This window comes from Burkholderia pseudomultivorans (genome assembly GCF_902499075.1).
Taxonomy (GTDB): domain Bacteria; phylum Pseudomonadota; class Gammaproteobacteria; order Burkholderiales; family Burkholderiaceae; genus Burkholderia; species Burkholderia pseudomultivorans.
Genome location: NZ_CABVPP010000048.1, coordinates 1 through 55,894, shown reverse-complemented (window position 1 = coordinate 55,894; position 55,894 = coordinate 1). Strand labels below are relative to the sequence as shown.

At 68.4% G+C, this 55,894-nt stretch carries 53 protein-coding genes, 1 pseudogene and 1 riboswitch (1 of these 55 cut by a window edge); of the genes and pseudogenes, 37 read left to right on the top strand and 17 right to left on the bottom strand.

The annotated features are described in order from the left end of the window. Together BST28156_RS25630 and BST28156_RS25625 are read right to left on the bottom strand one after the other, a co-directional pair. Window positions 1-680: the 5' portion of a LysR family transcriptional regulator gene (locus BST28156_RS25630; protein ID WP_174903680.1), read on the bottom strand. Its footprint begins 295 nt before the window's first position; 680 of the gene's 975 nt are visible here — the first part of the coding sequence; the start codon lies at window positions 678-680; its stop codon lies beyond the left edge, outside the window. Window positions 681-914: 234 nt separating this feature from the next. Next, complete coding sequence (locus BST28156_RS25625) at window positions 915-1,886, bottom strand: GlxA family transcriptional regulator (RefSeq protein WP_009689927.1); 972 nt, start codon at window positions 1,884-1,886, stop codon at window positions 915-917. Window positions 1,887-2,001: 115 nt separating this feature from the next. Here BST28156_RS25625 and BST28156_RS25620 point away from each other — a divergent pair, with 115 nt between their 5' ends. Next, window positions 2,002-2,685 (top strand): DJ-1/PfpI family protein, encoded by a 684-nt coding sequence (locus BST28156_RS25620; RefSeq protein ID WP_174903679.1) that lies wholly within the window; start codon window positions 2,002-2,004, stop codon window positions 2,683-2,685. A gap of 53 nt (window positions 2,686-2,738) precedes the next feature. Next, complete coding sequence (locus BST28156_RS25615) at window positions 2,739-3,050, top strand: cupin domain-containing protein (RefSeq protein WP_174903678.1); 312 nt, start codon at window positions 2,739-2,741, stop codon at window positions 3,048-3,050. A 43-nt stretch (window positions 3,051-3,093) separates the two neighbouring features. Here the strand turns inward: BST28156_RS25615 and BST28156_RS25610 are convergent, their stop codons facing one another. Then, window positions 3,094-3,378 (bottom strand): PAAR domain-containing protein, encoded by a 285-nt coding sequence (locus BST28156_RS25610; RefSeq protein WP_174903677.1) that lies wholly within the window; start codon window positions 3,376-3,378, stop codon window positions 3,094-3,096. Between the two features lie 133 nt (window positions 3,379-3,511). Next, complete coding sequence (locus tag BST28156_RS25605) at window positions 3,512-3,904, bottom strand: MAPEG family protein (RefSeq protein ID WP_060240760.1); 393 nt, start codon at window positions 3,902-3,904, stop codon at window positions 3,512-3,514. 407 nt (window positions 3,905-4,311) lie between these two features. Here BST28156_RS25605 and BST28156_RS25600 point away from each other — a divergent pair, with 407 nt between their 5' ends. After that, a complete protein-coding gene (locus BST28156_RS25600; protein WP_060240759.1) occupies window positions 4,312-7,419 on the top strand; it encodes a transglycosylase domain-containing protein in 3,108 nt (1,035 codons plus the stop codon). 43 nt (window positions 7,420-7,462) lie between these two features. Here the strand turns inward: BST28156_RS25600 and BST28156_RS25595 are convergent, their stop codons facing one another. Continuing rightward, window positions 7,463-7,810, bottom strand: coding sequence for a GFA family protein (locus BST28156_RS25595; protein WP_060240777.1), 348 nt, complete (start codon window positions 7,808-7,810; stop codon window positions 7,463-7,465). 307 nt (window positions 7,811-8,117) lie between these two features. On the opposite strand from BST28156_RS25595, the gene BST28156_RS25590 reads away from it, so the two are divergent. Further along, window positions 8,118-9,503 (top strand): MFS transporter, encoded by a 1,386-nt coding sequence (locus BST28156_RS25590; RefSeq protein WP_174903676.1) that lies wholly within the window; start codon window positions 8,118-8,120, stop codon window positions 9,501-9,503. A gap of 114 nt (window positions 9,504-9,617) precedes the next feature. Continuing rightward, window positions 9,618-9,863 carry a DUF1272 domain-containing protein gene (locus tag BST28156_RS25585; protein ID WP_174903675.1) on the top strand — a complete coding sequence of 82 codons (246 nt, stop codon included), beginning with the start codon at window positions 9,618-9,620 and terminating at the stop codon, window positions 9,861-9,863. 58 nt (window positions 9,864-9,921) lie between these two features. Here BST28156_RS25585 and BST28156_RS25580 read toward each other — a convergent pair whose 3' ends face one another. Further along, complete coding sequence (locus BST28156_RS25580; RefSeq protein ID WP_254596423.1) at window positions 9,922-10,638, bottom strand: FadR/GntR family transcriptional regulator; 717 nt, start codon at window positions 10,636-10,638, stop codon at window positions 9,922-9,924. Between the two features lie 120 nt (window positions 10,639-10,758). Here BST28156_RS25580 and dgoD point away from each other — a divergent pair, with 120 nt between their 5' ends. Then, window positions 10,759-11,907 (top strand): galactonate dehydratase, encoded by a 1,149-nt coding sequence (gene dgoD, locus BST28156_RS25575; RefSeq protein WP_174903674.1) that lies wholly within the window; start codon window positions 10,759-10,761, stop codon window positions 11,905-11,907. Window positions 11,908-12,015: 108 nt separating this feature from the next. Here the strand turns inward: dgoD and BST28156_RS25570 are convergent, their stop codons facing one another. Continuing rightward, entirely contained in the window at window positions 12,016-12,948 is a 933-nt protein-coding gene (locus BST28156_RS25570; RefSeq protein WP_060240757.1) for a CopD family protein, read from the bottom strand. 383 nt (window positions 12,949-13,331) lie between these two features. Between BST28156_RS25570 and BST28156_RS25565 the strand changes: the two genes are divergently transcribed. From BST28156_RS25565 to BST28156_RS25555, 3 genes are all read left to right on the top strand, one after another. Beyond that, a complete protein-coding gene (locus tag BST28156_RS25565) occupies window positions 13,332-14,096 on the top strand; it encodes a c-type cytochrome (protein ID WP_060240756.1) in 765 nt (254 codons plus the stop codon). A 19-nt stretch (window positions 14,097-14,115) separates the two neighbouring features. After that, window positions 14,116-15,414 carry a c-type cytochrome gene (locus tag BST28156_RS25560; protein ID WP_059513398.1) on the top strand — a complete coding sequence of 433 codons (1,299 nt, stop codon included), beginning with the start codon at window positions 14,116-14,118 and terminating at the stop codon, window positions 15,412-15,414. Window positions 15,415-15,540: 126 nt separating this feature from the next. Continuing rightward, a complete protein-coding gene (locus BST28156_RS25555) occupies window positions 15,541-16,989 on the top strand; it encodes a DEAD/DEAH box helicase (RefSeq protein WP_174903673.1) in 1,449 nt (482 codons plus the stop codon). On the opposite strand, the gene BST28156_RS25550 is transcribed toward BST28156_RS25555, so the two are convergent. Both BST28156_RS25550 and BST28156_RS25545 read right to left on the bottom strand, forming a co-directional pair. Then, window positions 16,983-17,489, bottom strand: a complete 507-nt coding sequence (locus tag BST28156_RS25550) for a hypothetical protein (RefSeq protein ID WP_174903672.1) — start codon at window positions 17,487-17,489, stop codon at window positions 16,983-16,985. The genes BST28156_RS25555 and BST28156_RS25550 overlap by 7 nt on opposite strands. Before the next feature lie 75 nt (window positions 17,490-17,564). Beyond that, window positions 17,565-18,392, bottom strand: coding sequence for a ferritin-like domain-containing protein (locus tag BST28156_RS25545; protein WP_009690379.1), 828 nt, complete (start codon window positions 18,390-18,392; stop codon window positions 17,565-17,567). Between the two features lie 432 nt (window positions 18,393-18,824). Between BST28156_RS25545 and BST28156_RS25540 the strand changes: the two genes are divergently transcribed. Both BST28156_RS25540 and BST28156_RS25535 read left to right on the top strand, forming a co-directional pair. Next, complete coding sequence (locus BST28156_RS25540; protein WP_060240753.1) at window positions 18,825-19,604, top strand: DeoR/GlpR family DNA-binding transcription regulator; 780 nt, start codon at window positions 18,825-18,827, stop codon at window positions 19,602-19,604. 311 nt (window positions 19,605-19,915) lie between these two features. Further along, window positions 19,916-20,113 (top strand): hypothetical protein, encoded by a 198-nt coding sequence (locus BST28156_RS25535; RefSeq protein WP_060240774.1) that lies wholly within the window; start codon window positions 19,916-19,918, stop codon window positions 20,111-20,113. A gap of 91 nt (window positions 20,114-20,204) precedes the next feature. Here BST28156_RS25535 and BST28156_RS25530 read toward each other — a convergent pair whose 3' ends face one another. After that, window positions 20,205-20,573 (bottom strand): hypothetical protein, encoded by a 369-nt coding sequence (locus BST28156_RS25530; protein ID WP_063900175.1) that lies wholly within the window; start codon window positions 20,571-20,573, stop codon window positions 20,205-20,207. Between the two features lie 247 nt (window positions 20,574-20,820). Here BST28156_RS25530 and glpD point away from each other — a divergent pair, with 247 nt between their 5' ends. From glpD to BST28156_RS25515, 3 genes are all read left to right on the top strand, one after another. Then, on the top strand, window positions 20,821-22,344 hold the full coding sequence (gene glpD / locus BST28156_RS25525; RefSeq protein WP_174903671.1) for a glycerol-3-phosphate dehydrogenase: 1,524 nt from the start codon (window positions 20,821-20,823) through the stop codon (window positions 22,342-22,344). A gap of 83 nt (window positions 22,345-22,427) precedes the next feature. Further along, on the top strand, window positions 22,428-23,930 hold the full coding sequence (gene glpK, locus BST28156_RS25520; protein WP_009690906.1) for a glycerol kinase GlpK: 1,503 nt from the start codon (window positions 22,428-22,430) through the stop codon (window positions 23,928-23,930). 79 nt (window positions 23,931-24,009) lie between these two features. Next, the gene (locus BST28156_RS25515; RefSeq protein ID WP_174903670.1) at window positions 24,010-24,726 is read left to right on the top strand and encodes an MIP/aquaporin family protein; all 717 of its coding nucleotides are present in this window, start codon (window positions 24,010-24,012) and stop codon (window positions 24,724-24,726) included. A 153-nt stretch (window positions 24,727-24,879) separates the two neighbouring features. On the opposite strand, the gene BST28156_RS25510 is transcribed toward BST28156_RS25515, so the two are convergent. From BST28156_RS25510 to BST28156_RS25500, 3 genes are read right to left on the bottom strand one after another with little or no spacing between them, the layout of a single operon-like run. Further along, a complete protein-coding gene (locus BST28156_RS25510; protein ID WP_174903669.1) occupies window positions 24,880-26,127 on the bottom strand; it encodes an NAD(P)/FAD-dependent oxidoreductase in 1,248 nt (415 codons plus the stop codon). A 4-nt stretch (window positions 26,128-26,131) separates the two neighbouring features. Continuing rightward, window positions 26,132-26,440 carry a non-heme iron oxygenase ferredoxin subunit gene (locus BST28156_RS25505; protein ID WP_009688538.1) on the bottom strand — a complete coding sequence of 103 codons (309 nt, stop codon included), beginning with the start codon at window positions 26,438-26,440 and terminating at the stop codon, window positions 26,132-26,134. Window positions 26,441-26,475: 35 nt separating this feature from the next. Continuing rightward, entirely contained in the window at window positions 26,476-27,498 is a 1,023-nt protein-coding gene (locus tag BST28156_RS25500; protein ID WP_437341303.1) for a fatty acid desaturase family protein, read from the bottom strand. A gap of 240 nt (window positions 27,499-27,738) precedes the next feature. Here BST28156_RS25500 and BST28156_RS25495 point away from each other — a divergent pair, with 240 nt between their 5' ends. From BST28156_RS25495 to BST28156_RS25470, 6 genes are all read left to right on the top strand, one after another. Next, window positions 27,739-28,803: a LacI family DNA-binding transcriptional regulator gene (locus tag BST28156_RS25495; protein ID WP_174903667.1), complete on the top strand. Its 1,065-nt coding sequence runs from the start codon at window positions 27,739-27,741 to the stop codon at window positions 28,801-28,803. Window positions 28,804-28,945: 142 nt separating this feature from the next. After that, a complete protein-coding gene (locus BST28156_RS25490) occupies window positions 28,946-29,962 on the top strand; it encodes a xylose isomerase (RefSeq protein WP_174903666.1) in 1,017 nt (338 codons plus the stop codon). A gap of 30 nt (window positions 29,963-29,992) precedes the next feature. Then, a complete protein-coding gene (locus tag BST28156_RS25485; RefSeq protein ID WP_174903665.1) occupies window positions 29,993-30,820 on the top strand; it encodes a TIM barrel protein in 828 nt (275 codons plus the stop codon). Between the two features lie 139 nt (window positions 30,821-30,959). Continuing rightward, entirely contained in the window at window positions 30,960-32,081 is a 1,122-nt protein-coding gene (locus BST28156_RS25480) for a porin (protein WP_174903664.1), read from the top strand. 73 nt (window positions 32,082-32,154) lie between these two features. Continuing rightward, complete coding sequence (iolG, locus tag BST28156_RS25475; protein WP_174903663.1) at window positions 32,155-33,141, top strand: inositol 2-dehydrogenase; 987 nt, start codon at window positions 32,155-32,157, stop codon at window positions 33,139-33,141. Between the two features lie 158 nt (window positions 33,142-33,299). After that, window positions 33,300-33,986, top strand: a complete 687-nt coding sequence (locus BST28156_RS25470) for an HAD family hydrolase (protein ID WP_060240741.1) — start codon at window positions 33,300-33,302, stop codon at window positions 33,984-33,986. Between the two features lie 55 nt (window positions 33,987-34,041). Here the strand turns inward: BST28156_RS25470 and ribB are convergent, their stop codons facing one another. The 3 genes from ribB to BST28156_RS25455 form a co-directional block, all read right to left on the bottom strand. Continuing rightward, window positions 34,042-34,752 (bottom strand): 3,4-dihydroxy-2-butanone-4-phosphate synthase, encoded by a 711-nt coding sequence (gene ribB / locus BST28156_RS25465; protein ID WP_174903662.1) that lies wholly within the window; start codon window positions 34,750-34,752, stop codon window positions 34,042-34,044. A gap of 118 nt (window positions 34,753-34,870) precedes the next feature. Continuing rightward, a riboswitch (FMN riboswitch) is annotated at window positions 34,871-35,019 on the bottom strand. A 147-nt stretch (window positions 35,020-35,166) separates the two neighbouring features. After that, a complete protein-coding gene (locus tag BST28156_RS25460) occupies window positions 35,167-35,850 on the bottom strand; it encodes a helix-turn-helix domain-containing protein (protein WP_060240740.1) in 684 nt (227 codons plus the stop codon). Window positions 35,851-36,080: 230 nt separating this feature from the next. Then, the gene (locus tag BST28156_RS25455; protein WP_174903661.1) at window positions 36,081-37,256 is read right to left on the bottom strand and encodes an MFS transporter; all 1,176 of its coding nucleotides are present in this window, start codon (window positions 37,254-37,256) and stop codon (window positions 36,081-36,083) included. Between the two features lie 147 nt (window positions 37,257-37,403). Here BST28156_RS25455 and BST28156_RS25450 point away from each other — a divergent pair, with 147 nt between their 5' ends. The 11 genes from BST28156_RS25450 to BST28156_RS25400 all read left to right on the top strand — a co-directional run bounded on the left by BST28156_RS25450 (window position 37,404) and on the right by BST28156_RS25400 (window position 47,771). Further along, entirely contained in the window at window positions 37,404-38,336 is a 933-nt protein-coding gene (locus BST28156_RS25450; RefSeq protein WP_059513389.1) for a LysR family transcriptional regulator, read from the top strand. 265 nt (window positions 38,337-38,601) lie between these two features. Next, window positions 38,602-39,975 carry a tRNA (N6-isopentenyl adenosine(37)-C2)-methylthiotransferase MiaB gene (gene miaB, locus BST28156_RS25445; protein ID WP_009690874.1) on the top strand — a complete coding sequence of 458 codons (1,374 nt, stop codon included), beginning with the start codon at window positions 38,602-38,604 and terminating at the stop codon, window positions 39,973-39,975. 71 nt (window positions 39,976-40,046) lie between these two features. After that, window positions 40,047-41,093: a PhoH family protein gene (locus BST28156_RS25440; RefSeq protein ID WP_040128130.1), complete on the top strand. Its 1,047-nt coding sequence runs from the start codon at window positions 40,047-40,049 to the stop codon at window positions 41,091-41,093. A 160-nt stretch (window positions 41,094-41,253) separates the two neighbouring features. Next, entirely contained in the window at window positions 41,254-42,030 is a 777-nt protein-coding gene (gene ybeY / locus BST28156_RS25435; protein ID WP_174903660.1) for an rRNA maturation RNase YbeY, read from the top strand. A gap of 12 nt (window positions 42,031-42,042) precedes the next feature. Beyond that, window positions 42,043-42,675 (top strand): gamma-glutamylcyclotransferase, encoded by a 633-nt coding sequence (locus BST28156_RS25430; protein ID WP_060240735.1) that lies wholly within the window; start codon window positions 42,043-42,045, stop codon window positions 42,673-42,675. Window positions 42,676-42,749: 74 nt separating this feature from the next. After that, window positions 42,750-42,899, top strand: a complete 150-nt coding sequence (locus BST28156_RS25425) for a hypothetical protein (protein ID WP_167361747.1) — start codon at window positions 42,750-42,752, stop codon at window positions 42,897-42,899. A 284-nt stretch (window positions 42,900-43,183) separates the two neighbouring features. Then, a complete protein-coding gene (locus BST28156_RS25420) occupies window positions 43,184-44,071 on the top strand; it encodes a CorC family transporter (RefSeq protein WP_060240733.1) in 888 nt (295 codons plus the stop codon). A gap of 58 nt (window positions 44,072-44,129) precedes the next feature. Next, window positions 44,130-45,794 carry an apolipoprotein N-acyltransferase gene (gene lnt / locus BST28156_RS25415; RefSeq protein ID WP_174903659.1) on the top strand — a complete coding sequence of 555 codons (1,665 nt, stop codon included), beginning with the start codon at window positions 44,130-44,132 and terminating at the stop codon, window positions 45,792-45,794. A gap of 428 nt (window positions 45,795-46,222) precedes the next feature. Then, window positions 46,223-46,843, top strand: a complete 621-nt coding sequence (locus BST28156_RS34855) for a PAAR domain-containing protein (RefSeq protein ID WP_244131350.1) — start codon at window positions 46,223-46,225, stop codon at window positions 46,841-46,843. Continuing rightward, window positions 46,819-47,448, top strand: coding sequence for a type VI secretion system amidase effector protein Tae4 (locus BST28156_RS25405; RefSeq protein ID WP_174903658.1), 630 nt, complete (start codon window positions 46,819-46,821; stop codon window positions 47,446-47,448). Before BST28156_RS34855 ends, BST28156_RS25405 begins: the two co-directional genes overlap by 25 nt. Continuing rightward, window positions 47,445-47,771 (top strand): hypothetical protein, encoded by a 327-nt coding sequence (locus tag BST28156_RS25400; protein WP_174903656.1) that lies wholly within the window; start codon window positions 47,445-47,447, stop codon window positions 47,769-47,771. The genes BST28156_RS25405 and BST28156_RS25400 overlap by 4 nt, the downstream gene beginning before the upstream one ends. Before the next feature lie 43 nt (window positions 47,772-47,814). On the opposite strand, the gene BST28156_RS25395 is transcribed toward BST28156_RS25400, so the two are convergent. Then, window positions 47,815-49,446: a tetratricopeptide repeat protein gene (locus tag BST28156_RS25395; protein WP_174903657.1), complete on the bottom strand. Its 1,632-nt coding sequence runs from the start codon at window positions 49,444-49,446 to the stop codon at window positions 47,815-47,817. A 304-nt stretch (window positions 49,447-49,750) separates the two neighbouring features. On the opposite strand from BST28156_RS25395, the gene glyQ reads away from it, so the two are divergent. From glyQ to BST28156_RS25365, 6 genes and pseudogenes are all read left to right on the top strand, one after another. Continuing rightward, window positions 49,751-50,755 (top strand): glycine--tRNA ligase subunit alpha, encoded by a 1,005-nt coding sequence (gene glyQ, locus BST28156_RS25390; RefSeq protein WP_009689827.1) that lies wholly within the window; start codon window positions 49,751-49,753, stop codon window positions 50,753-50,755. Between the two features lie 22 nt (window positions 50,756-50,777). Then, a complete protein-coding gene (gene glyS, locus BST28156_RS25385; protein ID WP_060240730.1) occupies window positions 50,778-52,877 on the top strand; it encodes a glycine--tRNA ligase subunit beta in 2,100 nt (699 codons plus the stop codon). Between the two features lie 10 nt (window positions 52,878-52,887). After that, window positions 52,888-53,451 (top strand): D-glycero-beta-D-manno-heptose 1,7-bisphosphate 7-phosphatase, encoded by a 564-nt coding sequence (gmhB, locus tag BST28156_RS25380; protein WP_059513383.1) that lies wholly within the window; start codon window positions 52,888-52,890, stop codon window positions 53,449-53,451. A gap of 43 nt (window positions 53,452-53,494) precedes the next feature. Further along, complete coding sequence (locus BST28156_RS25375; RefSeq protein WP_060240729.1) at window positions 53,495-54,259, top strand: lysophospholipid acyltransferase family protein; 765 nt, start codon at window positions 53,495-53,497, stop codon at window positions 54,257-54,259. A 46-nt stretch (window positions 54,260-54,305) separates the two neighbouring features. After that, window positions 54,306-55,193, top strand: a complete 888-nt coding sequence (locus BST28156_RS25370) for a M48 family metallopeptidase (protein WP_060240728.1) — start codon at window positions 54,306-54,308, stop codon at window positions 55,191-55,193. A gap of 291 nt (window positions 55,194-55,484) precedes the next feature. Further along, window positions 55,485-55,817: pseudogene (locus tag BST28156_RS25365) on the top strand (IS110 family transposase); the annotation flags it as partial. Window positions 55,818-55,894 lie beyond the last annotated feature (77 nt).

Below are 55,894 nucleotides of genomic sequence, written 5' to 3'. Positions count from 1 at the left end.
GCGTCCGAATCGTTGACCGTGACCGTCGCGTTCATCCGCACCTCGACCGGCTTGCCGTCGATCATGAACACCCATGGAACGGCACGCGCGCCGTGGCTCGCGCGAAAATTCACCGCATGATGATCGGTCAGATCGGCAATCTCGCGCGGCTCGCCATGACGCGCCAGATAATCGGGCGACGCACAGGTCACGCGCCGCAGCATCCCGATGCGCCGCGCGACCATCGACGAATCCTCGAGCGGCCCGACCCGGATCATGCAGTCGATGCCCTCCTCGACCGGGTCCACCGGCCGGTCGGACAGGCCGAGATCGAGCGTGATGTCCGGGTAGCGCTGCCGGAACAGCGTCAGAGACGGGATCACGAGCCGCCGGCCGAGCGAGCTCGGCATGTGAACGCGCAGCAGGCCGCTCGGCTTGCGGTTGCCCGTCTGCAGGCTCGAGTCGACTTCGGCGATCTCCGAAATGATCTTCACGCAATGCTCGTAGTACGCGGCGCCTTCCGCGGTCAGCGACAGCCGGCGCGTCGTCCGGTTCATCAGGCGCACGCCGAGCAGCGCCTCGAGATTCTGGATGATGGTCGTCACCGACGCGCGCGGCATCGCGAGCGTGTCGGCCGCGCGCGTGAAGCTGTTCGCGTCGACCACGCGGGTGAAAACTTCCATTGCCTGGATTCGGTCCATGCTGCTCCCCTTCGAATCGCCAACGGAACAGAATAGAGCGCGCGGCGGCCGCGGCACAAGCCCCCTTCCATTGTTCGACGATCCTGAACAGTTTCAGTACTTCGCAGTGGAAATCGATCGGTTTTCGTTCAGTTCAATTCAGTGCGCTTCCGGTTCCGGACGCCAACCGCGCCGCCCCGATCGCTCGCCGCCAGACGACGACGCGCCGATGACACCGATCGCCGCCGCACACGCTCAGCGCACGAACCGCTCGCGATATCCCTGCGGCGACACGCCCAGCACGCGCACGAAACTGCGCCGCAGCGTTTCCTCCGAGCCGAACCCGCAGCGCGTCGCGATGCGCTTGACGGGCCACGTCGTTTCGCCGAGCAGGCGCTGCGCCGCCTCGACGCGGATCTGCTCGACCGCGCGCGCGGGCGTGCGGCCCGTCTCCGCGCGGTAGTGGCGCACGAAGCTGCGCTCGCTCATGCTCACGCGTTCGGCCAGCGCAGGCACCGACAGGTCGGCGCCCAGGTGCTCGGCTATCCATGCATGCAGTTCGCCGAACCGGTCGTCGGTGCGCTGCATCGACAGCGCCGCGCTGAACTGCGCCTGCCCGCCCGGACGCTTCAGGAACACGACGAGTTCGCGCGCGACGTCGAGCGCGACCGCACGTCCGAGGTCCTCCTCGACGAGCGCGAGCGCGAGATCGATGCCGGCCGTGACGCCGGCCGACGTCCATAGCGCGCCTTCGCGGATGAAGATCGGATCGGCTTCGACGCGCACGTTCGGGTAGCGCGCCGCGAGTTCGTCGCAGCGCGTCCAGTGCGTGACCGCGCGCCGCCCGTCGAGCAGGCCGGCCTCGGCCAGCAGGAACGCGCCCGTACAGACCGACGCGATGCGGCGCGCCTGCCCGGCCTGCTGCCTGACCCAGCGCAGCACGCGCGCATCCTGCGACGCGGCGTGCACGCCCTTGCCGCCGGCGACGATCACCGTATCGGCGCGACGCGCGCCCGCACGCAGCGAGTCCGCCATCACCACGAGCCCCGACGACGTCTCGACAGGCCCCGCATCCGCGGACACGACGCGCGGCGCATACGGCGCCGGCTGCCCGCGCTGCTGCGCAAGCTCGTTGACGGACGCGAACACCTGCAGCGGCCCCGACACGTCGAGCAGCTGCGCACGGGGAAACGCGAGGACCAGGATCGAGCGAGGGGCGGCGGACATGGCGATTGGCTGAAAACGTGGGCGATATGGCAATTTCGCCAAACACTACGCGCCTAGAATCGATCTGTCCATCCCGCGCCGGCGCGCGCACCCTTCACTTCATCGGAGTATCCGCATGACCGTGCATATCGGCTTTCTCGTGTTTCCGGGCGTCCAGCAGCTCGATCTCACCGGCCCGCACGACGTGCTCGCGTCGCTGCCCGACGCAGCCGTTCATCTGGTGTGGAAATCGCGCGAGCCGGTCGCGTCGAGCAGCGGGCTCGCACTCGCACCGACCTGTACGTTCGCCGACTGTCCGCCGCTCGACGTGCTGTGCATTCCGGGCGGCATCGGGATCAACGCGCTACTGCTCGATGCGCAGACGATCGCGTTCGTGCAGCAGCGCGCGGCGAGCGTGCGCTATCTGACGTCGGTCTGCACCGGCGCGCTGCTGCTCGGCGTCGCGGGCCTGCTGCGCGGACGCCGCGCGACGACGCACTGGGCGTACCACACGCTGCTCGAACCGTTGGGCGCGGTGCCGGTCCATGCGCGCGTCGTGCGCGACGGCAACCTGATCACCGGCGGCGGCGTGACGGCCGGCATCGATTTCGCGCTGACGATCGCCGCGGAACTGGCCGGCGACGACGAAGCGCAGGCGATCCAGCTGCAGCTCGAATACGCGCCCGCGCCGCCGTTCGACGCCGGCTCGCCCGACACCGCGCCGGTATCGATCGTGCAGCGCGCGACCGAGCGCTCGGCGGCCGGTCTCGCGAAGCGCAGGCAGATCGTCGACCAGGCGCTCGCGGCGATGTCGCATTGAACCGATCCGCTCGCGCCGCAAGCAACATCCCCGTTCACGGAAACGACGCAGACATGAACATCATCCGCAGCGCCGACTTCACCGCGAGCCGCCCGTGGGGCGCACTCGACATCGCGAACCTGAACGGCATCACGGTCCGCCTGCACTGGACCGACCAGCCGTATCGATGGCACGTGAACGACGGCGAGGAAGTCTTTGCGGTGCTCGACGGTCGCGTCGAGATGCATTACCGCGAAGCGGGCATCGAACGCACGGCGATGCTCGGTGCGGGCGACGTGTTCCATGCGCCGGCGGGCACCGAACACGTCGCGCATCCGGTTGGCGAAGCGCGCATTCTGGTGATCGAGACCGAGGGCAGCGTCTGACGGCAAACGCCCCTGCGTGCATGCGCGTCGCCGACGGCGGCGCTTACGCCGAGATCGCTCCCGTGCGCTGCGACGCGACGAGCTTCGGCTGCGGCGTGCACCGGCATTGGCACAGGTCGTGTTCGAGCGCAACGACCTTGCCCATCACCGACATCGTGCGCTCGCCGCCGTCCGACACGATCACGCCCTGCGTGTCGCACGCGGCGCAGAACACGGGCGCGCCGAGATATGCGAGTTCGCGCCCGTCGAACGACGACCCGGCGATCCCGCCGAGCACGACGCCGCCGCGATCGGTGGTGTCGCCTTTCAGAATGAAGTTGCGGCTCATGATGTCCGTGGTTCCCTCGGCAATGCCGCGCGACGCAGCCGGCGGCCGCGCCCGCGCAATCGGTATCCGCCCGTCGGTCGCGAGCGTCCGGCGAGGAGAGCAGACCGGTCGCGACGCCGGAACGCGTCGTCGTTCAGACGAACAGCGCGATGCACAGCGCGGCGCCGCACAGATACGTGCCGAGCGCGCCGACGAAACGAGCGGGATTCGGATCGGCCATCGTCGGCCATGCCAGCAGGCCGACCACGAGCAGGCAGCGGCACACGGTCGCCGCCACGATCAGCGACAGGATGACGCGCGACGGATCGTGCGCACCGAAATGGAGAAACAGCACCGCGAGAAACGGCGCGTATTCGGCCGTGTTGCCATGCGCGCGAACGATCTTGTGCAGTCCGTTCGCCGGATCGGCCGCACAGCCGGACCCGGTGACGGCACGAAAGCGCGCGGCCGACACGAGCAGCCCCAGCCCGAACAGCAGCAGCCCGAGGATCGCCGTGCAAACGAGTGCAAGCGGATGAATGACCATGGGACGTCACCCGAATGACGGTGCATGCACCGCGGGATTGTCGATCCTACCCGCAGCACGCACGCGCCGCTATTGCGGAAACCCGTAGCGCTGCGCGCACGCCGTCCACCGAGTCACGGATTTGATCCGGCACGAATTGCCCGGATGTCGCGCGGCAGCGAATCCGCGCGATACCCGTCGCGCGCGGCCCCGTCCGCTCTGGCGCCCCGCCGTCGCCTTTCTCGCGAACGTGCCGGCCACGATGCGCCACGACGGTGCGTGCCTCCTGAGCGGCCGTCGCCCGTCGCGGGCACGCGCGTTGCGTCGACGCATCTCCGTAGTGACCGCCCTTGGCAGTACGCGGTTGAGGACTACACTAATCCTTAATGGGGTGCGGCCGGAGCCCGCGCCCTCAGGGAGATGCCGCCATGAATCGGCCGCTGAATCGCATCCTGCCGCGCGTGACCGGTCCTGCATCGGTCTGGACGTGGATCAAGTGGTCCCTGCTTGCCGCGCTGGTGATCGCGGTCGCGATCATTGCGCGACTCGTGCAGACCGAGATAGAAACCTCGCGCCTACAGGCGCACTACCTGTCGGAGCTGACGCGCGACGTCGGCTACACGGTCGATGCCGGCGCAAGCGACCACATCCGCTTCCCGGCGAACGGCCCTTACGATCAGCGGCTCGGTTACTCGATGATCCCCGCGTTCCAGCAGCGGCTGCTCGCGCGCGGCTTCGTCGTCAGCAAGCAGGCGCGCGATTCCGACCGGATGCTGTCGCTCGCCGATCGCGGCCTGTTCCTGCCTTACGAAGAGAAAGATCAGGCGGGCCTGATGCTGTTCGATTCGACCGGTGCGCCGCTGTTCGCGACCGTGTTCCCGCAGCGCGTCTATGCGGACTTCGACACCATCCCGCGCGTGGTGATCGACTCGCTGCTGTTCATCGAGGACCGCTACCTGCTCGACGCGAACCAGCCGAACCGCAACCCGGCGCTCGACTGGGGACGCTTCAGCCGCGCGCTCGCGGATCAGGCGCTGCACGTGGTCAACCATCACCAGGCGCGCCCGGGCGGCAGCACGCTCGCGACGCAGATCGAGAAGTTCCGCCATTCGCCCGACGGCCGCACCGCGACGCCGCCGGAGAAGCTGCGGCAGATCGCATCCGCGTCGGTCCTCGCGTATCTGAACGGCCCGCAGACGATGCCCGCGCGCCGCATGATCGTGGTGCGCTACCTGAACTCGGTGCCGCTCGCCGCGCGGCCGCACGTCGGCGAGATCACCGGCATCGGCGACGGCCTCGCCGCCTGGTACGGCCGCGACTTCAACGACGTGAACCGGATTCTGTCCGCACCGACGACCGGCGACAACGTCGACGAACAGGGCGAGACGTTCCGCCAGGTGCTGTCGCTGATCATCGCGCAGCGCGCGCCGTCGTACTTCCTCAATCGCGGCTATCCGGCACTGCAGCGGCTGACCGACAGCTACCTGCGGCTGCTGTCGAACGGCGGCGTGATCTCGCCCGCGCTGCGCGACGCCGCGCTCGCCGCGCACATCGAGCGCAGCGCGCCGCCGGCCGCCGCGCACGTGCAGTCGTTCGTGTCGCGCAAGGCCGTAACCTCGGCGCGCGCGTCGCTGCTCGCCGCGCTCGGCATCACCGATCTGTACCAGCTCGACCAGATGGACCTGCAGGCCACCAGCACGCTCGACAACGGCGTGCAGCAGGCGGTCGCCGAACGGCTCGCGCAGGCGTCGACCCGCAACGGCGCGCAGGCCGCCGGGCTGTACGGCTTCGAGATGCTCGCGCCGAAGGACGACCCGTCGCACCTGACGTACAGCTTCACGCTGTACGAACGTCGCAACGGCGCGAACCTGCTGCGCGTGCAGACCGACAGCGTGAACCAGCCGTTCGACGTCAACCGCGGCGGCCGCATCAACCTCGGCTCGACCGCCAAGCTGCGCACGCTGATCACCTATCTGCAGATCGTCTCCGACCTGCATGCGCGCTACGGAAACCTGTCGAATGCCGAACTCGCGCGCGTGAAGCCCGATCCGATCGACGGGCTGTCTCGCTGGGCGCTCGACTACCTGTCGCATACGCGCGACCGCTCGCTGCAGGCGATGCTCGACGCGGCCGTCGAGCGCAAGTATTCGGCGAGCCCCGACGTGTTCTACACGGGCGGCGGCGCGCAGGTCTTCTCGAACTTCGACAAGTCGGACAATGGCCGCATCATGACGCTGCACGCGGCGTTCGAGCATTCGGTCAACCTCGTGTTCGTGCGGCTGATGCGCGACATCGTCCACTACGAGACGATCCAGGCGGCCGGCCCGTCGTCGTCGTGGCTCGACGATCCCGAGCAGCGCCAGCACTACCTGCAGCAGTTCGTCGACGGCGAAAGCAAGGTCTACGTGAAGCGCTACTACACGCGCTATGCGGGCAAGGCGCCCGACGACGCGCTCGCGCTAATGCTGCAGGACGTGCGCAAGTCGCCGCCGAAGATCGCGACCGTGCTGCGCAGCGTCGCGCCGAACGAGTCGCTCGCCTGGTTCGACGCACAGATGCGCGCGCAACTGAAGGGCACGCCGGCCGCGACGCTGTCCGACGACGATCTCGCCGCGCTCTACGCGAAGTACGCGATCGACCGCTTCAATCTCAACGACCGCGGCTATATCGCGAGCGTGCATCCGCTCGCGCTGTGGACGCTCAACTATCTGCGCGCCCACCCGAACGCATCGCTCGACGACGTGCAGCGCGACAGCCGCGACGCGCGCTTCTATACGTACTCGTGGCTGTACAAGACGCGCTACCACGCGACCCAGGACCGGCGCATCCGCCGCATGGTCGAGCTGCGCGCGTACGCGGCGATCACGAAGGCGTGGCGCGCGCTCGGCTATCCGTTCGCGGAAGTCACGCCGTCGTATGCGGCCGCGATCGGCGCATCGGGCGACCAGCCCGACGCACTCGCGAAGCTGATCGGGCTGATCGCGAACGGCGGCCAGAAGGCGCCGACCGAGACGATCACGCGTCTCGACTTCGCGCAGGGCACGCCGTATGAAACGCGCTTCGTGCGCGCGGCCGCGCAGCCGCAGCCGACGCTGTCGCCGGAGATCGTCAAGGTCGCGCACACGCTGCTGCGCGACGTCGTGCTCAACGGCACCGCACGGCGCCTCGCGGGCGGCTTTACGCTGCCCGACGGCAAGACCTTCGACGTGTACGGCAAGACCGGCACGGGCGACCAGCGCTTCAACGTGTATGCGCGCGGCGCGCGGCTGATCGAATCGCGCAAGGTCAACCGCAGCGGCACCTTCGTGTTCGTGATCGGCGATCGGTTCTTCGGTGTGCTGACGGCGACCGCGCACGAGCCGTACGCGGCGCGCTACGACTTCACGAGCGCGATGGCCGTGCAGTTGCTGCGCTCGATGGCGCCCGCGCTCGCGCCGCTGATCGAACGCCCGGCCGACGCCGGCGCGCGCGCGGCCGGCACGGCGCCGCAGGCCGAGCTGCCCGCGCCGAAAACCGGCGCGGCGCAACCGTCGTGAACGCGTAGCACCGTCACCGACGGCACCGTGCGCGACGCGCCGCTCAGTGCGAGCGGCCGTCGAAGTGCGTGACGGGCAGCGCGTCGAGATCGATATCCTCGACGCATCGCACATTGATCGCGGCCATCGCGGTGCCCTTCGGATCGACGCCCTCGCCGAACGGATGAATCCCGCAGCGCTTGCAGAAGCGATGCTTGATCACGTGCTTGTTGAACATGTAGGTCGCGAGGTGCTCGTCCGGCGTGAGCAGCGTCATCCGGTCGCGCGGCACGAACCACATCAGCGCGCCCTTGCGCTGACAGATCGAACAGTTGCAGGCCATCACGCCCTGCAGGTCGCCTTCCACCTCGAACTTCACGTCGCCGCAGTGACAGCTTCCGCGATAAAGCATGGTCGTCTCCCGGTTGGCGCCGCACGCTTCGGCGGTGCCGTTATAGGTTGCGCGCCATGATGCGCACGGCTCGCTCGTATCGTCAATCGGCCAGTTGCGGCATCGGCGACGCGGCGCAGCCGCGCAGCGCGCCCGCCCGGACAAACCCTCGAATCGTACGATCATCGAACGCCTGCGCGCGATGATCGTACGCACACCCGCCGCCCCCCCTTGTCGTACCCGCCTCGCCGCCGCAATCTTTCAATTTGTAATAAACGCGATCGACTCGTCGATTCGTGCAGAGCAACCCAAGGAAACGGAGACAGCCATGACCGCACCCGCGGCCCGCGAACCCCAGCCCGGACACCAGTCGAAGCAAGCCGCCGCGAGCGGCTGGATCGGCTCGGCGCTCGAGTACTACGACTTCTTCATCTACGCGACGGCGGCAGCGCTGATCTTCCCGCAGATCTTCTTTCCGAAAGGCGACCCGACCACCGCGATCGTCGCGTCGCTCGCGACCTACGGCGTCGGCTATGTCGCGCGGCCGATCGGCGCGTTCGTGCTCGGCCATCTCGGCGATACTCACGGCCGCAAGACGGTGCTGCTGTCGTGCATGTTCCTGATGGGTTTCGCGACCATAGGCGTCGGCCTGCTGCCGACCTACGACCAGATCGGCCTGCTCGCGCCGGTCCTGCTCGTGATCCTGCGGCTGATCCAGGGCTTCGCGGTGGCCGGCGAAATCTCCGGCGCAAGCTCGATGATCCTCGAACACGCGCCGTTCGGCCGACGGGGCTTCTTTTCGAGTTTCACGCTGCAGGGCGTGCAGGCAGGCCAGGTGCTCGCGGCCGCCGTGTTCCTGCCGCTCGCGCATTACATGCCGGCCGGGCAGTTCGACAGCTGGGGCTGGCGCATCCCGTTCCTGCTGAGCGTCGTGGTCATCTTCGCGGGCTGGATGATCCGCCGCAACGTGACCGAGACGCCCGCCTTCACCGGCGAGGAAGCGCGGCAGACGCGCGCGCGCTCGCCCGTCGTCGAGGCATTCAGGTTCCACTGGGCGGACATGCTGCGCGTGGTCTGCATGGCGCTGATGAACGTGATTCCGGTCGTCGCGACGATCTTCGGCGCGGCCTATGCGGTGCAGCCGGCCTACGGCGTCGGGTTCGCGAAGGACGTCTATCTGTGGATTCCGGTCGCGGGCAACATCGTCGCGGTGCTGGTGATTCCCTACGTCGGCAGTTTGTCCGACCGGATCGGGCGCAAGCCGCCGATCGTGATCGGCGCGCTGCTGTCGGGACTGCTCGCATTCGCCTACCTCTATGCGATCAGCATCGGGAGCGTGCCGCTGGCTTTCGCGATGTCGCTGCTGATGTGGGGCGTGGTCTACCAGGGCTACAACGCGGTATTCCCGAGCTTCTACCCCGAGCTGTTCCCCACTCGCACGCGCGTCTCCGCGATGGCGATCGCGCAGAACGTCGGCACCGCCGTCACCGCGATGCTGCCGGCACTGTTTACGGCCGTCGCGCCGCCCGGTGCCGCCCATATCTGGCTGACCGTCGGCGCGATCGCGTTCGGCATCACGGTGATCGCCGCGCTGGCCGCGCTCAGCGCCCGGGAAACCTATCGCATCCCGATGAGCGAGCTGGGCCGCCCCGATGCGCAGCCGGTCGACAAGGCCGAGTACGCGCGTCACCGCGCACAGGCCGGGGCGGCATGAACCGTGGCGCGAAGCTGGCCGGGCATTGGCCGGACCGCTCCACGCGCGTACAGTAGCGTGCACCCGCGCCGCCCGGCGGCGCGGATCCCGACCGTCCCGACCAAGGAAGCCACGATGCTCGAACTGCGCCCCGGCTGCGAATGCTGCGACAAGGACCTGCCGCCCGATTCGGCGGATGCGCGCATCTGTACATTCGAATGCACGTTTTGCGCGACCTGCGCCGATGCAGTCCTGAAAGGCCGCTGCCCGAACTGCGGCGGCGAACTGGTCGCGCGCCCGAGGCGGCCGGCGGGCCTGCTCGCGAAATATCCGGCGTCGACACAGCGCGTGCTGAAACCGAACGGCTGCGCGAACGCGTAACGATCGCGCGAACGCCGGTCGCCCGTAGCCGGTCGCCCGCTGCCGGTCGCCCCCATCGTCACGACTGCTCGATACGCGTGCGCGTGACCGCGAGCAGCGCCGCCATCGTCCGGCGCGCGCCGTCCTCGTCGCGCGCGCGAATCGCATCGCCGACCGCGACATGCTCGGCCAGCGACGCGTTGTACACCGTCGCGCGCCGCGCATTCAGATGCAGCTGCGCCTCGAGCGTTCGATCGATCAGCGCGCCGAGCGGCACCAGCAGCTCGTTGCCGCCGGCCTCGAGCACGCCGAGATGAAACCGCAGATCGGCCCGCACCCATTCGTCGACATTCCGCGCGGCGCTCATCGCGCGCAGCGCGTCGTCGATCTCGTCCATGCAGTGCGACGCATGCGCACGCGCGGCCAATGCAGCCGCATGCGGCTCGATCATTTCGCGCATCTCCTGCAGCTTCAGCGCGAACGCGAGCGGCGGCGCAACGCGCGCATACCAGTCGAGCAGGTCGGCATCGAGCAGGTTCCACGCGCGGCGCGGCCGCACGCGCGTGCCGACCTTCGGCCGCGATTCGACGAGCCCCTTCGACGTCAGCGTGCGCAGCGCCTCGCGCAGCACCGTGCGGCTCACGCCGAACATCTCCATCAGGTCGGGTTCCCTCGGCAGCAGCGATTCGGGCGGGTAGTCGCCGCGCAGGATCGCCGTCGCGAGCCGGAAGGCCGTCTGTCCATGCAGGTCGCGTTGAATGATCGTTCTCCGTCGGGGCGCGTTCCGGCTGCCCACTATCTGCACAATAGTGCTATTAATACTATTTTTTAGCGCACTACGCTAGGATAACCGCGAAAAGCACGCGACCGGCGTCGTGCGAGCCTGCCCGCCCGGTCCCTTCCGGAGACTTGCGTCATGAAAATCACCCGACTCGAAACTTTCGTCGTCCCGCCGCGCTGGCTGTTCCTCAAGATCGAAACCGACGAGGGCATCGTCGGCTGGGGCGAACCGGTCGTCGAAGGCCGCGCGCATACGGTCGAGGCGGCCGTGCACGAACTCGCCGACTACCTGGTCGGCAAGGATCCGCGACTGATCGAGGATCACTGGCAGGTGATGTATCGCGCGGGCTTCTACCGCGGCGGCCCGATCATGATGAGCGCGATCGCGGGCGTCGACCAGGCGCTGTGGGACATCAAGGGCAAGCATCACGGCGTGCCGGTCCACGCGCTGCTCGGCGGCCAGGTGCGCGAGCGCATCAAGGTGTATTCGTGGATCGGCGGCGACCGGCCGAGCGACGTCGCGAACAATACGCGCGCGGTCGTCGAGCGCGGCTTCAAGGCCGTGAAGATGAACGGCTCCGAGGAACTGCAGATCGTCGATACCTACGACAAGGTCGAGCAGGTGATCGCGAACGTCGCGGCCGTGCGCGACGCGGTCGGCCCGCACGTCGGGATCGGCGTCGACTTCCACGGCCGCGTGCACAAGCCGATGGCGAAGGTGCTCGCGAAGGAGCTCGATCCGTACAAGCTGATGTTCATCGAGGAGCCGGTGCTGTCGGAGAACGCCGAGGCGCTGCGCGACATCGTCAACCAGACCAATACGCCGATCGCGCTCGGCGAGCGGCTCTACTCGCGCTGGGACTTCAAGCACATCCTCGCGGGCGGCTACGTCGACATCATCCAGCCAGACGCCTCGCACGCGGGCGGCATCACCGAGTGCCGCAAGATCGCGACGCTCGCGGAAAGCTACGACGTCGCGCTCGCGCTGCACTGCCCGCTCGGCCCGATCGCGCTGGCCGCGTGCCTGCAGCTCGACGCGGTCAGCTACAACGCGTTCATCCAGGAGCAGAGCCTCGGCATCCACTACAACCAAGGCAACGACCTGCTCGACTATCTGCGCAACCCCGAAGTGTTTCGCTACGACGACGGCTTCGTCGCGATCCCGCAAGGCCCGGGGCTCGGCATCGACGTCAACGAGGAGAAGGTGCGCGAGATGGCGAAGACCGGCCATCGCTGGCGCAATCCGGTGTGGCGTCACGCGGACGGCAGCGTCGCCGAGTGGTGAGGCGCGGCGCATCGCGCGCGGCCGCGGCCCGCGCGTCGCGCATCGATATCGTGCGGCCGCCCGAGGGCGGCCGTTTTCACGCAAGAGAGAACACGCGCACGCCGGCGCTCAGCCGAGCGCCGCATATCCGGGCACGCTGAACGACAGCACGGCCGCCGCGACGAACACGCCGATCATCGTCAGCGCCTCGAGATGCAGGATGTTGCGGAACGTATGCGCGTCCTCGGTGGACGCGGTGCGACGCAGGCGCGGCAGCGCGGAGAAGCGGTTCAGCGCGCCGAGCACCAGCGCGAGCGCGACGAGCAGCAGCTTGAGCAGCAACACGCGGCCCCACGTGCTGCCGTCGAGCGGCGCAAGCGAGCCGCCGAGCCCGCGCAGCGCATTGAGCACGCCGGTGCCGAGCACGAACACGACCGCGATCGCCGATGTGCGCGACAGATGCTGGCCGACGCGAATCAGCGCGCCGCGCGCGACCGACGAGCCGAGCGCGGGCAGCACCGCGAGCCCGCCCGCCAGCACGAGGCCGCCCCATACCGCGGTGGCGAGCAGGTGCAGCGTCTGCACGCCGACGGCCGCCGACAGCAGGCCCATGTCGGCCGCATGGCCGAGCGATGCCTTGCCGGCCGCGACCACGATCACCGCGAGCCACAGCAGCGCGTGCGCGAGCGGGCCGTCCGGCTTCGCCAGCGCGACGATCGCGAGCAGCACCGCACCGCCGAACGCCACGCTCCACGCGAAGCCCGCATGCGTCTGCGCGAGCACGACGGGAATCGCGGCCAGCGCGCCGCCGAGCCCCGCGCCGCTCATCGACGCGGCTTCGTAGACGAGCCAGCCGAGATCCGCGAGCACCAGCGCCAGCGCCGCCGCGACCAGCGAATGTTGCGCGCGCAGCCATGCCGGATGCGACGGCGCGACGACCGGCCGCGCGCCGTCCTTGGCGAGCCAGCCCTTGAGCAGCGCCGAGCCGACCGCCATCGCGAACGCGGCGTCCATCAGTGCCGCAAGCGCGACCTGTCCGATCCACAAGCTGTCGATCCTCATCGCGCGCGCCCTCCCGCGAACGGCAGGCCAGCGGCGCGGCGGCAACGGGGCGAATGGCGGCAAACAGGCAACGGCACGGTAAAAAACGTCATCGATGAATCCGGAAGCAGGAGAAATGACTGGGACAGCGGCGGAGGCGGCGCCGCGCGACCCGCGAGTGTACGGTCTTCGATGGACAAAAGGCACGCCGGTTCACGCGACCCGCGCACGACGCGCGTCAAATTGTCGCAAGTCGGAAACAGACAGGAACCGATGTCCTTTTGCCAAATAGCCGTCATTACCCATCGATGATAGAATGCCGCGTCGCAGCAGCCCGGCTGTCCTGCCGTTATGCCGTCATGCCGAGCCGATCGTAGCCCGGAACAGGTCCCCGACGAATAAACATGGAGTCTCGTGTGTCTTCAAGACGCGTCATCCGTCCGCTGCTCGCCGTTCTGTTGATCGGCGGAGCGGGCCTTACGAGCGCTGCCCAAGCGCAGACCAAGCCCACGGAGCAAGCCCACGCCCAGCAGGCGCCGCTCAAGGCACCCGATACCATGGCCGAGCGCGTGCGCGGCTGTACCGCATGCCACGGCGTCCACGGCCAGGGCACGGACAACGATTATTTCCCGCGTCTCGCAGGCAAGCCGGCCGAGTACCTGTACAACCAGCTCGTCAACTTCCGTGACGGCCGGCGCAAGTACCCGCCGATGAACTATCTGCTGACCTACCTGAACGACGACTACCTGCGCGAGATCGCCGAGCACTTCTCGGCCGAGCGCCCGCCGTACCCGGCGCCGGCGAAGCCGACGCTGCCGGCCGCGACGCTCGCGCGCGGCAAGCAGCTCGTCACGCAGGGCGATCCGTCGCGCAAGCTGCCGGCCTGCGTGGCCTGCCACGGCGCGGGCCTGACCGGCATGCAGCCGGCGATCCCCGGCCTGGTCGGCCTGCACGCCGACTACCTGAGCGCACAGCTCGGCGCATGGCGCTCGGGCAATCGCCACGCGAAGGCGCCCGACTGCATGCACGAGATCGCATCGAAGCTTTCCGACGAAGACGTGACGGCCGTGACGGCATGGCTCGCCGCGCAGCCGGCGCCCGCCAACCCCGTGCCGGCTCCGGCGCGTTCGATGAAGACTCCGCTCGCCTGCGGCAGCGAACCGCAATAAGGCAAGGGAGACAGACATAATGAAACGCAAGTCCCTGTTTGCACTCTCGGCTGTCGCGATCGTCGCGGCAGCGGCCCTCGTGCCCGTCCTGTGGCCGGGCAACGACACGCTGCACGGCGCTTCCGCCGTCGCGGCCACGCCGGCCGACCAGGCCGCGCTGATCAAGAAGGGCGAGTACCTCGCGCGCGTCGGCGACTGTATCGCATGCCACACCGTGCGCGGCGGCAAGCCGTTCGCGGGCGGCCTGCCGATGGCCACGCCGTTCGGCACGATGTACACGCCGAACATCACGCCGGACGACCAGGCCGGCATCGGCAAGTGGACGTCGGACGACTTCTATCGCGCGATGCACACCGGCCGCTCGAAGGACGGCAGCCTGCTCTACCCGGGCTTCCCGTTCGCGAGCTACACGAAGGTCACGCGCGCGGATTCCGACGCGATCTACGCGTACCTGCGCTCGGTCGCGCCGGTGTCGGTGCCGAGCCGTCCGCACGAACTGAAGTTCCCGTTCAACAACCGCAACCTGCTGATCGGCTGGCGCACGCTGTTCTTCAAGGAAGGCGAATACAAGCCGGATCCGACCAAGTCGGTCGAATGGAACCGCGGCGCGTACCTCGTCGAAGGTCTCGGCCACTGCTCGATGTGCCACACGTCGATCAACATGATGGGCGGCCCGGTGAGCTCGGCAGCCTTCGCGGGCGGCCTGATCCCGCTGCAGAACTGGTACGCGCCGTCGCTGACGAACGACAAGGAACTCGGCCTGGGCGACTGGCACGTGCAGGAGCTGTCCGACCTGCTGCAGGCCGGCGTGTCGAACAAGGGCGCGGTATTCGGCCCGATGGCGGACGTCGTGCACAACAGCCTCCAGTACATGACCGACGAAGATACGCGCGCGATGTCGACGTACCTGAAGTCGATCCCGCAGAAGGCTGAAGCGCCGAAGAACATGCAGTACGAGCCGTCGAAGCAGTTCGGCAACGCGCTGTTCGACCAGGGCAAGAAGATCTACGCGGACAACTGCGCGACCTGCCACGCCGAAACCGGCGCCGGCAAGCCGCCTGCGTATCCGCCGCTCGCGGGCAACCATTCGATCGTGATGGAATCGGCAGTCAACCCGATCCGCATGGTGCTGAATGGCGGCTATCCGCCGAGCACCTTCAAGAATCCGCGTCCGTACGGGATGCCGCCGTTCGCGCAGTCGCTGTCGAACCAGGAAGTCGCGGCAGTCGTCACGTACATCCGGATGTCGTGGGGCAACAACGGTACGCCGATCTCGCCGCAACAGGTGAGCGACCTGCGTTCCGCGCCGCTCGACTAAGAAGCGGCTGACACGAACGGGGCGCGGCTGCGGGAAACCGCGGCCGCGCCCTTTTGCTTTTTTGCGACGCTAGACCCGCGCGGGCCGCGCGAGGCGCCGCCACCATAAAACCCAAGAGTGGTATCTATGTCTTTCGAATCTCTCGGCCTGGCCGAACCGCTGGTCAAGGCGGTCAACGAGCTCGGCTACACGTCGCCGACTCCGATCCAGCAGCAGGCGATCCCTGCCGTCCTCGGCGGCGGCGACCTGCTCGCCGGCGCGCAAACCGGCACCGGCAAGACCGCCGGCTTCACGCTGCCGATCCTGCAACGCCTGCACACGTTCTACGCCGACCACCGCGGCGCGAAGCGCGCGGTGCGCGCGCTGATCCTCACGCCGACGCGCGAACTGGCCGCCCAGGTCGAGGAAAGCGTGCGCGCGTACAGCAAATACCTGAAGCTGCGCTCGACCGTGATGTTCGGCGGCGTCAGCATCAATCCGCAGATCGATGCGCTCAAGCGCGGCGTCGACATCGTCGTCGCGACGCCGGGCCGCCTGCTCGACCACATGCAGCAGAAGACGATCGACCTGTCGGATCTCGACATCCTCGTGCTCGACGAAGCCGACCGGATGCTCGACATGGGCTTCATCCACGACATCAAGCGCGTGCTGGCAAAGCTGCCGCCGCGCCGCCAGAACCTGCTGTTCTCGGCGACCTTCTCCGACGAGATCAAGGCGCTCGCCGACAGCCTGCTCGATTCGCCGGCGCTGATCGAGGTCGCACGCCGCAACACGACCGCCGAAAGCGTCGCGCAGAAGATCCATCCGGTCGACCGCGATCGCAAGCGCGAGTTGCTCACGCACCTGATCCGCGAACACAACTGGTTCCAGGTGCTCGTGTTCACGCGCACCAAGCACGGCGCGAACCGGCTCGCCGAGCAGCTGACCAAGGACGGCATCAGCGCGATGGCGATCCACGGCAACAAGAGCCAGTCGGCGCGCACGCGCGCGCTGTCGGAGTTCAAGAGCAGCACGCTGCAGGTGCTCGTCGCGACCGATATCGCCGCGCGCGGGATCGACATCGACCAGCTGCCGCACGTCGTCAACTTCGACCTGCCGAACGTGCCGGAAGACTACGTGCACCGGATCGGCCGCACGGGCCGCGCGGGCGCGACCGGCGAAGCCGTGTCGCTCGTGTGCGTCGACGAAAAGCAGCTGCTGCGCGACATCGAGCGGCTGATCAAGCGCGAGATTCCGCAGGAAGTGATCGCGGGCTTCGAGCCCGACCCGAACGCGAAGCCGGAACCGATCCAGCAGCGTCGCGGCCAGCAGCCGCGCGGCGGTGGTGGCGGCGGCAATCGCGCGCCGCGCGCCGGCGGCTCAGCACAGCCGGCCGCGAAGCGCGACGGCAATGCGAAGCGTGAAGGCACCCAGCAGCCGAAGGCCGCGAAGCCGCGCGCATCCGGCGGCAATGGTGGCAACAGCGGCAATGGCGGCCGCCCGGCGGGCGGCGGCAACGGCGCGCGCGCCGCGAACGGCAACGCCGCGCACCCGAACCGCAACCGTTCGTCGCGCAGCGGCCAGCGCGGTCACTGAAGCCGCGCGGCCGCGCGCCGCAGGTGCTCGACCTGGCGCTGCCAGCGTGCGAGCACCGCGGCGCGCTCCCCTTCCAGCGTGAACGTGACGCCTGTCGCGAGCCGCGCATAGCCGACCCGCTGCGCATCGCCGTGCGCGATCGTCGCAGCGAAGCCGGCCAGTCCGCCGAAATCCCCGTCGAGCGGATCGATCTTCAACTGCGCCTGAAAGAACGCACCGTCCGCGACCAGCGTCAGCGCGGCCGCGCGTCGTTGCACGAGTGCGCGCGCCGCGCGCGACTGCGGCCATAGCGCGAGCAGCAGCGTGCGTGCATCGCGCGCATAGATTTCGCCGACGCCGAGCAGCGTGGTGCGCAGCTGACCGTCGTCGGTCGCGACGATCAGCGACGCGGCGAAGTCGGCATGACGCTCGAGCGCGGTGCCGTCGAACAGCGCGACGACGGCCGGGGGCCACGCATCGAACGTCCATTGTTCGAGCGTGCGGCGATGGGAATCGGTCATGGTGGCGAGGCCCGGTTCAACGGTTCGGCAAAGGCAGGCGCCGCGGCTTGGCTGCGGCGGGCCGCGCGGTGTCGATCAACGAAAGAACACGTGCTGCGTGAGCTTGGTGAGCGGATAGTGAACGCCCGGCTGGATCTTCGCCGGCAGATCGAGCGGCTTGAGCAGCATCTTCACGCACATGTCGGCCGACAGGTTGCGCCGCACCAGCGAATTGATCCGTGCGACGCGCGCGCGATTGTATTCGTCGTCGCCGATGCGGTCCGGATAGCGGATCGCGAACACGTGGCGCAGCGCGATCTCCGAATCCTCGTTCTTGATTTCCATCACGCGGCGCATCAGCGCGCCGAGCACCGCGAGCCGGCCGTTGCCTTCGAGCTGGTTGTACTTCTTGAAATATTTGAAGAAGTGCTTGTAGTGGCGCACTTCGTCGGTGCGGATGTTGTCGGTGATTTCCTTCAGCACCGGCTCGTCCGAGCACTCGTTGATCGCGCGGTAGAGCGTGGCCGTGCCCGTCTCGACGACGCAGCGCGCCACCATCTCGAGCGCGCGCGTCTTCTCGAACGCCTCGATCGAGCAGGTCTTCGAATACTCGTCGAAGAAATTCGCGAACGCGGTATCCCAGTCGAACTCGGGCCACACGTGCGCGATATACGCCTTCAGCGCGCGGCCGTGCTGCAATTCTTCGTGCTCCCATGCATTGTTGAGCCACGCGGAGACTTCCGGATCGTCGTTGAAGAACTCGCTCAGGTTGCTCGTGTAGAGATCCGAGCCGCTTTCGATGAACGACGCCGCGCACAGCAGCAGCAGCAGATCCTCGTTCGCCGCGGCACGCTGACGATCGATCCGGTTCAGGTCGATGTCCTCGATTCGCCACGGCATGACATGCGTCGTTTCGGTATGCATGGTGGTGCGCTCCCAGTCGCCGCGCCGCACGGTCGGCCCTTGCCTTCTGCAGGCGCGGGCGGGCCTTCCGCGGGCGGCGTCTTGCTTCCGTTATAGTGAGTTGGTCCGGCCGAACCATCATCCTGGCATCTTAGCCGGACTTTCAGGTTCGTGCTTCAGAGCACTGACCATACCCGACAGGCGCAGTTCCACGGCGTCTGTTGCCGCGTGTTAGACGAGTTATTCAAACCGTTTCGGCGCATGCGGCGGGCCGCAGTCGTTCGGCCAGCCGACTGTTACGAAACTGGAAGCGGCTCGTCAGAAACCGGTCGCGCGACAGGCATCGCCGATGCGTGCGCGCAGCGACATGCGTCGCACACGGGCGCCCGTGGAACGCACGCGGCCGACACCCTTACAATACCCGCTCCGCCTTCACGCCCCGACCGCCGAACCATGACCCGAGATCCCCGCCTCACCCTCAACGCGCGCCAGCAGGAACTGCTCGAATGGGTGCAGCGCGACGGCTTCGTGACCGTCGACGATCTCGCCGCGCACTTCGCGGTCACGCCGCAGACGATCCGCCGCGACGTGAACTGGCTCGCCGACCTGAACCTGCTGCGCCGCTATCACGGCGGCGCGAGCCTGCCGACCAGCTCGGAAAACGTGTCGTACACCGCGCGCCAGCGGATGTTCCATGACGAGAAGCGGCGCATCGCGGCGCTCGCGGCCTCGCACATCCCCGACCAGGCGTCGCTGTTCATCAATCTCGGCACCACGACCGAGGAAGTCGCGCGCGCGCTGAACCGCCATCACGGGCTGCACGTGATCACGAACAACCTGAACGTCGCATCGATGATGAGCGGCTACCCGGACTGCGAGGTGCTGATCACGGGCGGCATCGTGCGGCCGTGGGACAAGGGCATCGTCGGCGAGCTCGCGATCGACTTCATCCGGCAGTTCAAGGTCGACTACGCGATCATCGGCACGTCGGCGATCGAGGTCGACGGCACGCTGCGCGACTTCGACACGCGCGAGGTGCGCGTCGCCGAGGCGATCATGCAGCATGCGCGCACGGTCTACCTGGTAGCCGACCACTCGAAGGTCGGCCGGCCGGCGCTGGTGCGCCAGGGGCATCTGAGCCAGGTGCACGCGCTGTTCACCGACAAGCCGCTGCCCGACGAAATGGCCGACACGATCGCCGCCGCCGGCACCCAGGTGTACGTCGCGGAATGAGCGTTGCGATGCTGCACCGCACCCGAAACTTCAAGTGAAATCAAGAAGTTGGCGGCGCAGCCGAACCGCTTGCGGGGTGCGTTCGTGTCAAACGGAAAATTAACGGGGCACGATTTGTCGTTGCCTGCGCACTCGACTAGACTCCAGTTCCCCGGCCTGCTTACCCGTTCGGCCGTTCCGCCTGTGCCAGGGCGAGGACGAACGGCATGGCCGGCGAATGCAGCTTTTCCCCCCTAGCCATACCCCTCGGGGTATCGTGCGCCGGCGTTCGCGCCGGCCGCGCGGGCAGACCGGTCGCCATGGAGAGAACGATGCTGAGTCCGCATGAATTCGCCACGCTATTGCTTGTGAAGGACGCTCCCGATCAGACCAACATGGATCGGGACGAAATCGACGCACTGCTCGAACAACAACTCGTCCGCCTCGAAGGCCTCGGATCGGGGCGCAAATACTGCGTGACCGAGTCCGGCGACGCCGCCTTGCGGTCCATCAAATATCGCTATTCGTAACGCCCCGCCGTTGCCGACCTGAGTGCGCCGGCCGGACTCCCGGCCGCGCGCCGCCTTCCCCGCCGCCCCGCTTCCCGCTTCGCCATCCGCATCAACCGCCGCGCAAGGTCGGGTCGACCGCCGCGCGCCAGCTCACGGCCTGCGCACGCGCGCCGTTGAAATACGCGATCCAGCCGGCGCGCCCCGGCGTGTCGGGCGCCGCGTAGTGCGTCGAAAGTTCGTTTACGAACGCGCAGTAGTTCGTTTCCGACAGCCCGCGATACCGTTTCGCCACATAGGCGTCGTACAGCGTCGAATAGACGGGCTGCGCATCCGCGCCCCAGTCGCGCGCCGCGCCGCCGCAGGCTGTCTGCAGGTCGACGAACGACGGCGCGCGCCAGCTGCCCGCCAGCGGCGGCGTGCCGGTGCCGCACCCCGCCAGAACGACGGCGCACGCGCCGATCCACATCCCAATACGCATGATTCACCTCGCGAAAACAGTCGACTTCGGGGCCTGCCGTCGCTGACGACGCAGGGGCTCGTGTCGGCGGACCACCCGCCGGCGCCAGCCCGTTATCGGCAGAACAGGCCCCAGTATCGTCCCGGATCGGCTTGCGCGCCACCCGCCCCTCTTTTTCGAACTTTACTTTTTCGATTTCGTTCGTTAGATTTCGAATTCGAACATTTTCTGTTCAAAAATACTTCCATCAGACGATAAGGACAGCAGGGTGACCCAACCGAATCGCTACGATCTGCTCGTCGTCGGCGGCGGCATCAACGGCGCGGGGATCGCGCGCGATGCGGCCGGCCGCGGCCTGTCGGTCCTGCTCTGCGAGCAGGACGATCTCGCGTCGCACACGTCGTCGTGCAGCACGAAGCTGATTCACGGCGGTCTGCGCTATCTCGAATACAAGGAATTCGGCCTCGTGCGCAAGGCGCTGCAGGAGCGCGAGACGCTGCTGCGCGCGGCCCCGCACATCATGTGGCCGCTGCGCTTCGTGATGCCGCACATGCCGAACCTGCGCCCGGCGTGGCTGATCCGCATCGGTCTGTTCCTCTACGATCACCTCGCGAAGCGCGAGCTGCTGCCGGGCTCGCGCGGCATCGACATGCGCCGCCACGCGGCCGGCGCGCCGCTCGTCGACTCGATCCGGCGCGGCTTCGTGTATTCGGACGGCTGGGTCGACGACGCGCGCCTCGTCGTGCTGAACGCGCTCGACGCGAAGGAGCGCGGCGCCGAGATCCTGACGCGCACGAAGCTCGTCGGCGCGGAGCGCCGCGGCAACGAATGGGAAGCCCGGCTGCAGCATGCGGACGGCTCGATTCGCGTCGTGCAGGCGCGCGCGATCGCGAACGCGGCCGGCCCGTGGGTCGGCGACGTGCTGCACGGCGCGCTCGGCCGCGGCGCGCAGCACAGCGTGCGGCTCGTGAAAGGCAGCCACATCATCACGCGCCGCCTGTTCGACCACGATCACGCGTACATCTTCCAGAACCCGGACAAGCGAATCATCTTCGCGATCCCGTACGAGCGCGACTTCACGCTGATCGGCACGACCGACGTCGAATACACGAGCGATCCCGCGAAGGTCGCGATCGATCGCGACGAGACGCAGTATCTGTGCGATTCGATCAACCGCTACTTCAAGCGCAAGATCTCGCCGGCCGACGTGCACTGGACCTATTCGGGCGTGCGCCCGCTGCTCGAAGACGAAAACGCCGCGAACGCATCGGCCGTCACGCGCGACTACCGTCTCGAGCTGGACGACGGCGCAGGCGCGCCGCTGCTGTCGGTGTTCGGCGGCAAGATCACGACGTTCCGCAAGCTCGCGGAGGAAGCCGGCGACCTGCTGTGCCGCGCGCTCGGCCGCGAGGCGCCGACCTGGACGGCCGGCGCGCCGCTGCCCGGCGGCGACATCGCCGGCGCGAAGTTCGACGCGTTCGCCGCGCAGTTCGCGCAACGTCATGCATGGCTGCCCGCCGCACTCGCACGCCGCTATGCGCGCGCGTACGGCACGCGCGCGGAGCGCGTCGTCGCCGGCGCGCATTCGCTCGCGGATCTCGGCGCGGAAATCGCGCCCGGCCTGTTCGACGCCGAACTGCGCTACCTGCGCGACGTCGAATGGGCGACCTGCGCGCAGGACGTGCTGTGGCGCCGCTCGAAGCTCGGCCTGCACGTCGCGCCGGGCACGCTCGACGCCGTCACGGCCGCGGTCGACGCATGGTTCGCCGCCGCGCATGCACCGCACGCTTGATCAATCGCAGTTGAAGTTGCCTCACCGACGCGCCGCCCGATGCGGCGCGCATCACAACTAATCCACGGATGGAGATGAGAGACATGCAGGACCAGTACATCCTCGCGCTCGACCAGGGCACGACGAGCTCCCGCGCGATGCTGTTCGATCGCCAGGGCAACATCGTGTCGATCGCCCAGAAGGAATTCGAGCAGATCTACCCGCAACCCGGCTGGGTCGAGCACGACCCGCAGGAAATCTGGTCGACGCAGGCGGGCGTCGCCGCCGAAGCCGTCACGCGCACCGGCCTGAACGGCACGTCGATCGCCGCGATCGGCATCACCAACCAGCGCGAGACGACGATCGTCTGGGATCGCGAGACCGGCCAGCCCGTGTACAACGCGATCGTGTGGCAGGACCGCCGCACCGCCGACTTCTGCGACGCGCTGAAGCAGCAGGGCCTCGAGGCAAAGGTGCGCGCGAAGACGGGCCTGCCGATCGACTCGTACTTCTCCGCCACCAAGATCCGCTGGATCCTCGACAACGTGCCCGGCGCGCGCGACAAGGCGCGCCAGGGCAAGCTCGCGTTCGGCACCGTGGACAGCTGGCTCGTGTGGAACTTTACGAAGCACGAGCTGCACGTGACCGACGTGACGAACGCGTCGCGCACGATGCTGTTCAACATCCATACGCGCCAGTGGGACGACGAACTGCTCGAACTGCTCGATATCCCGCGCAGCATGCTGCCGGAAGTGAAGGCGTCGTCGGAGATCTACGGCCACACGAAGACCACCGTGTTCGCGTCGAAGATCCCGCTCGCCGGCATCGCGGGCGACCAGCACGCGGCGCTGTTCGGCCAGATGTGCACGACCTCGGGGATGGTGAAGAACACCTACGGCACCGGCTGTTTCCTGATGATGAACACCGGCGACAAGCCGATCGAGTCGAAGAACAACCTCGTCACGACGATCGCTTGGCAGATCGGCGACGACGTGCAGTACGCGCTCGAAGGCAGCATCTTCATCGCGGGCGCGGTCGTGCAGTGGCTGCGCGACGGCGTCGGCATCATCAAGACGGCCGCCGAAATCGAAGCGCTCGCCGCGAGCGTGCCGCATACCGACGGCGTCTATCTGGTGCCCGCGTTCGCCGGCCTCGGCGCGCCGCACTGGAACGCGCGGGCGCGCGGCTCGGTGTTCGGCGTCACGCGCGGCACGAGCGCCGCGCACCTCGCGCGCGCTGCGCTCGACGCGATCGCGTACCAGTCGCTCGACGTGCTGGCCGCGATGGAAGCCGACTCGGGCATCAGCATCGGCGAGCTGCGCGTCGACGGCGGCGCGAGCGCGAACGACCTGCTGATGCAGTTCCAGGCCGACCTGCTCGGCGTCGACGCGGTGCGTCCGCAGATCACCGAGACGACGGCACTCGGCGCGGCCTACCTCGCGGGCCTCGCGATCGGCTACTGGAAGAGCCTCGACGAAGTGCGCGACCAGTGGCAGCTCGATCGCCGCTTCGCGCCGTCGATGCCGAAGGACCAGGTCGAGCGCTGCATGGCCGGCTGGCAGCGTGCGGTGCGCGCCGCGAAGGCGTGGGCCGACGACACCCAGTAATCGTCAGACATCCATAACGAAATACAACAACGGCGGGCCGCGCAGCGCGCGAGCCCGCCGAGACATACGAGAGACAAACATGTCACCTTACATTGCAGAATTCATCGGCACCGCGATCCTCGTGCTGCTCGGCAACGGCGCGGTCGCGAACGTGCTGCTGGCGAAGACCAAGGGCAAGGGCGCGGACCTGATCGTGATCGTGATGGGCTGGGCGATGGCCGTCTTCGTCGCGGTCTACGTGACCGCGTCGTTCAGCGGCGCGCATCTGAATCCGATCGTCACGATCAGCCTCGCGCTCGCGGGCAAGTTCGCGTGGTCGAAAGTCGGCGGCTATGTGCTCGCGCAGATGCTCGGCGGGATGGCCGGCGCGCTGCTCGTGTGGCTCGCGTATCGCCAGCACTTCGCGAAGGAAGCCGATCCCGACCTGAAGCTCGCGGTGTTCTGCACGGCGCCCGCGATCCGCAGCGTCACGCACAACGTGCTGACCGAAGCGATCTGCACCTTCGTGCTGATCCTCGGCGTGCTGTATCTCGCGTCGCCGCAGGTCGGCCTCGGCGCGCTCGACGCGCTGCCGGTCGGCCTGCTCGTGCTCGGCATCGGCATCTCGCTCGGCGGCCCGACCGGCTATGCGATGAGCCCCGCGCGCGACCTGTCGCCGCGCATCATGCACGCGCTGCTGCCGATCCCCGGCAAGCGCGACAGCGACTGGCGCTATGCATGGGTACCCGTCATCGGCCCGCTGCTCGGCGGCGCCGCAGCGGCCGGCCTGTATCTGCATCTGCACGCGACGGTCTGAGCGCGGCTGCACCGGCGCACGCGGCATCGACGGCCGCGCGTGCCGGCTGATCGGCTCGGCCGCTTGCGGCCGGGCCGGCATCGCGAGGCGGGACGATCGTCCGTTTCGCGCCCGCCTTCCCTCCTCCGCCCTCACGGCACGACTGCCCCGCTACTACGCGGCCGCGGCCGGCACCAGCGACTTCAGCTTCACGTCCGCGTTCGCCACCTCGGCCGGCGCCACGTCGACGCCGCGCTCGACCAGCATCCGGGCGATCCGCATCTCCTTCACGAAAGCCGATGTCCGCCCGAAGCCGCTCGCCGCGACGAGGCGCCCGCCTGCGTCGAAATGGAAATGGATTGCCGCGTCGTCGCCGAGCATGCGTGCGACCGAATGTTCGCCGAGCGCCGGCTCGCCGGACACCTGCAGTTGCGCATCGTACTGATCGGACCAGAACCAGGGCATGTCGCGATACGGTGCGTTCGCGCCGAGCATGTTGCGCGCCGCGGCGCGCGCCTGCGTTTCGGCGCCGTGCCAGGTTTCCTGGCGGATCGCTCGCCCCGACAGCACGCTCGGAAACACCGCGACGTCGCCGGCCGCATAGATGCCGCGCGCCGAGGTTTCGAGCCGCGCGTCGACGACGATGCCGCGCTCTACTAGCAGGCCCGCATCGCGCGCCAGTTCGTCCGCGGGCTCGATGCCGATGCCGGCCACGACCGTATCTGCGATCAGCGTCTCGCCGTCGTCGAGCACGACCGCCAGCGCACCGTCGGCCGTGCGTTCGATCGCGACCGGCCTGCAGTTCGTGCGAATCGCCACGCCCTGCCGCACGTGAAGCGCCTGCACGCGCGCCGCGATCGCGTCCGGCACCGCGCGCCCGAGCACGCGCGGTGCCGCATCGAGCACGGTCACGCGGCACCCGCGCAACCGTGCCGAGGCCGCGACTTCCAGGCCGATGAAGCCGCCGCCGATCAGCACGATCCGCGCGTCCGGCACGAGACGCGCGCCGAGCGCCGCCGCATCGTCGAGCGTGCGCAGCGCAAACACGCCGTCGAGCGCCGCGCCCGGGATCGCGAGCCGCCGCGCGCGGCCGCCGGTCGCAAGCAGCAGTGCCTCGTAACCGAGCACACCGTGGCCGCGCACGTGAAGCGCACGCGCGAGCGGATCGATGCGCTCGACATTCGCGACGATCCGCTCGATGCCGTCCGCGCCCCACGCATCGGGATCGCGCAGCCGGCATTGCGCGGCGCTGCGCTCGCCCGTCAGCATGCCCTTCGACAGCGGCGGCCGCTCGTACGGCGGATGCGCCTCCGCACCGACCAGCACGATGCGCCCGCGCCAGCCGGCCTCGCGCAGCGCCTGCGCCGCGCGACCGCCGGCATGGCCCGCGCCGACGATCGCCATCACGCGTTCGTTCGCCATCGCCTCACACCTCGATCAGGATGCGGCCGTCTTCGATCTTCGCGCGATAGGTGCGCAGCTTCTCGCACGCGGGCGCCGACAGCGGCCGGCCGTCGCGCACGTCGAAACGCCCGTTGTGCTTCGGGCATTCGATCACGTGATCGATCACAAGCCCGTCCGCGAGATGCACGTTTTCATGCGTGCACAGGCCGTCGCTCGCAAATACCTCGCCGTCGATCCGGTAGATCGCGTAGGTGCGGCCGGCATGGTCGAAGCGCGCGACATCCTCGTCGTCGATGTCGTCCAGCGCGACGGTGTCGATCCATTGCGTCATGATGCTCGTCTCCTGGCTAGTCGGTATGGTTCCGGTCATGCGCGCGCGGCGTCCGGCACGGGCCGCACCACGTGATGCGACGGGTCGCGCGTCTGCCGGATCAGCGCCGGCACGATTTCCGCGTAGGCGGCCAGCGTGCCCGGGTACGGCGGCGGCATGTCGGCCTTCACCGCGTCGTGCAGCTTCGGCAGCGCATGGAACGGCACCATCGGGAACATGTGGTGCTCGACGTGATAGTTCATGTTCCAGTACAGGAAGCGGAACACCGGATTCATCAGCACGGTGCGGCAGTTGCGCCGGTGGTCGAGCACGTTCTCGGGCATGCCCGCGTGCTGCGTCAGGCCGAAATACAGGTACAGCCACGCGCCGTACAGGCTCGGCAGGCCGATATAGAGCAGCGGCAGCATCGTGCGCCAGTACAGCGACGCCGCGATCACGGCCGCGTAGATCGCGAGATGGAGGCGCGCTTCGCGCACGACCTTCGACCATTCCGACTCGGGGACGTAGGTCCGCTCCTCGTCGTCGAGCCGGCCGGCGAACGCGATCGTGATCATCCGGCGCAACTCGCCGGCCACGTGTTTCAGCGCGACCACGTTCAGCGCGAGCCCGAGCCAGTCGGTCGGCTTCGGCGCCGCGATTTCCGGATCGCGGCCGACCACCAGTGTGTCGGTGTGATGGCGAGCATGGCTCCAGCGCCACACCGTCGCGCGGCGAAACACCTGGAACGACGCGACCTGGTACAGCACGTCGTTCATCCAGCGCGTGCGAAACGCGGTGCCGTGCCCGCATTCGTGCCAGCGCGAATCGGCCGGGCTGCAGTAAAGCGTGCCGTACACGAAGAAGGCGGGGATCGCCCATGCCGAATGCGCGCGCCAGGCAAGCCATGCAAGCGCGCCGCTGATCAGGATCGCCGCGTACCAGACCAGCGTGTCGCGAATCGCACGCGCATCGTCGCGCTGCATCAGCTGCTTCATCACCGGCCGCGGCACCGCGCATCGGTACCAGTCGGCGTTAACGAGCCCCGCCGCACGCGCGCGCTCGCCGGCGCCGCCGATCATTCGGTATTCCTGACGGCGCGCCGATGCCGTTCGATCGCGCAGCTGTTCGTCGGTATGGGCCACTCGTGTCTCCTGGTTCCTTGTGCATCGGAAGCGCGCAGCGCGCTTCGGCGTGAAAGCAAAATTAGGCGACGGGCCCGGCCGGCTCAACGGAAACATTGACGAAATTTCGCCATCGCTCTAGCGTACCGAACGACACGCCACGCACACGATGGCGCATACCAGGCAGGAGACGAAACCATGGCAGGCGAATCCGGGCCGCGCTGGCGCAAGCGCACCGCGCGCTTCGACGAGATCGCGGCGCTCGCGGGCGTCAGCACGACCACCGTCGACCGCGTGCTGAACGAGCGCGGCAGCGTGTCCGCGCAGGCGCGCGAGCGCGTGGTCGCCGCGGCGCGGCAGCTCGGCGTGCCGCGGCAGCTGCCCGACACGCGCCACGGGCTGCTCCACGTCGACGTGCTGCTTCCCGACACCGATGCGCCGTTCTTCCGGCGCCTGCAGCAGGCGCTGCAGCGCTCGCTGCAGATGCTCGACCGGCGCGTGGTCGTGCACCGGACGATCCTGCCCGCCGCGGACGACGAACGCGCCGCCGCGCTGATCGAGCGCCCTGCCTACCGGCGCGCGGCGCTGATCGTCACCGCGCGCGACACCGCCCGCGTGCGCGACGCACTGGCCGGCGCGATTGCGCGCGGCGAGACCGTCGTCACGATGGTCACCGATATCGCCGATATCGCGCGCGTGCACTACGCGGGCATCGACAACTACCGCGCCGGGCGCACCGCCGGCTACTACGTCGGCCGGCTCGCGAAGCGCCCCGGCCGCGTGCTGCTGCTGGGCGGACGCATGGGATACCGCGCGCACGCCGACCGGATGGCCGGCTGCATCGACCAGCTGAGCGACGCGTTCGCCGAGCTGGTCTGCGACGGCGAGCCGGTCGAGACACTCGACCAGGACGACCGCTGCTACCGCGCGGTAACGAAGGCGCTGCAGGCCCACGACGACGTGGTCGGCATCTACAACAGCGGCGCGGGCTCGGCCGGCATCGAGGCGGCGCTGCGCAAGGCCGGCGCGGCCGGTCGCGTGGTCTGGATCGGCCACGAGATGATCGACCTGCACCGCGCCTACATCGAGGCCGGCTCGATGGACATCGCGATCGACCAGGACCCGGACGGACAGGCGATCTCCGCACTGCAGCACGTGCTGCATGCGTGCGGCATCGTCGAACAGCCGCCGCCGGCCGATCCGGTCGAGTTTCGCGTGTTCTGCTCGGCGAACGTGCGCACCAGCGCGTACCTGCAGGCCTGACGGCGGCCCGGCGGCCGTCAGGCCGCGCGTCGCGAAAAAATCGACCGCCTCGTTGGCGATTTTTCGTCAACGTTGGTCATGCGCGCCGCGCGCCGCGTCCGTACAGTTGGCAGCCATCCACTACCACGACGGACGGGAGACGATGGCTGAACCGATACGCGTCGGCGTTAACTTCGACGGTGTGCTCGAACACGACGGCCTGCCGACGCCGTCGCCGGCCGAGCGCTTCCGGATGATCGCCGGCGCCGGCGTGTTCGACTATGTCGAAAAGAATCCGGTGCGCGGCGAGGACCTGTCGCCGTATTTCGACCTGGTCCAGCGCCATGCGCTGCCGATCCGCGTGATCGGCGGCATCTGGCACTCGGGCCGCGACGAGGCGCACGTGGCCGAGATCATCGACGCCGGCGCGCGGTTCGGCAGCACGGTCCTCAACTGCCAGCTCCACGCGCGCCATGCGGACGGCCATCCGCTGTCGGACCGCGAAGTCGCCGATTTCTACCTGCGCGCCTACGAGCGCGGCGAGCCGGCCGGCTGCCTGCCGAGCCTCGAAGTGCACGTCGACATGTGGAGCGAGGATTTCACGCGCGTCGCCCGCGTCGCGCGGCATGTCGAGCAGGCCGGCGCGCCGTTCCGGATCACGCTCGATCATTCGCACCTGCTGTTCAAGATCGGCAATCGCGCCGAGCTCGACGCGTCGGGCATACGCGCGCAGGTCGAAAGCGGTCGCGTCGTGCTCGACCCTGCATCGCCGTCCGCCGTCTACGCCGACTGGATCGCGCGCGGCTGGGTCCGGCATGCGCACGCGCGCAGCGTGATGCCCGGCAATCCGGACAACCGCTGGATGCGCCGTGCGGACGGCAGGCCCGGCCGCGGCATCCAGTATCCGTTCGTCGCGCCCGCGCCGGGCACGTATCACGGCGCCTGGCGCGCCGCGTCGCTCGACACGTGGAAGCTCGCGCTGCGCCGGCTGCTGCACTGGCAGGTTCACGCGCGGCCGGTGCAGCTCGAACAGATCAGCTGCGAGTTCATCCCGTTTCCCGACTACGGCGGCGGCGCCCGCTATTCGATCTTCGACAACAACGTCGCGTGCGCGCAGTGGCTGCGCGACACGTGGCAAGCCCTCGCCGCAGCGCCGGCCGATACTGCGGCCCTCACCTGATTCGAATCCGCCCCACCCAAGGACCCCACGATGACGCAAGCCTTTCACTTCTCGCTGAACCGGATGAGCGCACAGCGCCTGCCGCTCGATCGATACGTCGCATTGTGCCGGCGCCTCGGCGTCGACACGATCGAGATCCGCAACGATCTCGACGGTGTCGAGATCGCCGACGGCACGCCGGCCGCCGCGGTACGCGCGACGGTCGAAGCCGCCGGCGCGACGATCCTGACGATCAACGCGCTGCAGCGCTTCGAACAATGGAACGCTGAGCGCGCGGACGAAGCGACCGTGCTGGCCGACTACGCGGCGCAGTGCGGCGCGCGGGCGCTGGTTCTGTGCCCGACCAACAGCCGCAGCGACGCGCGCGGCCCGGACGCGCGCCATGCGGATCTCGTCGTCGCGCTGAAGTCGCTCAAGCCGATTCTCGAGAAGCGCGGGCTGCTCGGTTTCATCGAGCCGCTCGGCTTCGAGGAATGCGCGCTGCGCCGCAAGTCGGACGCGGTGAAAGGCATCTACGACGCGGCCGGCGAACAGGTGTTCCGGCTCGTGCACGACACGTTCCACCACCACCTGTCCGGTGAGGACATCTTCTTCCCGAACCTGACGGGGCTCGTGCACATCTCGGGGGTCGAGGAACGCGACCTGCCGGTCGAGCGGATGCGCGACGGCCACCGTGTGCTGGTCGGCGACGCCGACCGGCTCGGCAACATCCAGCAATTGCGCGAGCTGCTCGCGCGCGGCTATCGCGGCGCGTTCTCGTTCGAGCCGTTCGCGAGCGAAATCGCGGAAGCCGACGACATCGAGGCGCGGCTGCGGGCCAGCATCGACTACGTGCGCGCCCAGCTGGCCAGCTATTGAGCATCACCCGGCGCGAACCGGCCTGCACGGCCGGTCCGCACGCCGGCCAGGGCCGCGACGGCGGCCGCCGCCGCGCCCGTGCACGACGACGGCGCGACAGGCAAATCCACAACAAAACGACGCAAGGTCTGGAGACGACATGAAACGCAACGCGCTGGCCGGAATCAGCTGTTCAGGAATCCTCTGTTGCTCGGGCGCGCTCGCGCAGGGCACGGTAACGCTGTACGGCGTCGCCGATGCGGGCCTCGACTATGTGAGCCAGGTGCAGACCGGCAACGGCGGCACTGCGTCGCGCCTGCGCGCGCAAAGCAGCGACTGGGGCGCCAGCCGCTTCGGGCTGCTCGGCCGCGAGGACATCGGCGGCGGCAGCGAGGTGATCTTCAACCTCGAATCGGGCACCAACCTGATGGCCGGCACCGCTGGCGAAAGCAACGGCCGCCTGTTCAGCCGCAAGGCGCTGGTGGGCGTGCGCAGCGATCGCGCCGGCACGCTGACGTTCGGCCGCAACCTGTTCATCGCGAACGATCAGTGGGACATGGACCCGCTGCTGCAGCAGGCGTATTCGGCGACCGCGCTGGTCCGCAGCCGCAACGTGCCGATCACCAGCAATAACCTCGAATACCGGTCGCCGTCATGGCACGGCTTCAGCCTGCACGCGCAATACGCGCTCGGCAACCAGGCCGGCAGCTTCAACCTCGGCGCGGCGAACGAGTACGGCCGCAGCGACGGGATCCAGCTCACATACCGGAACGATTTCGTGATGCTGCGCGCGATGTACGACGAACTGCGCGACGCGAACGGACGCATGAGCAACGTGTTCACCAGCTCGCGCGAATTCTTCGCGGGCGCGAACCTCTACTGGCGCGCGCTGACGCTGCAGGCCGCGTACACGCACCTGAACGCGCCCGACACGCCCGCCGGCCTCGCGCGCAGCGCCGACCACTACTGGGCCGGCGCGCAATACCGCGCGACGCCCGCGCTCACGTTCGGCGGCGCCGTCTATCACGTGCGCGTGGGTTCGGGCGCCGGCGACGCGACGCACGATCCGTCCGGCCACGCGACCATGCTCGCGCTCGGCGCCGCATACAGCCTGTCGAAGCGCACGCTGCTCTACGCGACCGTCGCGCACGTGCGCAACGCGAGCGGCTCGAATTTCTCGGTCGCGAACAACAACCCCGGAACGGACAACGACAACCTCGCCAATCCGCTGCCGGGCCGCTCGCAGACCGGCGCGAACCTCGGCATCAACCATTCGTTCTGACGGTCCGGCCGGGAGCGCGGCCGGCACGCGCCGCGCCCCGACCGGAATACAGCTCAATCAACAGGAGAACAGCATGATCGAATTCGCCTTGTTCGGCGCGGGAAGAATCGGCAGGATCCACGCGGCGCATCTCGCTCGCCATCCGGGCGCGAAGCTTCGATACGTGGTCGACCGGCACGCGCCGTCGGCCGAAGCGCTCGCGCACACGCACGACGCGCGCACCGCCGATATCGAGCACGCGCTCGGCGATCCGGCCATAAACGCGGTCGTGATCGCATCGAGTACCGACACGCATGCGGACCTGATCGTCGCGGCGGCGAACGCCGGCAAGGCGGTGTTCTGCGAGAAGCCGGTCGACCTGACGGTCGCGCGTTCGCGCGAATGCGCGGAGCGCGTGCGACACGCCGGCGTGACCTGCATGATCGGCTTCCAGCGCCGCTTCGACCCGACCTTCGCCGCGCTGAAGGCGCGCGTCGCGCGTGGCGAGATCGGCGAGCCGGAAATGCTGATCGTCACGAGCCGCGACCCCGGCGCGCCGCCGGTCGACTACCTCCGCAGCTCGGGCGGCATCTTCAAGGACATGCTGATCCACGACTTCGACGTGTTCCGCTGGATCCTCGGCGACGAAGCGCAGACGCTGCACGCGACCGGCAGCTGCCTGACCGACCCGGCCGTGCGCGAAGCAGGCGACCTCGATTCGACCGCCGTCACGATCCGCACGCGGCGCGGCCTGCTGTGCCAGATCAACACGTCGCGGCGCGCCGCCTACGGCTACGACCAGCGCTTCGAACTGCTCGGCAGCGGCGGGATGCTGCAGGCCGGCAACGTGCGGCCGACCGAGGTGCGCGCGTGGTCGGCGCACGGCGTCGCGACCGACGTGCCCGAGCCGTTCTTCCTCGAACGCTACCGGCACGCATACGCGGCCGAGATCGCCCACTTCGTCGACGCGCTGCGCGACGGCACGCCGGTCAGGACGACGATCGACGACGGGCTCGCCGCGCTCGAACTGGCCGAGGCCGCGATGACGTCGTGGCGCACCGGGCGCGTCGTCGAGCTGTAGGCGCCGCGGCGGCGGCCCGCGCCAGCGCGCTGCCGCCGCCCGATCGGGCGCCGCCGCGCGCCACGCAGCGCGCGAGCGCGACGGCTCGCGAAGCCCGCACGAAAGCACGTATCATGGCGGCATGATCGGCGTCGCCGACGCCCCGCCTTTTCATCATCATGCTCGATCACCTCATCTGCGACTGCGACGGCGTGCTCGTCGACAGCGAAGTCATCGCCGACCGCGTGCTGCTCGACACGCTGTCCGCCGCGTTTCCCCACGTCGATTTCGAAGCCGCCGCGAAGACGGCGTTCGGCCAGCAGACGTCCCGCTTCCTCGCGGGGCTCGAAGCGCGCTTCGCGATCACGATGCCCGACAATTTCATCGAGACCATCGAGCACAACATCGAGATCGGTCTCGCGCAGTCGCTCGCGCCGATCACCGGCGTGCGCGATGCGCTGCTGAAGGTCGGCCTGCCGGCCGCGGTCGTGTCGAACAGCCGGCTCGTGCGCGTGCGCAACTCGCTGAAGCGCGCGTCGCTCACCGAGATCTTCGGCGACCGCGTGTTCAGCTCCGAGCAGGTCGCGCGGCCGAAACCCTACCCCGACGTCTACCTGCACGCCGCGCACACGCTCGGCGTCGCGCCCGAGCGCTGCCTCGTCGTCGAGGACAGCGTGTCGGGCCTGAACGCCGCGCGCGCGGCCGGCATGAAGACGATCGCGTTCGTCGGCGCGAGCCACATCCCCGACAACTACGCGGACGCGCTGCGCGCGATGGGCATCACGCGCATCATGCGCAACATGGACGAACTGCCGTCGCTCGTCGAAGCCGGCATGCGCGGCGAATTCGGCGAAGTGCAGTCCTGACGGCCGCTCGGGCCCGTGGCGATGCAGCGGCAGGCCGCGCCCACTTCGTCGCCGCTCAGGCCGGCTCGCAGCAGCGCTCGCGCGCGACGGCCAGCGCCTCGCGGAATTCGACGAGTTCCGCGATCGTCAGCATCGGCAGGCCGTGCTGCCGCGCGAAACGCTCGACGTCGTCGCCGCGCGTCATCGTGCCGTCCGGATTCATCAGCTCGCACAGCACGCCGGCCGGCTTCAGGCCCGCGAGGATCGTCAGGTCGACCGTGCCCTCGGTATGACCGCGCCGCGCGAGCACGCCGCCCGGCTGCGCGCGCAGCGGGAACACGTGGCCGGGCCGCACGATGTCGTGCGGCTTCGCGCCGTCGGCGATCGCGGCGCGGATCGTCGTCACGCGATCGGCCGCCGACACGCCCGTATGCACGCCTTCGCGCGCCTCGATAGACACGGTGAACGCGGTGCCGTTGCGGCTCTCGTTGGTCTGCACCATCGGCGGCAGTTCGAGTGCGCGCACCCGTTCGTCGGTCAGGCACAGGCACACGATGCCGCTGCACTCGCGAATCAGCAGCGCCATCGTCTCGGGCGTGATCCGCTCGGCGGCGACGATCAGGTCGGCCTCGTTTTCGCGGTCGTGGTCGTCCTGCAACACGACCGCACGGCCCGCGCGCAACGCGTCGAGCGCGGCCGCGATGCGCGGCGGCACCGGTTCGGAGTCGAGCAGCGGGAGATCGGCAAAGGCGTCGGCGGGCGCCGACGAAACGGACATCAAGGACATGTGAAACGCTCCTCGCAAAGACGATATGGGCGAAAAACGTTTCAGGGCATTGCAAACAGACAGAACGACAACCCGCTTCGCACGCAGCGCGAAGCGGCCCTGACGGACATGACTATCTGCACATCTTCTCTCATCCGGACTGTGACCGTCGGCTCTGGCATTCGACCAGATCTGCTGACCCCGCGCGGATGCGCGGGCGCTCGCGGGCTCGCCGGCTTACGCCAGCCTACCGCCGGTGGGGAATTTCGCCCCGCCCTGAAGACGCACTGATCGCCGGCCGCACCGTTCTCGGTAAAAACGGCTGCAGGCCGGCGGGGCCAAGCATACAACAGCCGCGCGCGACGCGCAGCGAACTCCATCCAAAACCCTACCGACGACGCCGTCTAACGGCATCGTCCGAACTGCCGATGGCCGTCAGACGGCCGCCTGCGCGGCGTCGGGCACGAGCCAGCGCGGCGGCACCTCGGGGCTCACCGTCACGCGAAACGCGCGCGCCTCGCTGTCGCCCGGGTTGCGCAGGCTGTACGGCTGATCGGCGTCGAACACGATCGCGTCGCCGGTCGCGAGCAGCTGGCGACGGTCGTGCACGCTCACTTCCAGCGTGCCCTCGCTGACGACCAGGTTGATCGTCGTGCCGGGCGCGCGGCGCGCGCCGGGCTCGGTATGCAGCGGCGCGATCCGCAGTTCGTGGAATTCGGCCGCGGCCGGCTCGCCTTCCGGGTAGAGCGCGCGCGCCGAAAAGCGGCCGTTCGAGCTGACGACGCGCGACGCGCGCTCGGCCGCCAGATGCTCGAAGCCGTTCACGGCGTGGCGCCGCAGGAACGCGGCGACCGACACTTTGAGCGCCGCGGCGATCTTGCACAGCACCTTGATCGACGGCACGCTGCGCGCCGATTCGATCTGCGCGAGCATCGCGCGCGACACGCCGGACAGCCGCGCCAGCGCGTCGAGCGACAGCTGCCGCTCTGCGCGCAGCCGCGCGAGGTTCACGCCGACGACCTGCTCGAGCAGGTCGAGCGACGCGGACGTGCGGGCCTCGGCCGCCGCGCCGGACTCGAAGGAGGACACATCGCGCACGAGCGCCAGGGGTGAAGACATAGCATTGCCTCCGGGCCGCTGCGCGGCCCTGCGAATGGGGTAAGCCGGGATCGGAATCGGGTTGCGCCACGCACGGCGCGTATCGAGACGCTATCACCCGGCTTCGCGCGGGCAAACGAAGTTATCTTCACACCGTTATCAGCATCGCGGAGGAATGCGTTTCGGCGGCGTCGGTTTGCCTGCGGAATGCAGGCAAATCGCGGCAAGCAAACCGCCCCGCCCCTGCGCGCTTATTGTGCGGCCGGTGCGCAGCCGCGTGCCGCGTCGCGCGCATCGAGCCGCATCGCGAACCACGTGACGACCAGCGCCGCGAACGTCACTGCGACGGCCACCCACGGCAGCGCGTCGAGCGCGAAACCGTGACCGAGCGCGAGCCCGCCGAGCCACGCGCCGGCCGCATTGCCGACGTTGAATGCGCCGATGTTCAGCGTCGACGCGAGATGCGGCGCGCTCGCGGCCTTCTCGACGACGCGCGCCTGCAGCGGCGGCACCGTCGCGAACGCGGCGATCCCCCACACGAACACGGTGACGGCCGCCGCGACCGGCTGATGGCTGGTCTTCGCGAACGCGGCCATCACGGCCATCAGCGCCACGAGGATCGCGATCAGCGACGGCATCAGCGCGCGGTCGGCGAAGCGGCCGCCGAGCGTGTTGCCGATCGTGAGCCCCGCGCCGAACAGCACGAGGATCAGCGCGACCGCGCGCGGCGAGAATCCCGTCACCGTTTCGAGGATCGGCGCGATGTACGTGAATACGACGAACACGCCGCCGAAGCCGAGCACCGTCATCAGCAGCGCGAGCCACACCTGCGGCTCCTTCAGCACGCGCACCTCGCGGCCGAGGCCGGCCGGCCCGCTGTCGTGCCGGTTCGGCAGCAGCACGGCGATCCCCGCGAGCGACAGCACGCCGAGCCCCGCGACGATCCAGAACGGCGCGCGCCAGCCGAGCAGCTGGCCGACGAAGGTGCCGAACGGCACGCCGAGCACGTTCGACAGCGTGAGGCCGGTGAACATCAGCGCGATCGCGCTCGCGCGCTTGTCGGCCGGCACCAGCGACGCAGCGACCACCGCGCCGATCCCGAAGAACGAGCCGTGCGCGAACGACGTGACGACCCGCGCCACCATCAGCATCGCGTAGCCGGGCGCGATCGCGCACAGCACGTTGCCGACGATGAAGATCGCCATCAGCAGCTGCAGCGCGGCCTTGCGCGGCATGCGGCTCGTCAGCACCGCGAGCAGCGGCGCGCCGGCCGCGACGCCGAGCGCGTAGCCGGTGACCAGCAGGCCGGCCGACGGCAGCGACACCGCGAGGTCGCGCGCGACATCGGGCAGCAGCCCCATGACGATGAATTCGGTGGTGCCGATCGCGAACGCGCTGATCGCGAGCGCCAGTAACGGAATGGGCATGACGTTTCTCCGGAAGGCTTGCGGCCCGGGCACTGGCGGATGCCGCGCCGCACAAAAAGCAGGATGTGCGCGCATTGTCGCGAATCCACCTATATTTGATAATTGGCGTGGCATTTGAACCATTTTCAAATTCTTCTGGAAAATCCGATGGATCGACTGGGCGACATCCGGCTGTTCGTCGAAGCCGCCGACCTCGGCAGCCTGTCGGCGGCCGGGCGCAAGCTGAACCTGACGCCGGCCGCCGCGAGCGCGCGCCTCGCGAAGCTCGAGGCGAAGGTCGCGACGCGCCTGTTCGAGCGCTCGACGCGGCAGTTGCGGCTCACCGACGAGGGCCGGCTGTACCTGAACTGCTGCCGGCAGGCGCTGCAGGCGCTCGACGACGCCGACGCGATGTTGCAGGAAGGCCGCAACGTGGTCGGCGGCAAGGTGCGGCTGTCGTCGACGTCCGATTTCGGCCGCAACCAGCTGCTCGACTGGCTCGACGAATTCACGACGCTGCACCCGGACGTCACGTTCTCGCTGACGGCGTCCGACTCGGCGTCGAACCTGTGGCAGGACGAGATCGACCTCGCGATCCGCTTCGCCGCGCCGCCGGACGGCGCGCTGATCGCGCGGCGGCTCGCCGCGAACCGGCGCGTGCTGTGCGCGGCGCCGTCGTACCTCGAACGGCACGGGCAGCCGGCCGACCCGCACGATCTGGCCCGCTTTGCGTGCAACGTGATCACGATCGCGTCGGGGCCGATGAACACGTGGCGCTTCACGCGCGGCGACGAAGTGCAGACCTACACGGTGCCGGTGTCGACCGCGTTCGAGACCAACGACGGCGGCCTCACGCGCGAATGGACGCTGCGCGGACACGGCATCGCGCTGAAATCGCTATGGGACATCGCCGACGACGTGCGCGCCGGCCGCCTGCGCGTGCTGCTGCCCGAATGGCGGCACCAGGACGCGCCGCTGCACGCGATCTACCACAGCAAGCGCTACATGGCGCCGCGCGTACGCGTGCTGCTCGACTTCCTCGCCGAGCGCTTCGCGCGCGAGGAAGCGGCGCTCGAGGATCTGCTGAACGCGTGCCGCTGACGGCCGGCACGTCGTCGCGGCGGGGTCGGAACCTCGCATGCAGCGTCGCGCCGCCGCAACCCGCGCGCCGCTCCGGACGGCGCGAAAAGCTATAATGGAAGGCTTTCCCGACGGCATTTCACGCTCGATGTGCGCTGCCCGCGCCGGTCCGCTGCCTTGCGACCGCGGCATGCGCGCGACGGGCGAACCTCATGCAAGAGCATGAGGCCGTCCCGATTCACCCTTGACGACGCCCCCAGGTCAACCACTGCGAACGGCGAACCCCATGACCAAGAAAGTTTACGTAAAGACCTTCGGCTGCCAGATGAACGAGTACGACTCGGACAAGATGGTGGACGTGCTGAATGCGGCCGAAGGCCTCGAAAAGACCGATACCCCGGAAGACGCGGACATCATCCTGTTCAACACCTGCTCGGTGCGTGAAAAGGCGCAGGAGAAGGTGTTCTCCGACCTCGGCCGCGTGCGCGAGCTGAAGGAGGCGAAGCCGGGCCTGCTGATCGGCGTCGGCGGCTGCGTCGCGAGCCAGGAAGGCGCGTCGATCGTGTCGCGCGCACCTTACGTCGACCTCGTGTTCGGCCCGCAGACGCTGCATCGCCTGCCGCAGATGATCGACGCGCGCCGCGCGAGCGGCCGCGCGCAGGTCGACATCACGTTCCCCGAAATCGAGAAGTTCGACCATCTGCCGCCCGCGCGCGTCGAAGGGCCGAGCGCGTTCGTGTCGATCATGGAAGGCTGCTCGAAGTACTGCAGCTATTGCGTGGTGCCGTACACGCGCGGCGACGAAGTGTCGCGCCCGCTCGACGACGTGCTGACCGAAGTGGCCGGCCTCGCCGACCAAGGCGTGCGCGAAGTCACGCTGCTCGGCCAGAACGTGAACGCCTATCGTGGCGCGCTGACGGCCGGCTCGTCCGAGATTGCCGATTTCGCGACGCTGATCGAATACGTCGCCGACATCCCCGGCATCGAGCGGATCCGCTACACGACGTCGCATCCGAAGGAATTCACGCAGCGCCTGATCGACACCTACGCGAAGGTGCCGAAGCTCGTGAATCACCTGCACCTGCCCGTCCAGCACGGCTCCGACCGCATCCTGATGGCGATGAAGCGCGGCTACACGGTGCTCGAATACAAGTCGGTGATCCGCAAGCTGCGCGCGATCCGCCCGGACCTGTCGCTGTCGACCGACATGATCGTCGGCTTCCCCGGCGAGACCGAGGAAGACTTCGACAAGATGATGGCGCTCGTGCACGACATGAGCTACGACACCAGCTTCTCGTTCATCTACAGCCCGCGCCCCGGCACGCCGGCCGCGAACCTGCACGACGACACGCCGCGCGAGGTCAAGCTCAAACGCCTGCAACATCTGCAGGCGACGATCGAGGAAAACGTCGCGCGCATCAGCCAGTCGATGGTCGGGAAGGTCGAGCGGATCCTCGTCGAGGGCCCGTCGCGCAAGGACCCGAACGAACTCGCGGGCCGCACCGAGAACAACCGGGTCGTGAATTTCCCGGCGCCGCTCGCCTCGCACCCGCGCCTGATCGGCCAGATGATCGACGTGAAGATCAACCATGCGTATCCGCACTCGCTGCGCGGCGAGCTCGTGCTCGTGAGCGACGACGCGAGCGCGGCCACGCACTAGGCTCGGCCCGTGCACGGGGCGCTCGCGCGCACCGTGCCGACCGGCACCCACCACAGGAGCCCGACGCCACTTTGAAGCCGACCCAAGCACTGGAATTCACCGCCCCGCGCGACGACAACGCGCGCCTCGCGAACCTCTGCGGCCCGCTCGACGAAAACCTGCGGCAGATCGAACAGGCGCTCGACGTCACGCTCGCGCGGCGCGGCCACCGGATCACGATTCGCGGGCGCGGCGCCAGGCTCGCGCTCGCCGCGCTCGAGAACTTCTACAACCGCGCGCGCGATCCGCTGTCGGTCGACGACATCCAGCTCGCGCTCGTCGAAGTGCGCCACACGGCCGGCAACGGCCGCCAGGACACGCTCGACGTACGCTTTCGCGGCGACCCCGACCATCCGTTCGACGATCCCGTCGCGCAGCTCGACGACGTCGCCCCCGACGAGGAGCCGGCGCCGAAGCTGTACACGCGCCGCGCCGACCTGCGCGGCCGCACGCCCGCGCAGCGCGAATACCTGAAGCAGATCCTGTCGCACGACGTGACGTTCGGCATCGGGCCGGCCGGCACCGGCAAGACCTATCTCGCGGTCGCCTGCGCGGTCGACGCGCTCGAACGCGACCAGGTCAAGCGGATCGTGCTGACGCGCCCGGCCGTCGAGGCCGGCGAGCGGCTCGGCTTCCTGCCGGGCGATCTCGCGCAGAAGGTCGACCCGTACCTGCGCCCGCTGTACGACGCGCTGTACGACCTGCTCGGCTTCGACAAGACCGCGAAGATGTTCGAGCGGCAGATGATCGAGATCGCGCCGCTCGCGTACATGCGCGGCCGCACGCTGAACCACGCGTTCATCATCCTCGACGAGGCGCAGAACACGACGCCCGAGCAGATGAAGATGTTCCTGACGCGGATCGGCTTCGGCTCGAAGGCCGTCGTCACCGGCGACACGAGCCAGGTCGACCTGCCGCGCGGCCACAAGAGCGGCCTCGTCGAAGCGCAGCAGGTGCTCGGCGGCGTGCGCGGCATCGCGCTCACGCGCTTCACGAGCGCGGACGTGGTGCGCCATCCGCTCGTCGCGCGCATCGTCGAGGCGTACGACGAGTTCCACGCGCAGCACCAGGACGCGTAACGCCAGCGGCGACGCCCGCGCGCGTCGCACCGTCACCGGCACCGGCCCGGCCCGCCCGATGGCGCGCCGGGCTTTTTTGCGCCTGCGCGCGGCCGGTTCGAAATCGGGCGCGATCGGCCGTTTGGTGTATCCTCAACGCGTTCCAATCGCCGCACGCGTCATGAAATCCTCCCGTTCTCGCAAGTCGGAGCGCGCCAAGCCCGCCGCGTCCGAATCTCCCCGTCTTTCGCTGTTCGACGCGAAGGGCAAGGTCCGGACCGTCAATGCGCAGGGCCTGCGGATCGACTTTCCGGACGGCCGCAGCCTGATGTTCGACCTGTCGGGCAGCTCGGGCGACGCGGCTGTCGCGATCGTCGCGCAACACAACGATCCGGCGATGCGCGCGAAGCTCGCGCTGCAGCCCGAGCACTACGACAGCGTGACGCTGCACGTGGGCGCCGAGCCCGCGCCGCAGGAAGGCGAGGAAGAAGGCGCGCTGCGCGAGCTCGAACTCGACCTGTCCGTGCAGTACGGCGACGAAATCACCGGCGAAGTCCGCAAGACGCTGCCCAAGCGCAAGCTGATCGCCGAATGGCTCGAGCCGGCGCTGTTCGCCAGCGCGCAACTGACCGTGCGCTTCGTCGGCGAGGAGGAAGGCCGGACGCTGAACGCCGGCTATCGCCACAAGGACTATCCGACCAACGTGCTGACCTTCGCCTACGACGCGGCGCCCGACGGCACCGTGATCGGCGACCTCGTGCTGTGCTGCCCGGTGGTCGAGAAGGAAGCGCGCGAACAGGACAAGCCGCTTGCGGCCCACTACGCGCACCTGCTGGTGCACGGCGCACTGCACGCGCAGGGCTACGACCACGAGACGAGCGACGAGGACGCCGCGGAAATGGAAGCGCTCGAAGTCGACATCCTCGCGAAACTGGGCTTCCCGAACCCGTACCGCTAAGCCGGTCGAACGATGCACAACGCCGCGATGCTGCCGCCCGCCTACCCGCCGTCGATTGGCGAAGGTCGCCTGCTGACGGAAGACGAGCTCGCGGCGTCGCTCGCGCACACGATGCGCGACTGGGACGGCCGGCAGGATCTGTGGTTGTTCGGCTATGGGTCGCTGATCTGGAACCCGGGCCTGCCGACCGTCGCCGCCGTGCGCGGCAAGGTGCACGGCTACCATCGCGGGCTCTACCTGTGGTCGCGCGTGAACCGCGGCACGCCGGAGCGTCCGGGCCTCGTGCTCGCGCTCGACCGCGGCGGCTCGTGCGCGGGCATCGCGTTCCGGCTGGCCGGCCCGAGCGCGCAGCCGCACCTCGAAACGCTGTGGAAACGCGAAATGCCGATGGGCTCGTACCGGCCCGCGTGGCTGCCGTGCACGCTCGAGACCGGCGAACGCGTGAACGCGCTCGCATTCGTGATGCGCCGCGACGTGCCGACCTATACGGGCAAGCTGCCCGATCCGGTCGTCAAGGAAGTGTTCAGCTGCGCGGCCGGCCGCTACGGCACGACGCTCGACTACGTCAGCCGCACGGTCGATGCGCTGCGCGCGAGCGGCATCCCCGACCGCGCGCTCGAAGCGCTGCTCGCGCGATGCCGGTGACGCGTCCGGCGCGGCCGCACGCCGGTTCGCATCGCGCGAACCCGGGATTCGCCTCCGATGAAGGACATCCGCCGATGAAATCGTCACGCTGGTCGCGCGGCAGGCTCGCCGCGCTGGTCGCCGCCGCGAGCGTCATGCTGTCCGGCTGCGGGATCTTCGGCTGCGGCGGCGCCGCGACCAACGGCGCGGCCGCCGGCGGTTGCTCGGCCGGCATGCGGTTCTGAGCGGCGGGGCGCCCGCGCCGCCGGTGCGACCCCATTTCGCTGACGCCGACCGTCCGGCCGGTCGCCGGTCCGCCCGCTATTTTGCCGTCGCTGCCCCGCCGCGCCGTTCTGCGATAGGATGGACCCCAAGGACGGCGCCCGCACGCGGCGCGGCCGTTCCCGAGCGGGGCCCGCGCAGCCGGCCGCCCTGGCCGGACGGCCGGGTGACACGGCCGCGCCATGCCCTTGGTGTATCCTTGCCTACTCCGTGACAACGCGCCCCGGCATGACCCGGGCGCACCACCATGAACGATTCGTATCCCAGTCGAAAGTCAACCGACAAACCGCAAGAAAAGCGCTCGCTGCTCGAGCGCCTGACCGACTTCATCTCGCCCGAGCCCGAATCCCGCGGCGAGCTGCTGGAAATCCTCCAGGACGCCCACGAACGCAACCTGATCGACGCCGATTCGCTGTCGATGATCGAAGGCGTGTTCCAGGTATCCGACCTGTGCGCGCGAGACATCATGGTGCCGCGCGCGCAGATGGACGCGATCAACATCGCCGACAAGCCCGAAGATTTCATCCCGTTCGTCCTCGAGAAGGCGCACTCGCGCTACCCTGTGTACGAAGAGAACCGCGACAACGTGATCGGCGTGCTGCTCGCGAAGGATCTGCTGCGCTTCTACGCGGAAGAGGAATTCGACGTGCGCGGGATGCTGCGCCCGGCCGTGTTCATTCCCGAATCGAAGCGCCTGAACGTGCTGCTGCACGACTTCCGCGTGAACCGCAACCACCTCGCGATCGTCGTCGACGAATACGGCGGCGTCGCGGGCCTGATCACGATCGAGGACGTGCTCGAGCAGATCGTCGGAGACATCGAGGACGAGTACGACTTCGACGAGGAAGCCGGCAACATCATCTCGGGGCCGGACGGCCGCTACCGCGTGCGCGCGCTGACCGAGATCGAGCAGTTCAACGAGGTGTTCGGCACCGATTTCTCCGACGACGAGGTCGACACGATCGGCGGGCTGATCACCCATCATTTCGGCCGCGTGCCGCACCGCGGCGAAAAGCTGCAGCTCGGCAACCTCGTGTTCGAGATCCAGCGCGGCGACGCGCGCCAGGTCCACGTGCTGCTGGTGCGCCGCAACCCGCTCGCGAGCCGCCGCGCCGAAGCCTCGCACGAGGACTGATCCGCGCGCCGCGCGTCGGCCGCGCCCCTTCCAACCGCTTCGCCCACTTCCGCATCACATGGACGATCCGATCCCGTCCCGCCCGGCAGGCGGTTTTCTCGCGCCGGCGCCCGGCCGCGCGCTGCCGCGCTGGCACTACCCGGCCGCACTGCTCGCCGGCGCGGCCAATACGCTCAGCTTCGCACCGACGCCGCACGGCGGCTGGCTGCAGCTCGTCGTATTCGTCTGGTTTTTCGCGCAGCTCACGCGCACCGCGAGCTGGCGCAGCGCCGCGCTGACCGGCGGCGCGTTCGGCTTCGGCAATTTCATCAGCGGCATCTGGTGGCTCTACATCAGCATGCACGTGTACGGCGAGATGGCCGCGCCGCTCGCGGGCGGCGCGCTCGTGCTGTTCTCGCTGTACCTGTCGCTGTACCCGGCGTTCTCGGCCGGGCTGTGGTCGTTCTGCGCGGGGCATGCATGGCATCGCCGCACGCCCGATCCGCGGCCGTTCTCGCCGAGCTGGCACGGCGCCTTCGCATTCGCCAGCGCGTGGGCGCTCGGCGAATGGCTGCGCGGCACCGTGTTTACGGGCTTTCCGTGGCTCGCGAGCGGCTATCCGCAGGTCGACGGGCCGTTCGCGGGCTTCGCGCCGATCGTCGGCGTGTACGGGATCGGCTGGGTGCTCGCGCTGTTCGCGGCGCTGGTCGTGCAGGCGCTCGCCGCCGCGCGACCGTCGCCGCTGGCCGCCGCCCGTCCGGCCGGCAGCGCGCGCGTGCGCATCGCCGCGCCGGCCGGCATCGCGCTCGCGCTGGTCGCGGCCGGCCTCGCGCTGTCGCAGGTCGCCTGGACCGTGCCCGCGAACGCGCCGCTGACGGTACGGCTGCTGCAGGGCAACGTGAAGCAGGACATCAAGTTCGAGGAAGCGGGCATCGACGCGGCGATCAAGATGTACACGCAGATGATCGTCGAGAAGCCGGCCGACCTGATCGTCACGCCGGAGACCGCGATCGCGGTGATGATCCAGGAGCTGCCCGAGCCGTTCGCCGTCGCGATCCGCAAGTTCAGCGACACGACGGGCTCGGCCGTGCTGTTCGGCGCGGTCGGCGCATCGGTGACCGAGGACGGCCGCTACGTCGACTACACGAACAGCCTGTACGGCGTGACGCCGAACTCGCGCGACATCTACCACTACGACAAGCACCACCTCGTGCCCTTCGGCGAATTCATCCCGTGGGGCTTCCGCTGGTTCGTCAACCTGATGAAGATGCCGCTCGGCGACTTCGCGCGCGGCGCGCCGGTGCAGAAGCCGTTCCTCGTGCACAACCAGCCGGTGATGGCCGACATCTGCTACGAGGATCTGTTCGGCGAGGAAATCGCCGCGACGATCCGCGACAACCCGCAGCCGCCGGGCGTGCTCGTCAACGTGACGAACCTCGCGTGGTTCGGCGACACGATCGCGCTCGACCAGCACCTGCAGATCGCCCGGATGCGCTCGCTCGAAACCGGCCGGCCGATGCTGCGCTCGACCAATACCGGGATGACGGCCGCGATCGACGCGCACGGCCGCGTGCTCGGCAGGCTGAAGCCGTTCACGATCGGCTCGCTCGACGTGCGCATCGAGGGCACCAGCGGCTTCACGCCGTACGTGACGAGCGGCAACGTCACCGTGCTCGCGGTGTCGCTGGTGCTGCTCGCGTTCGGCTTCACGTTCGGGCCGGGGCTGCGGCGCAAGCGCGACTGAATTCCATCGTCTTTGCAGTGCGCGGTAGCGCGGCGCGCACCGCGCTACCGCGTGAAAGTTTCGCTGGCCGATCTCGATGAGACCGGCCAGTCCGCTGCGGACAAACGACACACGTCTTTCCCTTCCCCACGACCGGTAACGCCTGGCACCACACTAGCCCGCGCCAATTTCGAACTCGTCTAATTGATTCTCCCTTGCCGTCCGTGCAAATTTTGCACGACGCGATCGTCGTCGATTCGTCGACGCGAAAAAGGGGGAATTTGAATGAATCACACGCTGAAGGCACCCGTTCGTCTCGCTGCACCCGCCAGTTGGCACCCCGCGCGCGACGGCCGCTCGATCGTTGGCACGACCCGTTCGCCCCTCCCTGGGCCTGCGGTCGGTCACGTCAGCCGGATCGCCGCGCACTTGCGCGAAAGCGAGGCAGCATGATCCGCTACTTTCTCGCCAGAGGAGACCGAGCCGGACATGCTGTGATCCTCGAAGGTCTCGATAGCGTGACCTGTTCGAACCCGCCACCAACGGTGCAGATCGCGACGCTTTACATGAAAACCTACTGCACTGCCTGCAAGCAGGAGGGATTTATCGCGCCGAGAGGACCACGTCGGAACGGCACGGCACCCAACGGCCAGCAGTGGGCGTTGAGCGGTGATATCAATGTCTGCGGTTGCAATCCCCCACCTGTTTTCCACGCCGAGCGTGGCATGAAGATGATCGTCGGATCGCACGACGCGTCAGCGCCAGTGGCGGGAGAAGCCCGCGCCCCGGCCACAGGCACCGAGGGCGCCAGGCTCGCCCCCTCAGCACGGCCGGACGTCCGGGCTATGTATGACGAACAGGTGCGAGCCAGCATACTCACCACGCTGCCGCAAAACTATCCGTATCTGATCGAAACGAGCGGTGGCCACGTCCAGGCCGGGCGCACCAACACAAATGGCACGTTGCCGCGGATCGAATCCAGCGCAGCCGATAGCTACACAATTTACTGGGGTGAAGATGCTCTTGCACATAAGGACTGGCCGTCATGCCAAACGACCCGACAAAAGTAAGAACCAACACGACACCCCATTCCATCAGGGTAGTGCAACTCAGGGCAGTAGGATTCGACGAGCTATGGAACGCCTATCCGTCCCATAACCCGTATGACGATCCCGCCTATACCAATCAATGTGCGATTCGCCTGAGCGTCGCCCTTCATCGCGTCGGCGTTGAGATGACGTCGTTTTCATCGAAGCTGGTCAAACCGCTTGGCGGCCAACCCAGTATCGGGCGAATCCTGCTGAACGGAAAGGCGACGGCTACGCGCGCCAATGAGCTTGGCGCGTGGTTGAAACTCCAGCCTTTCGCAGGTCTGGGTGCAACAGAGAACATCACCGGACCGAATTGGGAGTCGCGGATCAAGGGCCGCACCGGCATTGTGATGTTCGATGGTTACTGGACTCGCGACGGAGAAAGCGACGCCAATGCCAGCGGTGGACACATCGATCTATGGAACGGCTCACGAATGCCGATTACCGGTTTCTGGAGCGGTTTCTCGGTAATTGGACGCTCTCTCGGCATGTCGTCGTTCCGACAGGGCGCAAATATCCTGCGAGAAGCCAGCTATTCAGATCTCGGCAATGCGAAATCGATTCTATTTTGGGAAATCAGGTGAGGCGATTCGCGATCTTTCTGCTCGGGATTCTCTACGGCCTTCTGCTGACCTGGTTTTTTCTTTACACACACAGCCGCATCGAGTGGCCGGAGGTCCGGGCGCCCGCATCACACGGCTGCCACGAACTCGGCCACTGCCCGATCCGGTGGTGGGCAGGGACGTTGCTTCTTGCCTATTTGCTCGCCCCGGCCCTGCTCTTCGGCCTGCTCAATGCGCTGGCCTATCACCGTTGGTCGCGAAGGAAATGGGCTCTCTCGCTCGGCATCGGAACCCTGCTCACCGGGCTGCTTTATCTTGAACCTTACGTAGGCCGCCTGCTTTGAGAGCCCGGACGATGCATTTCACGCAAAACGCCAACGGAATCAGCTAACCGCCCCGCGCTGCGACCAGGCCGCGCAGGTCGCGCACAACCGCCTGCATCACCGGTTCCCATGCCCCGAACGTCGGCTGCCGATACAACGTCGCCGTCGGATACCACGGACTGTCGCTGCGCTCGAGCAGCCACGGCCAGTGCGGATTCACGTCGAGCAGCACCCAGGTTCGCGCGCCGAGCGCACCGGCCAGATGCGCGACCGACGTGCAAACGGTGATCACGAGATCCAGCGCGCCGATAAAGGCGGCCGTATCGTCGAAGCTGCGCCATTGCGCCGTGCAGTCCTCGATCGCGAAACCGGCCGCGCGCGCGGCCGCGACGTCCGCATCCGCCCCCGGCTGCAGCGAGTAGAACGCCACGCCGTCGATCGCGTGAAACGCGTCCGCGTACCGGTCGAGCCCGACGCGCCGGAACGGATTGCGCTGATGCCCCGCGCTGCCCGTCCACACGAGGCCGACCTTCAGCCGCCGCTCGCCCGCGAGCCGCGCGCGCCACGCGTCGATTGCGCCCGCATCGGCCCGCAGGTACGGCACCGACGACGCGAGCGTGTCCCGTTCCATGCCGAGCATCAACGGCAGCCCGATCAGCGGCACTTCGTAGTCGAACGCGGGAAGCGCGTCGATGTCGCCGCCCGCGCTGAACGCGTCCGCATGCGCGCCGAGGCTGCGCTGCAGCAGCGTGCCGACCTGCGGGAAGGTATTCCACGCGAGCCGGCCGCCCTCGCGGTGCACGCGTTCGGCAAGCGGCGCGACGAAGCGGCAGAACTGCAGCACGTCGCCGAGGCCCTGCTCGCCCCACAGCAGCAGCGTCTTGTCCTGCAGCGGCTCGCCTTGCCAGCGCGGGCCCGGCAGCGCCGGGCGGCGGCCGCGCAGTTCGCCCGCGCCGTCCCAGCGCGCTTCGTGGCCGCGCCAGCCGGCCGCGTAATCGCCGCGCACGAGCCGGATGATCGCGAGGTTGAAGCGAAACGACGCATCGTCGGGCGCCAGTTCGCACGCGCGCGCCGCGTAGCGTTCGGCCTCGTCCCAGCGCTGCGCCTCCTTCATCGCCATCGCGACGTTGTTCATCGCCAGCGCGTTGTCGGGCGCGAGCTCGACGAGCCGCGCCGCGCTCGCGAGCGCGCCGTCCAGATCGCGCGTCGCGAGCCGCGCGACGACCAGGTTGATCCACGCCTGCACGTCGCGCGCATCCGCTTGCACGGCCGCCTCGAGCAACGCGATCTCCTCGCCGCGCTCGCCGCCCGACAGCCGCAGCGCGATCGCGAGGTTGTTGCGCAGCGACGGCCAGTCGGGCTCGATCGCGAGCGCCGCGCGGTACGGCGCGACGGCGTCCGCGTGGCGGCCGGCCATCTGCAGCGCGTAACCGTGGTTGAAGCGCACCGCGGCGCCCGGCAGCAAGCGCGCCGCGCATTCGGCGAGCGTCGCCGCGTCGGCCGTGCGCTGCCGCGCGACCAGCGCGGCGGTCAGCTGCACGAGCGCATCCGCGTCGACCCCGTGCAGATGGGCGGCGGCCGCGAGCCACAGTGCGCTCGCGTCGTGCTCGCCGCGCGACTGCGCGTCAGCGGCCCGTTCGAGCAGCGCCAGCAGCGGCGGCAACAGCGGAATCAGAAGATCGTCGGAATCGTCCATGCGGTCGGAATCGGTAGTCGGGCGCGCGGCGCGCATATCGCAATACGCGCATCTTAACGTCCGCGCGACGCCTATCGCGCCGCCTGTTCACGCAGCGCCGAACCGCACGCCGCCGGACGCACGCAACACCGCGCCGGAACGGGTCGACGGCCCGGTCGGCAGCGTTCCGGCCGCATCCGCGCGCCGATCCGGTAAAATTGCGCGTTTCAGCACACTAACAAGCCGCGCCGCCGCGCGAGCCGCACCCCCGGGCCTGGCCCGGAACGCCGCCCGCAACGGAGCGCCAGCGCCACGAAGGCTCTTCATGCTTACGTTTCAGCAAATCATCCTGACGCTGCAGTCCTACTGGGACAAGCAGGGTTGCGCTCTGCTCCAGCCCATCGACATGGAAGTCGGCGCGGGCACCTCGCACGTCCACACGTTCCTGCGCGCGGTCGGCCCCGAGCCGTGGCGCGCCGCGTACGTGCAGCCGTCGCGCCGCCCGAAGGACGGCCGCTACGGCGAGAACCCGAACCGCCTGCAGCACTACTACCAGTACCAGGTCGTGCTCAAGCCGGCGCCGGAAAACATCCTCGACCTGTACCTCGGCTCGCTGGAAGCGCTCGGCTTCGACCTGAAGCAGAACGACGTGCGCTTCGTCGAGGACGACTGGGAAAACCCGACGCTCGGCGCGTGGGGCCTCGGCTGGGAAGTGTGGCTCAACGGCATGGAAGTCACGCAGTTCACGTACTTCCAGGAAGTCGGCGGCCTCGAATGCAAGCCGGTGCTCGGCGAAATCACCTACGGCCTCGAGCGTCTCGCGATGTACCTGCAGAAGGTCGAGAACGTCTACGACCTGATCTGGACCGAGTGGGAGGAGCAGGGCCCGAACGGCCCCGAGATCCGCCGCCTCACGTACGGCGACGTGTATCACCAGAACGAGGTCGAGCAGTCGACCTACAACTTCGAGCATGCGAACGTCGACCTGCTGTTCACGTTCTTCAACAGCTACGAAGCGGAAGCGAAGAAGATGATCGACGCGCAGCTCGCGCTGCCCGCGTACGAACTCGTGCTGAAGGCCGGCCATACGTTCAACCTGCTCGATGCGCGCGGCGCGATCTCGGTGACCGAGCGCGCGGCGTACATCGGCCGCATCCGCGCGCTGTCGCGTCTCGTCGCGCAGGCTTACTACGACTCGCGCGAGAAGCTCGGCTTCCCGATGCTCGGCAACCCGCCGGGCGTGCCGGGCCTCACCACCGACGCCCAGGACGCCGCGCAGCCGGCATGGGCGCCGCCGCTGAAGGTCGAACGCAAGATCGATCAGGACTGACGAGACCGGATTTCCTCACATCATGACGCACAATCATCCCGCCCCCCTGCTCGTCGAACTGCTGACCGAAGAGCTGCCGCCGAAGGCCCTCGCGCGCCTCGGCGACGCATTCGCCGAAGGCCTCGCACAACGCCTCGCCGCGCGCGACCTCGTCGAAGGCGAACTCGTATTCGAACGCTATGCGACGCCGCGCCGCCTCGCGGTCGTCGTGCAGAACGTGCGCGCCGTCGCGCCGGAAAAGCAGGTCCGCGAAAAGGTCCTGCCCGTGTCGGTCGCGCTCGACGCCGAAGGCAAGCCCACCGCGCCGCTCGCGAAGAAACTCGCGGCGCTCGGCCACCCGAACCTGTCGATCGCCGATCTCGAGCGCGCGCAGGACGGCAAGGCCGAGGCGTTCTTCGTCAACTATTCGGCCGCCGGCGCGACGCTCGCGGACGGCCTGCAGGCCGCGCTCGACGAAACGCTCGCGAAGCTGCCGATCCCGAAGTTCATGACCTACCAGCGCCCGGACGGCACCGACGTGAAATTCGTGCGTCCCGTGCATCGGCTGACGGTGCTGCACGACGACCGCGTCGTACCCGTCACCGCGTTCGGCATCGACGCCGGCGACACCACGCTCGGCCACCGCTTCCTGTCCGACGGCCTGGTCGCGATCCAGCATGCGCGCGCGTATGCCGACACGCTGCGCGACAAGGGCCGCGTGATCGCGCACTTCGGCGACCGCCGCGAAACGATCCGCACGCAGCTGAACGAGCACGCGAACGGCGACACCGTCGTGATGCCCGACGCGCTGCTCGACGAAGTGACGTCGCTGGTCGAATGGCCGGTCGTCTATCCGTGCCGCTTCGAGGACGAGTTCCTGCAGGTTCCGCAGGAATGCCTGATCCTGACGATGCAGACGAACCAGAAGTACTTCGCGCTGACCGACATCGCCGGCAAGCTGCGCTCGCGCTTCCTGATCGTGTCGAACATCGAGACGAAAACCCCGGGCGAGATCGTCGAGGGCAACGAGCGCGTCGTGCGCCCGCGTCTGGCCGACGCGAAGTTCTTCTTCGAGCAGGACAAGAAGAAGCCGCTCGCCGAGCGCGTGCCGCTGCTCGCGAACGTCGTCTATCACAACAAGCTCGGTTCGGCGCTCGCGCGCGTCGAGCGCATCGAGGCGCTGGCCGGCGAGATCGCGCCCGCGATCGGCGCGGACGTCGCGCACGCGAAGCGCGCCGCACGCCTCGCGAAGGCCGACCTGCTGACCGACATGGTCGGCGAGTTCCCGGAACTGCAGGGCACGATGGGCACGTACTACGCGCGCCACGACGGCGAACCCGACGACGTCGCGCTCGCGTGCGCCGAGCACTACCAGCCGCGCTTCTCCGGCGACGCGCTGCCGACCACGCCGGTCTCGACCGCCGTCGCGCTCGCCGACAAGCTCGAGACGATCGTCGGCATCTGGGGCATCGGCCTCGCGCCGACCGGCGAGAAGGATCCGTTCGCGCTGCGCCGCCACGCGCTCGGTGTACTGCGCCTGCTGCTCGAAAAACAGCTGCCGCTCGACCTCGTGTCGCTGCTGCGCACCGCGCATGCGCGCTTCGCAGGCGTGCCGGGTGTCGCCGAATCGACCGACGCGATCTTCGCGTTCTTCATGGACCGCCTGCGCGGGCTGCTGCGCGAGCGCGGCTACTCGGCCGGCGAAGTCGACGCGGTGCTGGGCCTGAACCCGACGCGCGTCGACGATCTCGTCGCCCGCCTCGACGCGGTGCGCGAGTTCACGCGTCTCGCGGAAGCCGAAGCGCTCGCGGCCGCGAACAAGCGGATCTCGAACATCCTGAAGAAGTCGGAAGGCGCCGCCAACGGCGCGGTGCAGCCGACGCTGCTCGTCGAGGCCGCCGAGAAGGCGCTGCACGAACAGCTCGCGGCCGTGACGCCGCACGTGCAGTCGCAGCTCGAGGCGCGCGCGTACACGGGCGCGCTGTCGGCGCTCGCCGCGCTGCGCGCACCGGTCGACACGTTCTTCAACGACGTGATGGTCAATGCCGAGGATCCGGCGCTGCGTGCGAACCGTCTCGCGCTGCTGTTCGCGCTGCACCAGCAGATGAACTGCGTCGCCGACATCTCGAAGCTCGCCGCTTGAGGGCTGCATCATGCCGACCAGCCCCAACCGCAAGCTCGTCGTCCTCGACCGGGACGGCGTGATCAACGTCGATTCGGACGCGTTCATCAAGACGCCCGACGAGTGGATCGCGCTGCCCGGCGCGCTCGAGGCGATCGCCCGGCTGAACCACGCGGGGTATCGCGTGGTCGTCGCGACCAACCAGTCGGGCATCGGTCGCGGGCTATTCGACATGGCCACGCTCAACGAGATGCATCTGAAGATGCATCGCGCGGCGGCCGCGGTCGGCGCGCGCATCGACGCAGTGTTCTTCTGCCCGCACACGGCGGAGGATCACTGCGACTGCCGCAAGCCGAAGCCCGGCATGATGCAGATGATTGCCGAGCGCTTCGAGATCGATCCCGATCACACGCCGGTCGTCGGCGATTCGCTGCGCGACCTGCAGGCCGGCGTCGCGATCGGCTTCCAGCCGCACCTCGTGCTGACCGGCAAGGGCAAGAAGACGCTCGCCGCGGGCAATCTGCCGCCCGGCACGAAGGTTCACGACGACCTGCGCGCGTTCGCGCTCGACTTCCTTTCACACGAACACGAGTGATGCGGCCGCCGCGCGCATCCTCCCCACTGCCAGACTCACGCCGATGCGCTTCATCCGCTCCCTGCTGCTGCTGCTCTACTTCGTCCTGTACACGGTGCCGTACGCGACCGCATGCTTCATCGCGTTCCCGTTCATGCGCCCCGACGCGCGCTACTGGATGGCCGCCGGCTGGTGCAAGTCCACGCTGTGGGTCGTGCGCTGGCTGAACGGCATCCGCTACCGGATCGAAGGGATGGAGAACCTGCCCGACGGCCCGGCCGTGCTGCTGTCGAAACACCAGTCCGCGTGGGAGACGCTCGCGTTTCCGGCGCTGATGCCCAAGCCGCTGTGCTACGTGTTCAAGCGCGAGCTGCTGTACGTGCCGTTCTTCGGCTGGGCGCTCGGGATGCTGCACATGGTCAACATCAACCGCAAGGAAGGCAAGCACGCGTTCGACTCGGTGATTCGCCAGGGCAAGAAGCGCCTCGCGGAAGGCGCATGGATCATCATGTTCCCCGAAGGCACGCGCACGCCGGTCGGCAAGCAGGGCAAGTACAAGACGGGCGGCGCGCGCTTCGCGATCGAAACCGGCACGCCGGTCGTGCCGATCGCGCACAATGCCGGTCATGTGTGGCCGCGCAACTCGTTTACGAAATTCCCGGGCGTCGTCACCGTGTCGATCGGCAAGCCGATCGCGGTCGACGGGCTGACGCCCGACGTATTGAACTCGAAGGTCGAAGCATGGATCGAAGCGGAAATGCGCCGCATCGACCCGAATGCGTATGATCGAGCGGGCAATGCCGGCACGCGCGATGCCGCGCGCGTCTGATACACCCGGATTGCAGCCGTTGCGTACGACAAAACGAAGCGAACTGATGAAGAAGCGTCCGCGGCCACGACCTGCCGTCGTGGCCCTCGATCATCGCCAGCTCGACCTGCCGCTCTTCGACGGGCCGGCCGCCGCACCGTCGGCGCCTGCCGCGCCGCCGGCTCCGCCCGAAACCGCCCCCGCCGCGCCGCCCGATCCCGCGCCGACGCCCGACCGCTCGCGCGTGCGCACGCTCGCGCTCGACAGCCGCGTGCTCGAATACCGGCTGAAGCGCTCCGCACGCCGCACGATCGGCTTCACGATCGACGGCAGCGGGCTGTCGATCACCGCACCGCGCTGGGTCACGCTCGCCGACATCGAAGCGGCGATCGCGGAAAAGCAGCGCTGGATCTTCGCGAAGCTCGCGGAATGGAAAACGCGCACCGAACAGCGCGCGCTGCCGCAGATCGACTGGCGCGACGGCGCGCAGCTTCCGTATCTCGGCAAGACGATCACGATCGCGCTCGGTGCGGGCGCCGTCGCGTTCGACGCCCTCGCGCAGCGGCTGTCGCTGCCGCTGCCCGCTCAGGCCGACGCGCAGCAGATCAAGGATCGCGTGCAGGGCTGGCTGCAGGGCGAGGCGAAGCGGATCTTCGTCGAGCGCCTCGCCGTGTATGCGGAAAAGCTCGGCGTCACCTATTCGATGGTTGCGCTGTCATCGGCCGCGACGCGCTGGGGCAGCTGCTCGAGCGACGGCAAGATCCGCCTGAACTGGCGGCTGATCCATTTCCCGATGTCGATCGTCGACTACGTCGTCGCGCACGAGCTGTCGCACCTGCGCGAGATGAACCACAGCCCCGCGTTCTGGCAGACGGTCGAATCGATCTTTCCCGAATTCCGCGAAGCGCGGCATACGCTCAAGCATCACCCGCCCGAACTGCTGCCGGCGCTGTGACGCGGTAAACGCAGACGGGCGGCGCGGGTTTCCCCGCCGCCGCCCGTGCCTGCCGCCGCGCGCGTCGCGCGTTGCGGCCTCTTCATCCGGCGCTTGTATGTTTAAACCAGACCAGTACGGTAGAGTCTGGAGGTTGCCAGACCGGGCCGTGCAGTTTGATAGGCGCTTGGGCGTACGAGCCCGTCACTGAGTAAAGAACGCACGGCCGCCGTGCTGGTCTTCTTGAAACCCGAACGGTTACGCGCCCCGACGTCGTCGAGGGCGCATGCACAAGCAAGGGAACCGAAGATCATGTCTGTCTCCTCAGTGGTGGTGGGTATCGATGTGGCCAAAGCACACGTCGATGTCTGCGTACTTGGCGCTGAACTTGCCATTCAACGCTGCGCGAACGACGCCGATGCGCATTCGGCACTGGCTGCGGCTTTGCAGCCGCTGGGCATTGCCTTGGTCGTGATGGAAGCGACCGGCGGTTACGAAGCGGCGCTGGCCTGCGCGCTGCAAGCCGCCGGTTTGCCCGTGGCCGTGGTCAACCCGCGTCAAGCACGCGACTTCGCCAAATCGATGGGGCGGCTGGCCAAGACCGACGCCATCGACGCGCAGATGCTGGCTGAGTTTGCTTCGGTCCGGACCTATCCGTGATTTCGTGGGCGGGGCATATCATGAGGTGTAAAAGCCATGGATATGCCAATGAAGAAGAAACG

Bases quoted from the DNA above. Each gene is read 5' to 3' on its own strand.
- gmhB (WP_059513383.1), top strand. From the start codon at position 52,888: ATGCCGACCAGCCCCAACCGCAAGCTCGTCGTCCTCGACCGGGACGGC.
- BST28156_RS25570 (WP_060240757.1), bottom strand. From the start codon at position 12,948: ATGAGGATCGACAGCTTGTGGATCGGACAGGTCGCGCTTGCGGCACTG.
- BST28156_RS25615 (WP_174903678.1), top strand. From the start codon at position 2,739: ATGAACATCATCCGCAGCGCCGACTTCACCGCGAGCCGCCCGTGGGGC.
- BST28156_RS25545 (WP_009690379.1), bottom strand. From the start codon at position 18,392: ATGCATACCGAAACGACGCATGTCATGCCGTGGCGAATCGAGGACATC.
- miaB (WP_009690874.1), top strand. From the start codon at position 38,602: ATGACCAAGAAAGTTTACGTAAAGACCTTCGGCTGCCAGATGAACGAG.
- BST28156_RS25500 (WP_437341303.1), bottom strand. From the start codon at position 27,498: ATGATCGGCGGCGCCGGCGAGCGCGCGCGTGCGGCGGGGCTCGTTAAC.
- BST28156_RS25585 (WP_174903675.1), top strand. From the start codon at position 9,618: ATGCTCGAACTGCGCCCCGGCTGCGAATGCTGCGACAAGGACCTGCCG.
- BST28156_RS25420 (WP_060240733.1), top strand. From the start codon at position 43,184: ATGAACGATTCGTATCCCAGTCGAAAGTCAACCGACAAACCGCAAGAA.
- BST28156_RS25505 (WP_009688538.1), bottom strand. From the start codon at position 26,440: ATGACGCAATGGATCGACACCGTCGCGCTGGACGACATCGACGACGAG.
- BST28156_RS25605 (WP_060240760.1), bottom strand. From the start codon at position 3,904: ATGGTCATTCATCCGCTTGCACTCGTTTGCACGGCGATCCTCGGGCTG.
- ybeY (WP_174903660.1), top strand. From the start codon at position 41,254: ATGAAATCCTCCCGTTCTCGCAAGTCGGAGCGCGCCAAGCCCGCCGCG.
- lnt (WP_174903659.1), top strand. From the start codon at position 44,130: ATGGACGATCCGATCCCGTCCCGCCCGGCAGGCGGTTTTCTCGCGCCG.
- BST28156_RS25370 (WP_060240728.1), top strand. From the start codon at position 54,306: ATGAAGAAGCGTCCGCGGCCACGACCTGCCGTCGTGGCCCTCGATCAT.
- BST28156_RS25480 (WP_174903664.1), top strand. From the start codon at position 30,960: ATGAAACGCAACGCGCTGGCCGGAATCAGCTGTTCAGGAATCCTCTGT.
- BST28156_RS25550 (WP_174903672.1), bottom strand. From the start codon at position 17,489: ATGACCGATTCCCATCGCCGCACGCTCGAACAATGGACGTTCGATGCG.
- BST28156_RS25430 (WP_060240735.1), top strand. From the start codon at position 42,043: ATGCACAACGCCGCGATGCTGCCGCCCGCCTACCCGCCGTCGATTGGC.
- BST28156_RS25455 (WP_174903661.1), bottom strand. From the start codon at position 37,256: ATGCCCATTCCGTTACTGGCGCTCGCGATCAGCGCGTTCGCGATCGGC.
- BST28156_RS25510 (WP_174903669.1), bottom strand. From the start codon at position 26,127: ATGGCGAACGAACGCGTGATGGCGATCGTCGGCGCGGGCCATGCCGGC.
- BST28156_RS25470 (WP_060240741.1), top strand. From the start codon at position 33,300: ATGCTCGATCACCTCATCTGCGACTGCGACGGCGTGCTCGTCGACAGC.
- BST28156_RS25600 (WP_060240759.1), top strand. From the start codon at position 4,312: ATGAATCGGCCGCTGAATCGCATCCTGCCGCGCGTGACCGGTCCTGCA.
- BST28156_RS34855 (WP_244131350.1), top strand. From the start codon at position 46,223: ATGATCCGCTACTTTCTCGCCAGAGGAGACCGAGCCGGACATGCTGTG.
- ribB (WP_174903662.1), bottom strand. From the start codon at position 34,752: ATGTCCTTGATGTCCGTTTCGTCGGCGCCCGCCGACGCCTTTGCCGAT.
- iolG (WP_174903663.1), top strand. From the start codon at position 32,155: ATGATCGAATTCGCCTTGTTCGGCGCGGGAAGAATCGGCAGGATCCAC.
- BST28156_RS25395 (WP_174903657.1), bottom strand. From the start codon at position 49,446: ATGGACGATTCCGACGATCTTCTGATTCCGCTGTTGCCGCCGCTGCTG.
- BST28156_RS25375 (WP_060240729.1), top strand. From the start codon at position 53,495: ATGCGCTTCATCCGCTCCCTGCTGCTGCTGCTCTACTTCGTCCTGTAC.
- glyQ (WP_009689827.1), top strand. From the start codon at position 49,751: ATGCTTACGTTTCAGCAAATCATCCTGACGCTGCAGTCCTACTGGGAC.
- BST28156_RS25565 (WP_060240756.1), top strand. From the start codon at position 13,332: ATGGAGTCTCGTGTGTCTTCAAGACGCGTCATCCGTCCGCTGCTCGCC.
- BST28156_RS25620 (WP_174903679.1), top strand. From the start codon at position 2,002: ATGACCGTGCATATCGGCTTTCTCGTGTTTCCGGGCGTCCAGCAGCTC.
- BST28156_RS25535 (WP_060240774.1), top strand. From the start codon at position 19,916: ATGCTGAGTCCGCATGAATTCGCCACGCTATTGCTTGTGAAGGACGCT.
- BST28156_RS25610 (WP_174903677.1), bottom strand. From the start codon at position 3,378: ATGAGCCGCAACTTCATTCTGAAAGGCGACACCACCGATCGCGGCGGC.
- BST28156_RS25625 (WP_009689927.1), bottom strand. From the start codon at position 1,886: ATGTCCGCCGCCCCTCGCTCGATCCTGGTCCTCGCGTTTCCCCGTGCG.
- glyS (WP_060240730.1), top strand. From the start codon at position 50,778: ATGACGCACAATCATCCCGCCCCCCTGCTCGTCGAACTGCTGACCGAA.
- BST28156_RS25405 (WP_174903658.1), top strand. From the start codon at position 46,819: ATGCCAAACGACCCGACAAAAGTAAGAACCAACACGACACCCCATTCC.
- BST28156_RS25495 (WP_174903667.1), top strand. From the start codon at position 27,739: ATGGCAGGCGAATCCGGGCCGCGCTGGCGCAAGCGCACCGCGCGCTTC.
- BST28156_RS25590 (WP_174903676.1), top strand. From the start codon at position 8,118: ATGACCGCACCCGCGGCCCGCGAACCCCAGCCCGGACACCAGTCGAAG.
- BST28156_RS25490 (WP_174903666.1), top strand. From the start codon at position 28,946: ATGGCTGAACCGATACGCGTCGGCGTTAACTTCGACGGTGTGCTCGAA.
- BST28156_RS25425 (WP_167361747.1), top strand. From the start codon at position 42,750: ATGAAATCGTCACGCTGGTCGCGCGGCAGGCTCGCCGCGCTGGTCGCC.
- BST28156_RS25515 (WP_174903670.1), top strand. From the start codon at position 24,010: ATGTCACCTTACATTGCAGAATTCATCGGCACCGCGATCCTCGTGCTG.
- BST28156_RS25555 (WP_174903673.1), top strand. From the start codon at position 15,541: ATGTCTTTCGAATCTCTCGGCCTGGCCGAACCGCTGGTCAAGGCGGTC.
- BST28156_RS25540 (WP_060240753.1), top strand. From the start codon at position 18,825: ATGACCCGAGATCCCCGCCTCACCCTCAACGCGCGCCAGCAGGAACTG.
- dgoD (WP_174903674.1), top strand. From the start codon at position 10,759: ATGAAAATCACCCGACTCGAAACTTTCGTCGTCCCGCCGCGCTGGCTG.
- BST28156_RS25460 (WP_060240740.1), bottom strand. From the start codon at position 35,850: ATGTCTTCACCCCTGGCGCTCGTGCGCGATGTGTCCTCCTTCGAGTCC.
- BST28156_RS25595 (WP_060240777.1), bottom strand. From the start codon at position 7,810: ATGCTTTATCGCGGAAGCTGTCACTGCGGCGACGTGAAGTTCGAGGTG.
- BST28156_RS25450 (WP_059513389.1), top strand. From the start codon at position 37,404: ATGGATCGACTGGGCGACATCCGGCTGTTCGTCGAAGCCGCCGACCTC.
- BST28156_RS25485 (WP_174903665.1), top strand. From the start codon at position 29,993: ATGACGCAAGCCTTTCACTTCTCGCTGAACCGGATGAGCGCACAGCGC.
- BST28156_RS25530 (WP_063900175.1), bottom strand. From the start codon at position 20,573: ATGCGTATTGGGATGTGGATCGGCGCGTGCGCCGTCGTTCTGGCGGGG.
- glpK (WP_009690906.1), top strand. From the start codon at position 22,428: ATGCAGGACCAGTACATCCTCGCGCTCGACCAGGGCACGACGAGCTCC.
- BST28156_RS25560 (WP_059513398.1), top strand. From the start codon at position 14,116: ATGAAACGCAAGTCCCTGTTTGCACTCTCGGCTGTCGCGATCGTCGCG.